This is a genomic window from Streptomyces atratus, from assembly GCF_014648655.1.
Classification (GTDB): domain Bacteria; phylum Actinomycetota; class Actinomycetes; order Streptomycetales; family Streptomycetaceae; genus Streptomyces; species Streptomyces atratus.
Map to the genome: position 1 here is coordinate 56,998 of NZ_BMRN01000016.1, position 56,405 is coordinate 113,402.

Sequence of the window (56,405 nt, forward strand, 5' to 3'; positions counted from 1 at the left end):
ATGTACGGGAAGGTGACCCGGCCGACGGCAGTGGCCTCGGCGACCACGTCGAGCGTCGCCTCGTCGAGGACGACCGCTGCCGCCACGACGACATCGCGCTCGTCGTCATAGGCGACGTCGACCCCCGTGACCCGGCCGGTGCCGGGCGGCGGCCCGGGTTCGTCGAGCACCACCCGGGGGCGCAGGGCGTCCTGAAGGGCTCGGGCTTCGGCCTCGTCGGCGGGCATCGGGAGCGTTGTCATAGTGCTGTCAAGTTTAGGCAACGGCCGCGGTGGGCGGCCCGGCAGCGGGCCGGGCGGGACTTCGCGGACACGGCCCGGGGCCGACGCGCCCCCGCCCCGTAGCCTGGAGATCATGTTCGTACTCGAGTTGACCTACACCGCGCCCGTCGAGCGTGTCGACGCGCTGCTGCAGGACCATGTCGCCTGGCTGGCCACGCAGTACGCGGCCGGGGTGTTCGTCGCGTCGGGCCGCAAGAACCCGCGCGACGGCGGGGTGATCCTGGCCGTCGGGGACGACCGCGCGCAGATCGAGAAGATCGCGGCGGGGGATCCGTTCACGGCACAGGGCGTGTGCACGTACCGGATCACGGAGTTCATCGCGACGAAGACCTCGGACGAACTCGCTCCGTACCGGCAGCAGTTGCCCGGGTAGCGGATATACGCCACCCGGTTACCCGGGCACCACTCCTCGATCGCCGGACGGGCCGGAGCGGCGGCCCTCCCTTGCCCTGATCCGCCGGGCGCCCCCTAGCGTCCCGCGCGCGCCACCCGTCCGCTCTCGCCCGCGGCCCAGCAGCCGCCGTCCGGTGTGCAGTCGACCGTGTCGTACGACCCCGTGTCGACCGTGCGCCAGGTGCGGCCGCCGTCCGCGGTGAGGTCCGTGCCGGTCGGGCCGACCGCCAGCGCACCCGACCTGCTGTGCGGGAGCCAGGCGACGCCCGAGCGGTAGGCGGCCGGCGGGCCGGCGGACCGCTGCCAGCTGCGGCCGGCATTGCCCGTCACCGCCGCGGCGTTCGGCGACGGCAGGCCGGCCCGGTAGTCGCCGCCGACCGCGATGCCGTGGTGGCGGTCGCGGAAGGCCAGACCGAAGACGCCGCGTGCCGGTTCGCCGGCCGGGATCGTGGATTCGGCCGCGGTCCAGGTCAGCCCTCGGTCGGCGGAGTGCAGCACCCGTGCGGTGGCGGCGCCCCCGGTCGCCAGCCAGACGTCCTCGGGACCCGATGCGACCAGGCACTGACCGCTGGCGGCGAACCCCGCCTCACCGGCCAGGGCATCCGGCATGCCCGCACTGGGCAGCACCCGCCAGCTCCGGCCGCCGTCAGCGGTCGACAGGATGCGGTACTTCCCGTCGACGGGATCGCTCAGCGCAAGTCCGTGCCGGCTGTCGAAGAAGGTGAGGCAGTCGTAGAAGGCGCGGGCATCGGTGTTACGGAACGACTCCGTCCAGGTCGCTCCCCCGTCATCCGTACGGAACACCCTGGAGGCCTCGCCCTCCCCGATGGCCAGTGCCACCGCGCGCCGGGCGTCGAATGCCTCGATGTCACGGAACTCCAGCGCCTCCTGAGCCGCACCGGGCGGTGACACATCGCGCCAGTGACGGCCGCCGTCCGAGGTGTGCAGCACCGTGCCCTTCGAACCCGCGACCCAGGCGGTGCGACGGCTGACGGCGGCGAGGCCGCGGAAGCGGGCGTCGGTCCCTGTCCCGGTGAGCGTCCAGGCCGGCCGTTCGCCGGGCCGGTGCCGCTCCCCCGGTGCAGCCGCGGCTGCCGGTGTGGCCAGTGTTGCGGTCAGCGCCGCCGCACAGAGCCCCCATGACATCAGTCGTCTCGTCTTCCCCTTGGCCCTCATGGCGCTGGAAGCTAGCCCACGAGCTGCGCTCCGTCCAGGGTGCACCGGCGGTAAGTGAGCACTCGATCGGTGCGGCGGCGGGCGGTGATACAGCTCACGCCACCTTCCGATGCACGGTTGAGGGAGTTCCGTCGTCTACATCAGTGCCGGGAACCGTTCATCTGGCCGAGAAAGGGAGCAGGTCTTGTCCACCGTTATCGAGCAGTCCGTGCAGGCCCGCATGGTCGCATCCGCACCGCGGATGGAGACCCTTCCCGCCACCCTGCAGTACGACCGGAGGGATCCGTTCGCCGTACGCATGGCGTTCCCCGCGACGGCGACCCTGGAGGGCACCGATGTCTCCTGGGAGTTCTCCCGCGAGTTGCTCGCGGCGGGGGTGGACTCGGCCGCCGGTGTCGGGGACGTGCGCATCAGGCCGTTCGGATATGACCGCACGGTCCTGGAGTTCCATGCCACCGAGGGAATCGCGATGGTGCACGTCCGCACTGCGGACCTGCGCCGTTTTCTCGAGCGGGCGCAGGAACTGGTACCGGCCGGCGACGAGCACCGGTTCCTGGATCTCGACCGGAGCCTGACCGATCTGCTCGGCGGGGCCTGCTGAGCCCGCGTCGGGCGGGAGGCGAGTTCGTACGCCGCAGGTGGTGCTGTGGCCCGGCAGGAGTCGAGTGACATCACGGCCGAGGAGAAACGCGCGGGAGTGCGATCGGTGGGGGACGAGGTCGGTGCGCTCGCACTGCCGGTCGAGGAATCGCGCGACTTCACAGCAAGGGCGCCAACTGCTTCCGATTCGGACTCGATGACCAGGGCAAGGCGTACGGCGGCTCCACCACGGACACCGCCGCCTACGTCAGCGACTCCATCGAGGCGCTGCGGGCGCTGATCTCCGCGGTGAAGTCCGGCGCGGCGGACCATCTGCTCCGAGCGCCCCGGCCCGACCGTGCGCCGCGCCCCCGTACGCGCCCGCTCCGAGTACGCCGACAGCTCTGAGCGCTCCGCCGACGGGGGCCGGCCCGACCCGCATAAGATCCCGATCGCCCGCAGAATCCAGACAGAAGCTGTCCGGTATCGCGGTTAGCTTCGGCGGCATGGATAGGAACACGGACCGGAGCATCGTCATCACCGGGGCACGCGCGAACAATCTGCGCGATGTCTCGCTCACCGTCCCCAAGGGGCGGATCACCGTCTTCACCGGAGTCTCCGGGTCGGGCAAGTCGTCGATCGTCTTCGACACCATCGCCGTGGAATCGCAGCGCCAGCTGAATGAGACCTTCACCTGGTTCATCCGGAACAGGCTGCCGAAGTACGAACGGCCCCATGCCGACGTCATCGACGACCTTTCCGTGGCGATCGTCGTCGACCAGAAGCCGCTGGGCGGCAATGCCCGCTCCACCGTCGGCACGATGACCGACATCTGGTCCGTGATCCGGGTGTTGTTCTCGCGCTGCGGGACGCCGAGTGCGGGACCGGCGACCTCCTACTCCTTCAACGACCCCAGCGGGATGTGCCCGGAGTGCGACGGTGTGGGGCGCACGGTCCGCCTCGACATCGACCGGGCGATCGACGTCACGAAGTCGCTCAACGAGGGTGCCCTGCTGCTGCCGGGGCTCTCGGTGGGCAGCTGGGAGTGGCAGCTGTATGCCGGTTCGGGACGCTTCGACAACGACAAGCCGCTCGCGGAGTTCACCGAGGAAGAACTTCAACTCCTCCTGTACGGAAGTGGGTTCACCGTCCGGCTGGAGCTGAAGTCGGCTTCCGCGGACATGCGGTTCGAGGGGATCGCCGATCGGTTCACCCGGCTCTTCCTGAAGCGGGACACCGAGTCGCTCTCCGAGCGGCGGCGCGAGGCCGCCCGGCGTTTCACAACCGAAGCGGTGTGCGCGTCCTGCGGCGGCGCCCGGCTGAACGCGGCCGCGCTGGCCACCCGTATCGACGGGCTCTCCGTCGCCGACTACGGGCGGATGGAGGTGGCCGATCTGGTGGGCGTCCTGGCCGGCATCGACGATCCGGTGGCCGGTCCGATCGCCTCGGCCGCCCGCGAACGGCTGGAGCGCCTGGTGGGCATCGGGCTCGGCTATCTCAGCCTGGACCGGGAGACCACCACGCTGTCGGGCGGCGAGGGGCAGCGACTCAAGATGGTCCGGCATCTGGGCAGTTCACTGACCGGGCTGACGTTCATCTTCGACGAGCCGAGCGTGGGCCTGCATCCGCGTGATGTCAGCAGGCTGAACGATCTCCTGGTAAGGCTGCGCGACCGGGGCAACACCGTCATCGTCGTCGAGCACGACCCGGATGTGATGGCCGTCGCGGACCACATCGTCGACATGGGCCCGAGAGCGGGCACCGACGGCGGACATGTCGTGTTCGAAGGCCCGGTGGACCGGTTGCGCGAGGCGAACACCCTCACCGGCCGGTGCCTGCGCCACCGGACTGCGCTCAAGGAGACCTTCCGCTCTCCCACCGGATGGCTGCCGGTGACGGGCGCCGCGCTACACAACCTCAAGGGCGTGGACGTGACGTTCCCCGAAGGTGTGCTGACGGTCGTGACCGGAGTGGCCGGATCCGGCAAGTCGACGCTGGTCTCCCGGGTGTTCACGGCGGCGTACCCGGACGCGGTGGTCATCGATCAGGGGGCGATCACCGCGTCGTCCCGCTCCACGCCGGCCTCGTACCTCGGAGCACTGGACTCCATCCGCAAGGTCTTCGCCAGGGAGAACGGAGTCGATCCCGGCCTGTTCAGTTTCAACTCCTCCGGGGCGTGCGGGCATTGCTCGGGCCGCGGCATCATTTTCACCGATCTCGCATTCATGGACCCGGTGACCACCACCTGCCAGGTCTGCGAGGGGCGGCGCTTCCACGACGATGTGCTGAAGCACCGGGTGGGCGGCGCGTCGATCGTCGACGTACTGGAGATGACGGCCGCCCGGGCGGCCGAGCTCTTCGACGACCGGGCACTGCTGCGTAAGCTGCGCACGCTCGACGACGTCGGCCTGACCTATCTGACACTGGGGCAACCGCTCAGCACGCTCTCCGGTGGTGAGCGTCAGCGCATCAAGCTCGCCACCCGGCTGCACCGGACAGGCAGCGTGTACGTTCTGGACGAGCCGACCACCGGACTGCACATGGCGGACACCGGCACGCTCGTCGATCTGCTGGACCGGCTGGTCGACGCGGGCAACAGTGTGATCTGCGTGGAGCACAACCTCGAGGTGCTCAAGCGCGCGGACTGGGTGGTCGACCTCGGCCCCGAGGGTGGCAGAAACGGTGGCGAGCTGGTCTTCGAGGGGACCCCGGCGGCGCTGCTCGATCATCGCACATCGTTCACGGCCGAGTATCTGCGCCGGGATCTGGGGCTGGAGCGTCCAGGCGCCGGGACCTGAGCACTTTTCCGAGCCCACAGAGCCCGACACGTCCCCCCATTGATGGATATGAGGGAGTTCGGTGCGCCCGACAGTCGAGCGCACTGTCAGGCACCACACCCCTCGCGACCTGCGCACATAACGTTACGTAATCGGGCATCGCGGGGGCCGGCTTGGCGATGGCCTTACTGCCGCTTTAACCTACGGTCTCGTAACCTACGTATCCGTAGGTAATTCTCCCGTCCCCAGGAGTCCCCGTGACGATCACCGCTCCCCACCTCGGCAGCCCGAAGGCGTGGACCGACGCCCAACTGCTGTACGCCCTGGAAGAGGTGGTGGAGAAGGAGCTCAACCGCCATCTCAAGGTCGCCAAGGACTGGATGCCCCACGAGTACGTGCCGTTCTCCGACGGGCGGAACTTCCCCGGCGTCTTCGAGGACGGTGAGGCCTGGCAGGCCGATCAGTCCAAGGTCACCGACATCGGCAAGGTCGCGCTGGTCGTGAATCTCCTGACCGAGGACAACCTCCCCAGCTACCACCACGAGATCGCATCCCTCTTCGGCCGCGACGGCGCGTGGGGCACCTGGGTGCACCGCTGGACCGCGGAGGAGGGGCGGCACGGCATCGTGATGCGCGACTATCTGCTCACCTCGCGCGCCGTCGACCCGGACAAGCTGGAGCAGTTCCGGATGGCGCACATGGCGGAGGGCTTCGAGTCCGACAACCGTCACTCGATGCTGCACTCCGTGGCGTACGTCGCCTTCCAGGAGCTGGCCACCCGTGTCTCGCACCGCAACACCGGCCACCAGTCGGGCGACCCCGTCTGCGACCGCATGCTGGCGCGGATCGCGACCGACGAGAACCTGCACATGGTCTTCTACCGCAACCTCCTCGGTGCGGCCTTCGAGCTCGCTCCGGACCTGACGATGCAGGCCGTGCGCGATGTCGTCGTCAACTTCCGGATGCCCGGTCACGGCATGCCGGGCTTCGAGCGGGCCGCCGCGCAGATGGCGATCGGTGAGATCTACAACATGCGCATCCACCACGACGACGTGATCCAGCCGGTGCTGCGCTACCTGAAGGTCCTCGACATCGACGGCCTGGGTCCCGACGGCCTGAAGGCGCAGGAGGAGCTGGGCCTGTACATGGGCGGTCTGGACAGCGAGGCGGCCAAGTTCGACGAGAAGCTGGCGGCCCGCAAGGCGCGGCTGGCAGCGCGCGCCCTGGCCTGACGGCCCGCACGGCTGTCATCGGCCGCCGGCCGGGCCACTGCTCCGCAGTCCTGTCCGGCGGCCGAGGGCCTGTCCGACCCTGAATCCACCGACGGGCCGGGGCACAGCGCCCCACGCCGGGCTCACATCGTTTCGTGCAGGTCCTGGGCGTAGTGCTCGATCGCCCGCCGGTACTGCCGCACATGCGGGTCCTCGCTGGTGGCGGCGAGCAGTCTCAGCAGCAGCTGCACGGATTCATGGTGCTCGCCGGTGTTGAAGAGCGCCATGGCGAGAAACGTCCGCAGTGCCCCGTCGTCGGGGAACCGCTCGACACCGCTGCGCAGGACCTCGACGGCTCTCTCGTACTGTCCGAGCACCCGATGGGTGCTTCCGAGGCCGAGCAGCGCACCCCGGCGGTCCTCCTCCGACAGCCCCGTCCCGTCCAGGCAGCGTTCGTAGAACGGCACGGCCTCGGCTTCCAGACCGAGCACATCGTGGACCCAGGCGGTCTGGTAGGCCACTTCGGGATCGGCGGGGAAGGCGGCGGAGAGGGACAGCAGTTGCTGTCTCGCTTCCTCGGGCCGTCCGTCGGTGCGCAGCCGCACCGCCGCTGCGAGCAGAGCGTCCCTGTCGTGATCATTCATGCGGACATCGTCCCAGGCGTCCGGCAGTGCCCGTCCGGCCGGGGGAGCTCCGGCCTGGAGGTGCGGATGCGGCCGGTGCCCCGGGCGGGCCGGATCGCCCTGCGGGCAGGGTCGGTTCAGGCCCGTTCGCGACCGGTTCTGCGCAACCGGTCCCGCTCCTTCTCGGAGAGGCCGCCCCAGACGCCGAAGCGCTCATCGTTGGCGAGGGCGTACTCCAGGCAGGCCTCACGCCCTTCGCAGGCGTTGCAGAGCTGCTTGGCCTCACGGGTGGAGCTGCCGGGAGCAGGAAAGAAGAACTCGGGCCCCGCCTGCGCGCACAGCGCTGTCTCCTGCCAGGCGAGCGCGGGGTCGACCGCGGTGTTGATCAGCATGGAAGTCACAGTGCCCGGTCGCGATAAACGACTGATCAACGCCTCATCAATACGGCGCGCCGAAAACTTCCGGTCAGCCTTCCGGCGTCTGCGCGCTCTTGATCAGAGCGAATTCCGCCCCGTCCGGATCGGCGACGTCGGCGAACTTGCCCACGCCTTCCATCTCCATCGGTTCCAGCGTCAGTTTGCCGCCCAGCCGCTCCACCTCCGCGACGGCGGCGTCGCAGTCGTCGACCTCGAAGTAGGGCAGCCAGTGCGGCCCGGCGACCGCTTGTGCGGCAACGGCGTTGAGCGGCACCAGACCGCCGAAGCCCGCGTCCTCGCCGCCGCCCTTGGTCCGGATCACGGTATAGGACCCACCGCCTCCCGGGAACGGCGTCTGCACGGTCTCCCAACCGAATACGGAGTCGTAGAACGCGGCGGCCGCCGGGACGTCCGGGGTGTACAGCTCGGCCCAGCACAGGGAGCCCGGTACCCCCACCACGCCGAGGCCCGGATTCTCCTTCGGCTCCCAGATGCCGAAGAACGCCCCCGCCCGGTCCTTGAATCCGGCCATCCTGCCGAAGTCCAGGACATCCATCGGGGCGAACGGCACACTGCCGCCGGCCTGCTCGACCGCCTTCGCCGTGGCATCGGCGTCCGGCGACTGGAAGTACACGGACCAGGACGGCTTCGCCTGCTCCTCGGTGACCGTCATCGCGCCCCCGGCCGTCTTCCCGTCCAGCGTGAACATGCCGTAGCCGCCGGCCTCCGGGCTTCCGGCCAGATACTCCCAGCCGAAGAGACCGGTGTAGAACGCGACGGCCCCGTCGAGGTCGGGCGTGCCCAGATCGATCCAGTTGGGCGCTCCGGTGACAAAACGGGTGGTGAGCATGGTGAGCTCCTTCGATGAGCCCCGTTCTTGCGGTGGCAGGGATCCTTCCTGACGTTCCGAGTCTTGCACCGGGCACTGACGACCGCAGCCCGCGGCCCTCGGGCGGGCCGCGCTGCCGTACGCCGTACGCCGCACAAGGACGGCACGCGGATGGCCAATATCCGCCGCCGCATTGCGTACGAGCACCGGCCCCATGGATGATCTCCGTCATGACCACCAGAAAGGCTCATGCCGCGTAGGCGCCCCTTCCTCCGGCCCTCGGCCAACGCGCCGCCGGTCCCTGCGGATGTCCGCAGCCGACCGTTCACGCAATCTGCCGAGGAGCACCATGGAGCCCGTCCGTCTGACCGAGTACGCCCGCATGCCGCGCGCATACAGGCGACTGCACCTGTTCAACAGCACCGTCGATGCCCACGGCCGCACACACTGGCTGCTCAGCGAGCGCGCGCCCGGGCCGGGGCCGGTCGATCCGTACGACGCCGTGGTCGTCACCGCGGACGACGGCCATGTGTACGAGACCCACCTCGGTGCGGTCCAGCTGTACCGGCCCGAACTGGACGCCCTGCCCGACGGCGGTTTCGTGCTCGCGGATGCCCGCAGCAAGGCCGACGAGCAGCATGTGCAGGTCTTCGACGCGCTCGGACGGCCGTCGTGGACGTTCCGGATGGGCGACGGTATCGAGCATCTGCTGGCCGACGCATCGGGTGATCTGTGGGTGGGCTACTTCGACGAGGGGGTGTACGGGGACGATCCGCTCAGCCACCCCGGTCTGCGGCGCTGGAGCAGCACGGGCGAACCGCTCTGGTCGTTCAGCCCCGGGCCCGGTCTGATCGACATGTCCGACTGCGGTGCGCTCAATGTGGACGGCACGACGGCTTGGGCCTGCCCGTACATGCACTACCCACTGATCGAGGTCCGCCCCGACGGCACCGTGAGGGTCCGTACGACGCGGATGAGCGGCGTGCGCGGCATCGCGCTCGATGACGAGCGCGTGGCGTTCCTGCACGGGGTGAGCACGCTGACGTACGGCTGGATCACTGAGGCGACCGTCGAGCCGGAGCAGGGGTCCGCACAGCTGGTCCGGCCCGACGGCAGCGCGTTGGCGAACAATGGCACGGTGTGTCGCGGCACGCGTATCCACGTCCGGGAGCGGAAGGGGACGGACTGGTGGGTGCTCGACATCGCCAGGAGCTGACGAAACCGGGCCGGTACCGTACGGCGGCCCCCGGCCACCGTACGGAACGTCGGCCGCCGCGCGTCAGCCCTTCACCCCCAGCGCCGGATGCACCGTCTCCGCCACCCGGTATGCCTCCTCCAGCAGCGGGTTGCCGGAGAGGATGAAGGTGTCGACGCCCAGGTCCTCGAACTCCTCGATGCGTTCGATCACCTGGGCCGTCGAGCCGACGACCGCGGTACCGGGGCCGGGGCGGAAGAGACTCATGCCCGGCCACATGTTGGGGTGCACCTCCAGCTCCCGTGCGTGCGCGGGACCTTGCCGCCGTGCTGGTGGAACTGGCGCTGCCAGCCCACACCGTCCTCTCCCGCGCGCTCACCGAGCCGACGGGCGTACGTCGCGTCGCTGGTGACGTCCAGGAGCCGGTCCGCTGCCGCCCAGGCCTCGTCCTCCGTGTCGCGGACGATGAGGTGGAGGCGCAGTCCGATCCTGAGGGTGCGCCCGTACGCGGCGGCGCGCGACCTGACATTCTCCAGCTTCTCCTTGAGCAGCTGTGGAGGTTCGCCCCAGGTCAGGAAGGTGTCGACGTGCTGGGCCGCCATCTCGATACCGGGGTCGGAGGAGCCGCCGAACCAGAGGACTTCGGTCGCCATGTCGTCACGCCGCCTGATCCGCGGCGGCACCGGCCCGGGCACGGGCGACGGTGACCGGCTGGGCCGGCTCTCGTACCACCAGCGCGGTCTGCATCCGGCCGCACCGGAGCTGACCGATCTCGCCGAGCGCACCGGCGCCACCGCCGACCTGGCACTGCGCAGCGGCCCCCACGCCGTGATCGTCGCCGGTGGCTCGGTCACTCCGAAGACGGGGCTGCGCAGGCCGCTGCACTCCACCGCGCTCGGCAAGGTGCTCCGGGCCTGGGCCCGGCCGGGCGAGGGCGGGCCCTCCTCGCACCCTCCGCTCCCCGCGTTCACCGACGCACGATCATCGAACCGGCCGCGCTGGAGACCGAGTTGGCAAAGGTACGGACCGACGCCTATGCGCTCAACGACGGCGAGTCGGCGTACGGGGTACGGACCCTGGCGGTCCCGGTGCTGGACGGCGCCGGGCATGCACGCTTCGCTCTCGCGGTCCGGGCCACGCCGTCGGTGATCACAAAAGCGCGCACCGAGTGGTTCCTGTCGCAGGCCCGCTCCTGTGCCCGGGCCCTGGAGGTCCTGCTGCTGTCCCCGGCGGAACGCCGACCGCCCACGCCCTGAACCGAAGGCACTGTCGGCGCCGCGTGGCACGATATGAATCGCCCGGGGCAGGTGCCGGGCAGGACGGCAGCCAGGCTGCGCGGACAGAGGAACGTACATGACAGAGGCCGGACCGACGGAGGCCGGGGCGCCCACGGGAAGGGACGCCCGGGAACTGCTGGCGCAGGCCGAGCGGCTGCTGGACACGGCGCGCGCGGTGCTGGCCGATCATGCCCGCACCGTCGATGCGGTGCACACGGCGCTGACTCCGCTGCTCGACTCGCTCATCCGTCGCGAACTGTCGGCCATCCCGGTATCCAGACTCAAGGACGTCACCGAGGGCAGACTGCGGCTCGGCGCGGTCGAGCAGGCCGGCTTCACGACCGTCGGCCAGGTCCACGAGGCAAACCGTTATGAGCTCCGCCAGATCCCCGGGGTCGGCTCTCAGACCGCCGACCAGGCGCTGGCCGCGGCCGGGCAAATCGCCCACGCGGTACGGGACACCGTCGCGGTCCGGATAGACGTGGACACCCCGGACGAATCCACGACCGCACTGGTCACCGCACTGCACCGGCTGGTCGAGGCCGGTCCGGACGTCCGCCGGGCCGTCGATGCGGCAGGCCGGCTCATCGGACGTCTTGAGCCCTTGCTCACCGCGGCTGGGCCTGCGCGGGGGCGGCTGCGCATGCTGTTCACCCGGCGCCACGCCCGCGCCCAGGCGCTGGAGGCCGTCGCCTCGGTACGGGCTGCCGTCGCCGAAGCGGCTGCGCGCGGGCTTCCCCTGCTGTTCGGGCAGGTGTCGGTCGATCTGCTGCGGGAGGCGAATTCGGACGTCGCGGCGTGGGTCGACTTCGAGCTGCGGTCCGCCGAGTACTACAGCCTGCTGGCAGAGATGTCGGGCACCAACCCCGACCGGGACGCGGCCGAGGGGTTCCTCCCGTCCGGGATCGCGCACCGGGTGCGCGGTCTGCGGCTGGACGACGCCCATCTGCGCGTCTCCCTGCGCGGCTATCAGTCGTTCGGCGCCCGGTTCGCGCTCGCACAGAAGCGGGTGATCCTCGGCGACGAGATGGGGCTCGGCAAGACCGTCCAGGCCATTGCCGCGCTCGCGCACCTCTCCGCGCGGGGCGAGACACACTTCCTGGTGGTCTGCCCGGCGAGCGTGCTCATCAACTGGGCGCGCGAGGTCCGTTCCCGCTCCACCCTGCGCGCGCTGCCGGTGCACGGCCCCGAGCGGCACGGCGCCTTCGCCGAGTGGCGCGAGACCGGCGGAGTCGCCCTCACCACGTTCGACGCCCTGCACACCCTGCCGGCCCCCCGGGACTGCGGCATGAGGCCCGGCATGCTGGTGGTCGACGAGGCGCACTACGTCAAGAACCCCGAGACCCGCCGCTCCCGGGCGGTGTCCGGCTGGACGCAACGCACCGAACGGGTGCTGTTCCTGACCGGTACGCCGATGGAGAACCGGGTCGAGGAGTTCCGCAGCCTCGTCCGCCATCTTCAGCCCGAACTGGCGCCCTCGATCCACACCACCCATGGGGCCGCCGGTTCGCACGCGTTCCGCAGGGCCGTCGCCCCGGCCTATCTGCGGCGCAATCAGGAGGATGTGCTGACCGAACTCCCGGCGCTGGTGCAGGTCGACGAGTGGGAGGAGTTCAGCGAGGAAGATCTCGATGCCTACCGCGAGGCGGTGGGCGCCGGGCAGTTCATGCGCATGCGCCGGGCCGCGTACGCCCGGCCCGCCACGTCCGCGAAACTGAACCGGCTGCGCGAGCTGGTCGCAGAGGCCGCGGACAATGGCCTCAAGGTCGTCGTGTTCTCGTACTTCCGAGAAGTGCTGCTCACGGTCCAACAGGCCCTGGGGACGGGGGTGTTCGGGCCGCTCTCGGGGAGTCTCCCGGCTGCCCGGCGCCAGGAGGTGATCGACCGGTTCGGTGCCGTCGAGGGCCATGCCGTCCTGCTGAGCCAGATCCAGGCGGGCGGTGTCGGACTGAACATGCAGGCCGCCTCCGTCGTCATCATCTGCGAACCGCAGATCAAGCCGACGATGGAGCACCAGGCGGTGGCCCGCGCCCATCGGATGGGCCAGATACGGACCGTCCAGGTGCACCGGCTCCTCGCGGCCGACACTGTCGACGAGCGGATGCTGAACATCCTGGCCCGCAAGGAGCGGCTGTTCGACCTGTACGCACGGCGCAGCGACGTCGCCGAGACGACGCCGGACGCCGTGGATGTGTCGGACGGGGCTCTGGCCCGACGCATCGTCGAGGAGGAACAGCTGCGCCTCGCCACTGGCACGGCCGAAGCAGCCGGAGCGGTGTCGGAGAACTGACTGCGTCAGGACCCGTGCGCCGCCGTGTCGTGGGCGGCCGACTCCTTCGCCGTCTTGCCCGGCACGGTGTCACCCGAAGCGGTCTTGTCCGGCGCGGGCTTGTCCTGCGCGGGCTTGTCCTGCGCGGGCTTGTCGTGGGTCGTCATGTCGTGCGGGTCGTACCCCGGCACGGTGCCGTCCGCCTTGGCGACCAACAGCAGTCCGGCCATGCCCGTGTCGGAGTGGCTCTGCACATGGCAGTGGTACATCCAGGCACCGGCGCCGACGTGTTCGCCCGCGATGACCTGGAAGCCGAAGGAGTCCGCCGGGCCGACGATCTTTGTGTCGATCACGCGGCTCGGGTCGTCGGGGCCGGTGAGCAGACCGGTCCGGTTGTCCGCCCAGCGATGACCGTGGATGTGGAACGTGTGGTAAAAGTCGCCGTGCGTGATCATGACCACTTCGAGCCGGTCCCCCACGGTGGCCTCGAAGTCGGGTGCCTCGTGGGCCGCCTTGTTGTTGATCGTCATGTCGTTGAAGACGATCGTGATCGTCTTGTCCGGCAGGATGTCACCCTTGCGCCGGACGATCACCGGACCGTACAGGCCCTTCCGGATGCCGCCGGTGCCGTGATCCGTACCGACGACGTGGTCGTGGTAGTGCCAGTAGCCCGCACTGCCCGGCTGCCAGGTGCCGTCCTTGCGCCGGCCCGGCACATGGGTGCGCCAGGTGTATGTGCGGGTGCCGCCCGGTTCGACGATGCTCTTGTTCAGCCGGGTGCCGTCGCTCGCGATGTCGTAGTCGACGCCGTGCACATGAAGGCTGGCCGGCACATCCATGGTGTTCTCGAACTCGATGTGCAGGGTGTCGCCCTCGTTGATCTCGATGAGCGGTCCCGGGATCGACGCCTTGCCCTTCTCCAGGCCATATCCCATCCGACCGTCCGTCAGCTTCTCCGCGTACAGCTTGAGATGGCGGACGACACCTCCGGCCGGGGCGGTCTTGGGCGGGGGTTCCGCCGAGCTGGCCTCGATCGTACCGAGCGACAACGATGTCACTCCGGTGGCTGCCGCCACTCCACCGCCGACCAGAATCCGCCGGTTGAAGCTCCTTCTGTCCATGTCGAACTCCCCACTGCACTAAGGAATTTACGGAGTTTTTGCGAACTTGCCCAGAACGCGGAGACTGCGTAGACCGCGGAGGTTACGGAGGTTACGGGGATTGCGGCGGCTTCAGAGGTAGCAGAGGTTGGCAGGGCACACGTGCCGCCCGGACGGCCCACACCGTAGCCGGGGGATCTTTGTTTATCCACACCCAGGACAAAGTTCGTGCCATTGCTGCCATAGCTATTGGCGAGCCGCGAAAAGAGGTCTAGCTTCATCCGCTGTTGCAGTGACCAAAGAGGGGTGGGTGACCACATGCAGCGCACACCACATCACAGGTCCAGATCGCGACGCGGACTTGCGGTGGCCCTGGTGGCCGGCGCACTGACCGCTTCCCTGCTCGGCGGCAACGCCGCCAGCGCCAGACCCTATCCGGAACCGCCGCGAAGCCTTGCGACAACGTTGTCCCTGCCGTCGCCGCCGGGCGGCGCCAACGTCAAGGTGCTGGTGTTCCATGCCTCCGCCACCGCGGAGTCCCCGACCGTCGACGCCGGGATCGCGGCGATCGAGAAGATCGGGCTCACCGGGCCGGAGGCCGGTCGGTTCCGGACCGTCGCCACCGACGACCCGGCCGTCTTCACCAACGGCAAGCAGCTCGGCAAGTACAACGCCGTCGTCTTCCTGACCGGTGGCGGCGATGTGCTCGACCCGGAGCAGGAGGCCGGTCTCGAGGCGTACATGGAGGCGGGCGGCGGATTCCTCGGCATCCACGACGCGGCGCGCACCGAGCCTTACTCGGACTGGTTCACCGGCCTGATCGGAGCCCGTCCGGCAGCCGGCAGCCCAACCACCGTGCAGCGTGCGACGGTTGAGATCGGAGACCGGCAACATCCGGCGACCAAGAATCTTCCGCTGGAGTGGAAGCGCCCGGACAAGTGGCTTAACTGGACGAAGAACCCGTCCGGCGATGTGCACACCGTGGCGCGCGTCCGGGAGATCACGTACAAGCCGGGCGCGAGCGCCAACGGCTGGGACCACCCGGTCTCCTGGTGCCGGGACTACGACGGCGGCAGGTCCTTCTACACGGCGATGGGCGGTACGGCCGACAGCTTCGCGGAGACCGACTTCCGCGACCATCTGCGGGGTGCGCTCGACTGGACGACGCGGATCTCGCAGGCCGACTGCAAGGCGACGATCACCTCCAACTACAAGGCGGAGCGCGTCACCCAGCCCAATCAGCCGGGCCACAACGACCAGATCGGCGAGCCGCACGGCCTGGTTGCCGCCCCGGACGGGCGGGTGCTGTACATCGGGCGCGGTGGCGCCGACAGCAGCAAGCCGGTCGTCATCGACTGGAACAACCCGGACATCGGCAAGGGTCTGGGACAGATCCATGTCTACGACCCGAAGACCAAGAAGGTCACCCTCGCCGGTGAGCTGACGATCTTCGGCAACAAGGGTGGCGGCGACGAACTGGTCAAGGTCGAGGAGGGGCTGCTCGGGATCGAGCTGGACCCGGACTTCGAGAAGAACGGCTGGGTGTATCTGCACTACACACCCCACTCGAAGATCGACCGCGACAAGCAGATGGCGGTACGTCAGGTCTCCCGCTTCACCCTCGATCCGGCCACCAACAAGCTCGATCTGTCCTCCGAGAAGGTGCTGTTGCACTGGCCCGTCCAGATCCACAGCTGCTGCCACGCGGGCGGCGGGATGGCCTGGGACTCCAAGGGCAACCTTTACATCGCGACCGGTGACAACAACTCCTCCGGATTCAGCGACGGTTACTCCGGAAACAACCCGCAGCCGAACTACAAGGGCGTCTCCTTCGCCGATGCCCGGCGCACCGCGGGCAACACGAACAACCTCAACGGGAAGATCCTGCGGATCCACCCCGAGGACGACGGCACGTACACACTGCCCGAGGGCAACCTCTTCACCGGCAAGGAGCCCGATGAAGGCGGCGGCAAGACCCGCGGCGAGATCTATGTGATGGGGGTGCGCAACCCCGCCCGGATCTCCGTCGACAAGACCACCGACACGCTGTACGCGGGCTGGGTCGGCCCCGACGCGGGTTCGCCGAGCACCACCTGGGGTCCGGCCAAGTACGACACGTTCGCCGCGATCACCAAGGCGGGCAACCACGGCTGGCCGTACTGCATGGGCAACAAGCAGCCCTACCGGGACCGCAATCTGCCCGACCCGAGCACGCCGCTCGGCTGGTACGACTGCGACCACCCCAAGAACGAGTCTCCGAACAACGACGGCCTGGTGAACCTGCCGCCCATCACGTCCAACACCATCTGGTACTCGCCGCAGGGCGGTGGCGTGGACTATCCGCGCGACGCGAACGGCATCCCGAGCTACAAGGTGGAGGAGCAGAAGCAGCTGCTCCCGTGGCTCAAGGGCGGCGGTCAGGCCACGATGAACGGCCCGGTCTACCGGTACGACGCGGCGAGCACCAGCGCCGACAAATGGCCCTCCTACTGGGACGGCAAGTGGTTCGTCGGTGACTTCTACGACGGCACCCAGCCGCGGCACGCCGTGCTCACCGACCCGAAGACGGTCGGCAAGGGCGGTCTGCCCACGCACGCCGAGTCCCTGAAGAAGATCATCCCGGTCGGCGCGGACGGCATCCGCAACCTGATGGACTGGAAGTTCGCCCTGGACGGTTCGCTGTACGTCCTCGACTACGGGCGCGGCTTCTTCACCTCCGACTCCAAGTCCGCGCTGTGGCGTGTGACGTACAAGGGCGGCGGTCCGACCCCGGCTGCCGAGGATCTGGCCAGGAAGGCGGCAGTGCAGTGAGACACCGTTCGGTCTTCTCGCGACAGCGGTACCGGCCCAAGCAGTTGTGGCTCGCCCTGCTGGGTTCGTTCCTGATGGTGCTGGGGCTGACCTCGACGGCGGCCTACGGCCGTACGGCGGCTCCCGCCGCTGCGGCGGCCGACCAGGTCCTCACCTGGACGGCGGGCGACCCCATCGACCATTATCTGTCCGCTCCGAAGACCGCGGTGGCCGGCAAGGCGACCATCGTCTTCGAGAACAGCGCGGCGACCGGCAACACCACGGGGATGCCGCACACCCTCACGTTCATCGTCTCGGACCCGGAGTTCAACAACGACGTCACGCTGAACATCCTGGCCAACCCGGCCGACGACCAGGGCGGCAGGCACACCGCCGAGGTCACGCTCTCCCCCGGCCGGTACTTCTACCGCTGCACCATGCCGGGGCACGAGGCGATGCAGGGCATTCTCACCGTGACGGACGGCGGCGGTACGGACACCACCGCGCCCGAGACCTCTGCGAAGGTCGACGGCGACAAGAACGCCGACGGCGCGTACATCGGTCAGGCGACGGTCGCTCTCTCGGCGACCGACGACAGCTCCGGTGTCGACACCGTCGAGTACGCGGTCGGGGCGGACGGCGCCTGGCAGCCGTACACCGCACCGATCGTGGTGAACGAGGTCGGGACGCACACGATCCGGTACCGCGCCACCGACAAGGCGGGCAACACGGCAGCGGAGAAGTCGGTCGGCTTCGCGGTCGCCGCGCCGCCGACGGACGACAGGACGCCACCGGAGACCTCGGCGACCGTGTCCGGTGAGAAGGACGACCAGGGGCGGTACCTGGGGATGGCGACGGTCACCGTGACCGCCTCCGACACCGGGTCCGGCGTCAACACCATCGAGTACGCGACCGGGGCGGACGGCGCCTGGCAGCCGTACACCGCGCCCGTGATGGTGCACGAGACCGGCACGCACCAGGTCCGCTACCGGGCCACCGACAAGGCCGGCAACGCGGCGGCCGAGAAGTCGGTCGACTTCACGGTCGTCGCACCGCCGACGCAGGACAAGACGCCGCCGGAGACCTCGGCCGAGGTCAAGGGCGACAAGAACTCCGACAACGCGTACATCACCAGCGCCAAGGTGACGGTCACCGCGACCGACGCCGAGTCGGGCGTGGACAAGGTCGAGTACTCGCTCGACGGCGGCCCGTACCTCGCGTACACCACCACCGTCATCGTCGACCGCGTCGGCTATCACACCGTCGCCCACCGGGCGACGGACAAGGCCGGCAACACCTCCGTGGCCAAGCAGGTGTCGTTCACCGTCGCGGAGAGCGGGGGCGTACCGGCGCCGAACTGCCCGGAGTTCGACGAGCGGCTCACCGTCATCGTCGGCACGGTCGACACCGGGGTCCCCAACCGCATCACCGGCAACCGCTGCACCATCAATGAGCTGATCGAGGACGAGAAGGACTGGTCGTCGCACGCGCTGTTCCTCAAGCACGTCGACAGCGTCCTCGACAAGCTGCTCGCCGCCGGTGTGATCGACGCCCGTGAGCACAAGAAGATCTACCGGGCGGCCAAGCAGTCGGGGATCGGCATGCCGGGCCAGGACGAGGGCTACAAGAAGCTCTTCGACGGCACGGCGGAGTCCTTCGCCAAGTGGCAGCAGGTCGGCGGCGGGAAGTTCGGGCTGAACCCGGACGGCACGATCACCAGCTCCACCGCTGTCGACGGCATGGGCATGCTCTGGTTCCCGGGCCGGCAGTACGGCGACTTCTCGCTCAAGCTCCAGTGGCGGGACGACGCCCCCGGCACGGGCAACGCCAACAGTGGTGTGTTCGTCCGCTTCCCTGACGTCCACGACAACCCGGAGGAGTCGCGTCCGGAGTGGGTCGCCATCAAGTACGGCCATGAGGTGCAGATCCTCGACCGTCCGGACGGCGACATGTACAAGACCGGCTCGGTCTACGGCTTCGACCGGATCGGTCTGGCCGGCGCCGGAGTCACGCCCAAGGGCACCTGGAACGACTACGAGATCCGGGTGGTGGACCAGCACTACTCGGTCTACCGCAACGGTGTCCTGCTGAACGAGTTCGACAACAACGGCGGCCAGGTCTTCGAGCCGCCGCGGGGCGACGACCCGGGCACCGACGGCCGGCGGTACGCCTCCGGTTACATCGGACTCCAGGTCCACAGCACCACGGACGTGGTCTCGTACCGCGACATCCGGATCAAGGAACTGTAGCCCGGACCGGCATCAGGTGGCCGTGGCCGCATGCTGAGGCATGTGGTCACGGCCTCCCGGGTGCCGGTGGCGCCATACCCAGAACACCGTGCAGGAGACCAGCGCCCATCCGGTGAGCACCAGGTACGGGAAGACCCGCTGGTGCCCCTGGTAGTAGACGGCGGCGTGCTGGGCGTTGACCGAGGCGCCCGGGGGAAGCCAGCGGCCGATGAAGCCGAGCACCGACGGCAGCAGCGGCCAGGACACCGCACCACCGGAGGACGGGTTTCCGAGCATCACCATCAGTCCCCAGGTGGGGATCATCGCCCAGCGCCCGATCAGGGTGTTGAACATCGTGAAGACCATGCCCGTGGTGAACATGGTGAAGGCGAGGATGAACCACGACTGGACGAACGGCAGGTCGACGGAGCCGAGCAGCCAGTCCACCACGGCGGCGATGGAGAACCCGCCGAGCAGGGCGTAGGCGACGGTGAACGCGACCCGCTCCAGTGGCTCCAACGCCTTGGCGTGCACACTCAGCTGGATCGCGCCGACGAACCCGACGATCACCGCGGCGAGCGAGATGTAGAAGAGAGCGAGGCCGCGCGGATCGCCCCGCTGCAAGGGCTTCACGTCCGTGACCTTCACCGGCACATGGGCCGCTTGCCCCACCTTCAGCGTGGACTCGGCGAGCAGCTGGGCGACCGACGCTCCGGACGCGCTCGCGACGTCCAGGCCGACCCCGCCGTTCTCGGACCGCAGGACGGCGAAGATCTTCTGCTCCTCCAGGGCGATGCGGGCCCGGGCCCCGGTGGCGTACTCGTGCAGCACCAGCGAGGTGTCGAGCGCGCCCTCCAGCCGGTCGAGGAAGACCTTGTCGCGCGGGGTGTCGAGGTGGCCGACCACGGCGGCCGGGATGTTGCGCGGGGTCGGGTTGGCCATCGCGTACGTGTAGGAGCCCGCGAAGAGACCGGCTGCGGCCGCGATGATGAACAGGAGCACGAGGGCGGGCAGATACGGGGACGCCTTGAACGCCGCCCAACGGTCACCGCGAGCCGGGGGCCGGGCATGTTCCCCTCGCGGGGTGACGGGCTCCAGGTCGGGTGCGCTCATGCATCGCCGTCCTCGTCGTGCCGGGCCCTGCTCGGCTGGACCCGTTTCGGTTCGCCCGGCATCTTCGGGTATTCCGGCGGGTACGGCAGGTCGCCGAGGCCGCGCTCCCGCTCGTCCCGGTCCGCCAGCTCCAGCAGCCTGTCGAGCCGGAAGGCGTGTTCGTCCATGTCCGCGTGCGCGTCGCCCACCTCGGCGTAGCGCTTCGGCATGGTCCTGATGTCGAAGTCGCCCGGTTCGGCGTCGTCGATCTCCTCCCAGCGCAGCGGGGCGGAGACCGGGGCGTGCGGAAAGGGGCGTACGGAGTAGGCGGAGGCGATCGTGCGGTCGCGGGCGGTCTGGTTGTAGTCGACGAAGATCCGCTCGCCGCGCTCCTCCTTCCACCAGGCGGTGGTCACCCGGTCCGGCATCCTGCGTTCCAGTTCGCGCCCGGCGGCGATGGCGGCGCGCCGGACCTCGGTGAAGGTCCACTGCGGCTCGATGGGCACGAAGACATGGATGCCGCGGCCGCCGGAGGTCTTGGGCCAGCCGCGCAGAGCGTGGTCGTCGAGCACGGACCGCAGCTCATGGACGGCCCTCACCGCGTCGGCGTAGTCCGTACCGGGCTGCGGGTCGAGGTCGATGCGCAGCTCGTCCGGATGGTCGGTGTCGGCGCTCCGGACCGGCCAGGGGTGGAAGGTGAGCGTGCCGAGGTTGGCGGCCCAGATGACGGCGGCGAGCTCGGTGGGGCAGATCTCGTCGGCCGGACGGCCGCTGGGGAACGCGATCCTGGCGGTGGGGATCCAGTCGGGGAGGTTCTTCGGGGCCCGCTTCTGGTAGAAGAACTCGCCTGCGACACCGTCCACGAAGCGCTGGAGGGTGGTCGGCCGATTGCGCAGGGCGCGCGTGATGCCGGGGCCCACGGCCAGGAAGTACTCGGCCACGTCCCTCTTCGTGTAGCCCTTTTCCGGGAAGTAGACCTTGTCCGGACTGGACAGCCGTACGGCCCGTCCGTCGGCTTCCAGCTCCACCGCTTTCCCCGCTGCACCCATGACGGTCACGGTAGGCCTGGCTCGCATATGCCGCATATCGGGAGACGTGTGTCCACCCTTGGGCAAGAATCGGGGCCATGGATCTGCCGGTGATGCCGCCTGTGAAACCGATGCTCGCCAAATCCGTCTCGAAGATCCCGCCCGGTATGCAGTACGAGGCCAAGTGGGACGGCTTCCGTGCGATCGTGCACCGCGACGGCGACGAGGTGGTGATCGGCAGCCGCACCGGGAAGCCGCTCACCCGCTACTTCCCCGAGCTGGTCACCGCCGTCCGGGACAATCTGCCGCCGCGCTGTGTGATCGACGGCGAGATCGTGATCGCGTACGACGGCCGGCTGGATTTCGACCGGCTCAGCGAGCGCATCCACCCCGCCGATTCCCGGGTGCGGCTGCTCTCCGAGCAGACCCCGGCCTGTCTCATCGCCTTCGACATCCTGGCAGTGGGCGACGATTCGCTGCTCTCCATCAGGCAGTCCGACCGGCGCGCCGTTCTGGAGGCGGCCCTGTCCGGTGCGTCGGCCCCCGTACATCTCGCACCGGCGACCACGGACCCGGCGGTCGCCCAGGAGTGGTTCGAACGGTACGAGGGCGCGGGGCTCGACGGTGTGGTCGCCAAACCGCTCGATCTGCCGTATCGCCCCGACACCAGGGTGATGTACAAGATCAAGCACGAGCGGACCGCCGACTGTGTGGTGGCGGGGTACCGCTTCCACAAGAGCGGCCCGGTCGTCGGCTCGCTGTTGCTGGGCCTGTACGACTTTGATGGCGCACTGCAGCACGTCGGAGTCTGTGCGGCCTTCTCGATGAAGCGGCGCGAGGAGCTGGCCGCTGAGCTGGAGCCGCTGCGTATCGAATTCGCCGGCCATCCGTGGGCGGCCTGGGCGGACGCAGAGGCGCACGAACGCGCCCGGCTGCCCGGGACGCCGAGCCGCTGGTCCGGTAAGAAGGACCGGTCGTGGGTGGCGCTGCGTCCGGAGCGGGTCTGTGAGGTGGCGTACGACCACATGGAGGGCGACCGTTTCCGGCACACCGCCCAGTTCCGCCGGTGGCGGCCGGACCGCACCCCGGACAGCTGCACCTACGCGCAGCTGGAAGAGGTGGTGCGGTACGACCTGGCCGAGGTGCTGTCAGCCGGCGGCCGCTGAGCCCGACGGCGTGGCACACGGGTCCTCGCTCGTTCCCGGGTCGGGCGACGGGGACTCGGTGGCTCCGGCCGAGTCGGTCGGATCGGGGGATGCGGAGTCCGTCGGACAGCCCGGGCCGGGTGGCGAGGTACTGGGGTCGGGGCTTGACGTACCGGGGTCCGGGGAGGCCGGTCCACTGTCGGTCGGATCGGGGGAGCCGCCCGGATCGGTGGGGTCCGGGGAACCGCTCGGGTCCGGGGAACCGGTCGGTGATCCGGTGGGCTTCGGGGACGCCGATGACGAGGGGCCGGGCGAACCGCCGGGCTGCGGGCCCACGATGATGCCGCCGCCGGGGGCACCGGGGCCGCCCACCGGGTGCGTCGGCCTGTTCGGCCCGCCCGCGCCGGGGCTCTTCGGTACGGGGCCCTTGCCGTCGGCCACCGGGTGGATGCCCTTGCGGTAGAACTCCAGCCAGGAAAGCACGATGCGCAGATAGGTGTCCGAGTGGTTGTAGCTGAGGATCGCCCGGTCCAGATCGGCCTTCACCGACAGATTGCGCGGTCCGGCACAGAGGTAGTACCCGGCGGCCAGGGCGGCGTCGTAGACGTTGCTCGGATCGCGGCGGCCGTCGCCGTTTCCGTCCTTGCCCCAATGGGCCCAGGTGGAGGGGATGAACTGCATCGGGCCGACCGCCCGGTCGTACGTCCTGTCACCGTCGTACGCGCCGCCGTCGGTGTCCGGGATGTTGGCGAAGCCCGAGCCGTTGAGCACCGGCCCGAGGATCGGGCTCAGCGTCGTACCGTGCGCGTCGACCCGGCCCCCGCCGGCCTGGCCGGACTCGACCTTGCCGATCGCCGCGAGTAACTGCCACGGCAAGCGGCATCCGGGGTCGGTGCGGCCGAGCGCACTCTCCGCCTTGCGGTAGGCGGCGAGCACCGTGGCCGGTATGCCCGCCTCGGCCCAGGACCGGGCGACGGCCGGGCTCTGCCTCAGACCTGCCTTCGGCGGCTTCGGCGACTGCATCGGCGGCAGTTCGGTGTGGTAGGAGTCGTCGTTGGGGACGTGCGACCACTTGATCTCGTCGGCCTCCTGGCGCTCCTTCGCGGTCTGTTCATGGCGGACAAGTCCCGGTGCCTGGGACGCGGTGAGCGCGGCCATCGCGGCGACCGCGGCTGCCGCGCCGCCGATTCCGCGGCGCATGGTGCCGTTGAACTTCATGCGTGCTCCCCTCTCCCCCGGGTCACTGGGTGAACGTATCGATGGCGGAGATCCGCCAGGTGCCGCCGCGGCGAACAGCGTCCACGGCGAACATGGCCGCCGCGTAGGTCGTCTCGTCCGACTTGCCGGTTCGGGTGTTGCTCTGGTCGGCGAAGATCAGCAGTCGGGCCCGGTCGCCGTCGAGGAGTTCCACACCGCTCTCGGTGACGGTCGTGGTGAGGACGAGTTTCTGCTTCGGCGCCTGCGCCCGTACCTCCGCGAGCATGTCCTTGTGCTGCTGAACGGCCTTGCCGACCAGGTAAGTCCTCGCCGCCTGCTCGGACTTGACGGTGGCGGCGTAGTTGTACGAGAAGACCGCACCGACCGCCTCGGAGATCTGTCCCTTCACCTCACTGGTACGGCCGATGTCGGTGAGTGCGGTGTTCCGGCGGCTCGCGTCGCCGCGCAGCCCGTCGGCCGCGGTGAACGACCAGGCGGCGAAGGCACCGAGGAGGACGGTGAGTGCGCAGAGCACGACAGGGAGCCGGATCCGCGGGCGGGGCATGGTGCGCGGCTGTTCACCCCGCGCCTCGCCTGCCTCCTCTTCCTCCGTCCGATCTGCGTCGCGGGGATCCGATGACTCCTCGAGGTCCGGCGTGACCACGGACTGCTGGTCGTCCTCGCCGGCCCGCCCTTTCCTTCGCGGTGGTGCTGTCGTGCGCTCCGCGGCGGCCACGGTCGCCAACCGGCGCTGACGGTTCACGAGGTGGCGGGTCGTCGACATGTCCGGAGTTCCTCTCGGTGATGGAATGGATCGGATGGGACCGGGTGGCTTCAGACCGACCGGCAAATGGGGGTGGGAGAAGGAGCGGGGCCGGGTGTGTGCAGCTGCAAGGCGGAGGAGGGAGGCAACGCGGAGGGGGTCCCCCCATGCCTTCAGGGCCATGGGGGAGTTGCCGACTGACGACAACGCCGGAGGGGGTCCCCCCTGGCCCTCAAGGCCTTGGGGGAGTGCGTGCCCGGTCCCGCGACGCCGCCCCCCATGTGCCGGTCGGTCTCAGCCGGCCGTGTTCCCGACCGGCGCCTGTCCGAGGGCACTGAGCTTCCACCCCTCGGACGTGCGGGTGAGCCGGCCGAGCATCCGGCTCTCCTTCACCGCGGGCTTTCCTCTCGGTGCCGTCACGGTGATCCGCAGGGCCACCATCACCGATGCCTTGCCGGTCCGGTCGTCGAGTTCGGTGACCGCACCGGACAGCACCTTGGCGGTGCTCACGGTCTTCGCCTCCTGGATCTGCTTCTCGAACCCGCTGCGTCCGTCCACGAGTTGCTGGTGCAGATCGCCGGTGGTGGAGTCCTCCCAGCTGTCCAGACCCTGGTCCAGCTTCTGATGGTCGAGCGTGTTCAGGTTCTGCACGGCCTGCTCGCCCGCCGCCAGGGCGTCGTCGCGGGTCTGCCCGTAGCCGGCCGAGTCGTCGTGCCCGGCCTCGTACCAGGACCAACCGCCCCGGGCCGCGCTGCCGGCCGCCAGGGCCGTCAGCACGATCGCCGCCACCACCAGCGGGTTCTTCGTCGTCCGTACCCGTGCCATTGCTGTCTCTCCCTTGCCGGCTGAGCCGAGCGGTGGATGTCCGATGGGCTGTGGCTGTGGCGGTGGCTGCCGCCTGGCTATCTGGAGGCGATGTCCACGATTCTCCAGTGCCCGTCCCGGAGTTCGGCGGTGACGGAGAGCTGGGCGGCCGCCGTGGTGGCGGGCTTGCCCCGGCGTTCGTAGACCTGGTCGAGGAAGACGAGAAGATGGGCGCCGGTGCCGGAGAGCCGGCTGACCCCGGCGTGTACGACATGCGTGGTGAGGGTCAGCTTCTGGTCCCTGGACTGCTTCTCGACCTGGCCGAACAGAGCCGCGTACTGCCGCAGCGCCTTTCCGCCGAGGAGCTGCTTCGCGGACTCCTTGGTGCCTGCGGTGTCCTGTGGACCGTACGAGAAGACCTTGCCCAGTGCGTTGCTCACATCGCCCACGACGCGGGTCGTCGCCTCGGTGTCGCTGAGCGCCAGATTGTCAGTGGCGGGAGTGTCCCTCACCTGCTGGGCGCGGACGAAGAATCCGGCTCCCGCCACGACCAGGGCGACGACCAGCAGCACGACCGCGGTACGCCGCAGTCGGCGGGTGGACCCGGACTCTCCGGCCTCGTCGGGCTCGTCCCCGGCGGTCTCCGGGCTCTTGGGCTCCTCCACCCCGGCTTCGGTCTTCTCCTCGGTGCTCACCATCGCCGTCCTCCCCCATGCCTCATGCGGCACCCACCGGAATCGCGGTGAGTGCTTTGACCTTCCAGCCGTCCGGAGTGCGGGCGAGCGTGGCCTCGAACCGTTTGCGCTCGGTGCCGGCCGCGCCGGTGCGCGATGTGACCCGGACGTCGACGGTCGCGATCAGCTCGGCCGTACCGGCGCGTTCGTCGAGCGCGGTGAGTGCCGCGTCGGTGACGGTGCCGCGGGCCGTGCTGCCGCTCTTCTTCAGGTCGTTCGCATCCTTGCTCCGGGTCCGCTTCAGCTGGTCGTGCAGTGGCCCGGTGGACACGTCGAGCCACTGCCGCAGCCCCGCGTCCACGCTCGTGGCGTCCTTGCCGTTCAGACTGTTCAGCCGGGCGAGATGGTGCTTGCCCGCCGCCAGGGCCGCGTCGCGGCTCTTCGCGTACGCGAGGGTGTCGTCGCCACGCGCCTGTGTGTACGACGAGACGCCGAAGGCGCAGATCAGCACGGCGGCGAGCATGACCGCCCAGCCCATGAGGACCCTGGTACGGAAGTTCACTCGCCGGCCTCCAATCCCAGCAGCCCGGCCATGCCGTTCGTGGCGGGTGACGTGTTCGCCGTGGCCCCGAGTGCGCCCGGGAGCGTGCCTCCCGCGTCGGCGCCCAGGAGCATCGAGCCCGGTTTGACGGGTTCCGGTACGGCCGGGCCCTTCGGCGCGTTGGCGCTGCCGCGTACGTTGATGCCGGTGCCGGGTGAGGAGGTGCAGCGCGCCTTGGTGTTGACCTCGGGGCCGGTTGTCGTGTCGAGACCGTTGCGATAGGTCGTGCCGCCGTAACCGGCGGTGCAGGGCAGTGGTTCGAAGAAGGTGACCGACATACCGAACCGGGCGCCGTCCTCGTCCACGGCGCTCGCTCCGGCCGCGGCGACCGCGGGCAGCTTCACGAGGAGTTCCTCGATGCCGCGCTGCCGGGTGACGGCAACCTCGGACGTGGTGAGGAGGTTCGCGACGACGATCCCGAAACCGGGGTCGAGATCGCGCAGCAGTCCGCTGATCTGCTCCGTCGCATCGGGCGCGGCGGCGATCAGCTTGCGGAGGTCCGTGTCGGAGCCCTTGAGCTGAGCTGCCAGCTCCTTGGCCCCGGTGGCGAATCCCTTGAGTGCTTCGCCCTGTTCGGCCTGGGTGCGCAGCACGATCTCGCCGTCGGCCATCAGCCTGGTGTTGGTGGGCAGTGCGTCGTCGGCCGCCTGCACGAATTCGCTGCCGGTGTCCAGGAGGACCTGGAGGTCGTCGCCGCGCCCGTCGAACGCGGTGCCGAACTCGTCGACCACGGTCCGCAGCGACTCCAGGTCGACGGAACCGGCGAGGTCGTTGACACTGGTGAGGACATTCGTCACCGGTGCCGGGACGGTGGTGTCGGCCTGGTCGATGACCGAGCCGTTCTCCAGGTAGGGCCCGTCGGTGCGGGTCGGCCGCAGGTCGACATACTGCTCGCCGACGGCGGAGAGGTTGGCGACGACGGCCTTGAGGTCATCGGGGATGGGGGGTGCGGACTTGTCGATGCGCAGCTCGGCCTCCACACCGTCGTCGGTGAGTTCGATCGGGCCGACGCGGCCCACGGAGACCCCCCGGTAGGTGACGTTTGAGTGGGTGAACAGTCCGCCGGTCCGGGTGAGTTGGACTTTGACGGTGTAGTAGTCACGCATGCCGACGTAGTGGCCGAGGTCGGCGTAACGGACACCCAGATAGCCGAGCACCAGCACTGCGATGATCAGGAACGAGATGTTCTTCAGCCGGATGGCGAGGGTGATCATCCGTTGCTCCCCTCCGAGGCCGAGGGCATGTCCGACGGTTTGTCCGAAGGCCTCTGGGACGGCTTGCGGGAAGGCGTTCCGGACGGCGTGGTCGTGGTTGTTCCCTCAGTGGTGATCGAGGGAAGCGGCAGTGGCAGTCCCGAGCCGGCCGACCTGGCCGTTGCCGGCGTTCCGGTCGCCGTGCCGGCGTCCGGGTCGTAGGGCGGGATGATCTGCGTGCCGGGGGCGGCCGTCATGTCCAGGTAGACGTTGAGGTAGTCGCCCTTGACACCGCGCAGCACCTCGTCCGTGAACGGGTAGGTGAGCAGCACCTGGAGGGAGTCCGGCAGGTCGTTGCCCGAGTCGGCGAGCGCCTTGAGGGTGGGGGCGATGGCCTTCAGGTCGGCGATCGTGTCCGCCTTGCTCTTGTCGACGGTGTCGACGGCGACGGCGGAGAGGGTGTCGAGTGCGCGCAGCATGGTGAGGAGCGAGCCGCGCTGTTTCTCCAGGACCTTCATCCCGGGGCTGAGCCCGGTGAGGACCTTGCCCACGTCCTGTTTGCGGGTGGCGAGGGTGGTGGAGAGCCGGTTGACACCGTCGAGTGCCTCGGTGATGTCCTTCTTATGGTCGTCAAGGTTGGTGACGATGGTGTCGACGCGGCTGAGCATGGACCGGATCTGCGGTTCCTGCCCGGCCAACGCCTTGTTGAGTTCGGTCGTGATGGTCTTGAGCTGGTTGATGCCGCCGCCGTTGAGGAGCATCGACAGGGCGCCGAGGACCTCTTCGACCTCTGGGTTCCGGTTGGTGCGGGTGAGCGGGATCTTCGCACCGTCGGTGAGTGCGCCCCGGGCGGTGCCGGTCGCGGGTGGTGAGAGCTGGATGTACTTCTCACCGAGAAGGCTGGACTGTTCCAGGCGGGCGTACGCGTTGGCGGGCAGTCCGACCTTCCCGTTGACGCGCATGGTGACCCTGGCCTGCCAGCTGTCCGGGGCGAGGGAGATCTCGGTGACGCGACCGACGGAGACGTCGTTGACCTTCACCGAGGACTGCGGGGCGAGGCTGAGTACGTCCGCGAAGTCGGCGGTGATCTCGTACGGATGGTCTCCGAGGTCCGCGCCACCGGGCAGCGGCAGCTGTTCGATGCCGCTGAACCGCGGGGGCTCGCAGCCCCTGACGACGAGGACGCAGCAGAGGCCGAAGACGATCAGGATGCCGGCACCGGTGGTCGCGAGGGCTCCGGGTCTGCGGAGGGTACGGCTCATCGGTTCGCCCCCTTGTTCTCGTTGTTCTTCGTTGTCCGGGTGTCCTCCGGCGTGCCGTAGACGGTGCCCACGGCCGGGAGCGGCAGCGAGGGCAGGGTCTTCTGCCGTTCGGCGGTCACCGGGGAGAGTCCGTCGAGGCTCACGGTGGATTCGGTGAGCGGCCCGCCCATGCTGAGCTCGTTGAGGTCGGTCCGGCCGTTGAGGGTCCGGTTCGTCGGGTCGTACGCGTTGATGACGTTGCCCGCGGAGAGCGGCAGTGTGTCGAGGGACTCGGCGAGCGAGGCCCGCTGGTCGACGAGGGTCTGGGTGAGCGGTACCAGGGCGTCCACGTTCTTCTTGAGTGCCCCGCGGTTGTCCTGGATGAAGGTCTTGACCTGGGCGAGTGCGGTGCCCAGCTCCTTGAGCGCGGCACCGAGGTTCTTCTTGTCGTCGGCCAGGAAGCCGGTCACCGAGTTCAGCTGCTGCTCGGCGGCGCGCACATTGCCGTCGTTCTCCTTCAGCATCGTGGTGAAGGTCTGCAGGTAGGACAGCGTGTCGAAGAGGTCCCCGCTGCTCTTGTCGAGGGTCTTCGTGGCCTTGCCGAACTGTTCGATGGAGTCCCCGATGTCCTTGCCATTGCCCTTGAGGTTCTTCGCCCCGGTGTCGAGGAGCCCGGCGAACGCTCCCTGTGCGTTCGCCCCATCCGGTCCGAGCGCGCCGGCGAGTTCGGTGATGGACTCGTACAACTGGTCCACCTCCACCGGCGTCGCGTTGTTCGCGGCGGGCAGTTCGGCACCGTCTGCCAGGACCGCTCCCCCGTCGTAGGCGGGTGCGAGCTGGATGTACCGGTCGGCGACGAGGCTGGGTGCGACGACGACGGCGTGCGCCTCCTTGGGGACCTTGATGCCCTTGTCGACGCGCAGGACGACCTTGACCTCCTTGCCGCGCGGTTTCACCGATTCGACGGTGCCGACCTTGACACCGAGGATCCGGAGGTCCGATCCGGCGTAGACACCGGTGGCCTGGTCGAAGTACGCCGTGACGGTCGTCGTTCCTTCTTCGTCCAGGGCCATGACCCCGGCGGCGGCCGCGACGGCGAGTCCGGCACCGATGCCGACGATGCGCGTGAGTCTCATGTCAGCTGCCGCCTTCCTGCTTGGGAGGCATACACCCGGTCGCCGGTGGTGTGTCGGCGGGCAGGTAGTTTTTCGGGACGACACCGCAGACGTAGTTGTCGAACCAGCGGCCGTTGCCGAGGGTGTTGCCGACGAGCCTGTTGTACGACCCGGCGAGCGACAGCACCTTGTCCAGGCTCTTGCGGTTCTTCTGCAGGACCGCGGTGACCCGGCTGAGCGCGTTGAGCGTGGGCTTCAGCTGCTTGTTGTTGTCGGCGACGAGCCCGGTGAGCTGGGTGCCCAGATCGCGGGTGCCGGTCAGCAGCAGATGGATGGAGTCGCGGCGCGCCTGAATCTCGCCGAGGAGCAGATTGCCGTCCTCCAGGAGGGTTTCGAAGCTGCTCTTCTTGTTGGCGAGGGTCTTGGTGAGCTGTTTGCTGCCCTTGAGGAGGGTGGCGAGCTGGGCGTCGCGCTCGGAGACGGTCCTGGAGAGTGCGGAGAGCCCGTTCGCGGCGCTCTTCACGTCCGGCGGGGAGTCCTTGAACGTGGCGGAGATCGTTTCGAAACTCTTGGCGAGCTGTGCGGTGTCGATCTCCCCGATGGTCTCACCGAGGCCGTTGAACGCCTGGGTGACGTCGTACGGGGATGTGGTACGGCTCGCCGTGATGCGCTCGTGCGGGTCCTGCGGGGCGTTGCCGAGCGGGTCGACGGCGAGGTACTTCTCCCCGAGCAGTGTCTTGATGGCGATGCCGACGGTGCTGGAGTTGCCGATCCAGGCGTCCTTGACCCGGAAGGTGACCTTCACCTTGGCGCCGTCGAGGGAGATCCCGGTGACCTCACCGACCTTCACTCCGGCAATCCGTACTTCGTCGCCGTCGGCGAGCCCGGCCGATTCGGTGAAGTCGGCGCTGTATGTCTTGCCGCCGCCGATGAAGGGCAGCGAGTCGGCGCGGTAGGCGGCGAGTCCGACGAAGGCCAGGACAAGCAGGCCGACGATGCTGACGGCGACGGGGTTGCGTTCCCGTACGGGCTTGATTCTCATGACAGGCACCTCGGCTGGGTGATCTCGATGCCGGTGGGCGGTGTGCTGCCGTCGCTGGTCGTCACACCGCTGATCCTGGCCTCGCAGAGGTAGAGGTTGAGCCATGAGCCGTACGAGGCGAGGCGGCTGATCGCCGCCATCTTGGCCGGGGTCTTCTCCAGGAAGTTCTCGATCTTCGGCGAGTTGTCCGCCAACCGGTCGGAGAGGCGCCCGAGTTGCTTGATGTCGTCCTTGAGCGGCCCCCGGCCGTCGTTGAGCAGGTCCGCGGTGACGGTGGTGAGCGCGCCCATAGCGGTGACCGCCCGGCCGAGCGGTTTGCGGTCCCCGGAGAAGCCGGTGACGAGCTTCTGCAGGGTGACGACGAGGTCGTTGAAGCCGGCCTCGCGGTCATTGACGGTCTTCAGGACCGTGTTGAGGTTCTTGATCACCTCGCCGATCACCTTGTCCTTGGCGGCGACGGTGCCGGTCAGCGAGCCGACGTGCTGCAGGATGCTGTCGACGGTGCCGCCCTCGCCCTGGAGCACCTGGACGATGGAGCCTGCGAGCTCGTTGACGTCCGGCGGGGAGAGCCCTTCGAAGAGCGGCTGGAAACCGTTGAAGAGCTGGGTGAGGTCGAGTGCCGGGGTGGTGCGGGCGAGCGGAATGGTCGAGCCGGCGGTGAAGCTCTCGCCGACCGGGCCCGCCCCCTGGTCGAGGTCGATGTACCGCTGGCCGACCATGTTGAGGTACTTGATGGACGCGGTAACCGACGCCGGGAGCTTCCGGCCCTTCTGGACGCTGAAACGGACCTCGGCGAGCCGCCTGTCGGCGACCTCGATGGATTCGACCTGCCCGACCTTGACCCCGGCGATCCGGACGCTGTCGCCGACGATCAGTCCGGTCGCGTCGGTGAACCGGGCTTTGTACGCAGCGGTGCTGCCGACGCCCGTGTTGGCGATGGACAGGGCCAGGACGGTGGTGGCCAGGACCGTGACCAGGATGAAGACGATCGATTTCGCGAGTGGCCCGGCGAGGGAGCGGCGCTTCACTTGAGCTTCACCTCCGCACCGCGGAAGGCCGGACCGATGAGCACGCTGCTCCACTCGGGCAGGGCCTGCGGCCGGGCTTTCAGTGAGGGAGCGACCAGTTCGTTGACGAGCCGGCTCTCCTGCGGGGAGTTGGGCATACCGAGGGACGCGTCCGCTGCCGCCACTTCTTCGGGGGCGCCGGGCGTGGAATCCGCCCGGGTTTCCTGGCCGGCCGCCGTGCGGGCGTCCGCGGTCGGCACGGTGTTGCCGACGTAGGGCAGGGAGTAGCAGTGCGGTCCGCCGGTCGCGTCGTAGACCGGGGTGTCCTTACCGGCCACGTACTTCCCCTTGGAGGGCACGGTCTTCAGCGTGACGTGCAGACCGGGTTCATCGGTGCCCTTGCCGAGTGCCTTGTCCATGGCCGGGACGAACCCGGCCATGGTGCGCAGGGTGCAGGGGAACTCCGACGAGTACTTCGCGAGGGTCTCCAGCGTCGGTCTGCCTGTTGCGGAGAGCCGGATGAGGTTGTCCTTGTTCTTTCGCAGGAAGGTGGTGGCGTCCTGGGCGGAGGCGGTCGTGGACCCGTACAGGTCGGCGAGCCCGGCCTGCTGTTCGGCGAGGGTGCCGCTGGTGGTGGTGAAGTCGGTGAGCGCGTCGAGGACATCCGGTGCCGCATCCGCGTACACGGTGCTCACCTTGACGAGTTCCTTGATGTCGGCGTTGAGCTTGGGCAGTTGGGGGTTGAGCTTCTTCAGGTGCGCGTCGAGCGTGACGAGGGTCTCGCCGAGCTTGTCGCCCCGCCCTTCGAGTGCCTGGGAGACAGCGGTGAGCGTGGCGGAGAGCTTCTGTGGCTGTACGGCGGTGAGCAGCGGCAGGACGTTGTCGAGGACCTGTTCCAGCTCGATGGCGTTGCTGGAGCGGTCCTGAGGGATGACGGCCCCCGCCTTCAGCGACTGCGCGGAGGGAATCTCCGGCGGTACGAGTGCCACGAACCGTTCCCCGAAGAGGGTGGTGGGCAGCATCTGGGCGGTGACGTCGGCCGGGATCCGGTCGAGTTTTCCGGGTTGGATGGCGAGGGTGAGCCGGGCTCCGTCCCCGTCGGCCGCGATGTTGCGGACCTGGCCGACGACGACGCCGCGCAGTTTCACATCGGCGTTGTCGTGCATCTCGTTGCCGACGGTCCCGGTCCGTACGGTCACGGTGGCGTCGTGGGTGAAGTCCTTGTTGTACACCGCGACCGACACCCACACGAGTACGGCGGGGACGAGCAGAAAGCTGACTCCGGCGAGTCGGCGGCGTACCGTCTGCGTGTTCATCATCCGGCCACCTTCACGGTCGTCGTGGCGCCCCAGATGGCGAGCGAGAGGAAGAAGTCGGTGACGCTGATCAGCACGATCGCGTTGCGCACCGACCGCCCGACGGCGATACCGACCCCGGCGGGCCCGCCCTCGGCACGGAATCCGTAGTAGCAGTGGGCGAGGATCACCATCACGCTGAAGATCAGCACCTTGAGTACCGACAGCAGTACGTCGTCCGGGGAGAGGAAGAGGTTGAAGTAGTGGTCGTACGTGCCCTCCGACTGCCCGTTGAACAGGACGGTGACGTAACGGGACGCGACGTACGACGAGAGCAGCCCGATCGCGTACAGCGGGATGATCGCGACGACTCCCGCGATGACCCGGGTGGTGACGAGGTAGGGCATGGATCGCACGCCCATCGCTTCGAGTGCGTCCACCTCTTCGTTGATCCGCATCGCTCCGAGCTGGGCGGTGAAGCCGGCGCCGACAGTGGCGGAGAGAGCGAGTCCGGCGACGAGCGGGGCGATCTCACGGGTGTTGAAGTAGGCGGAGATGAAGCCGGTGAAGGCGGAGGTGCCGATCTGGTTGAGAGCGGCGTATCCCTGGAGACCGACGACCGTCCCCGTGAAGAGCGTCATCGCGATCATCACGCCGATGGTTCCGCCGATGACACCGAGGCCGCCGCTGCCGAACGCGACTTCGGCGAGGAGGCGCTGCACCTCTTTGAGGTAGCGGCGCAGGGTCCGGGGGATCCAGATCAACGCGCGCAGATAGAAGGTGAGTTGATCGCCTGAGCGATCCAGCCAGCCGAGCATGGACATCTTCTCTCAGCTCCCCTTCGCGGGGACGATCTGGAGATAGATCGCCGTGAGGACCATGTTCACGAAGAACAGCAGCATGAAGGTGATGACGACGGACTGGTTGACCGCGTCGCCGACGCCCTTGGGACCGCCGCGCGGGTTCAGCCCGCGGTAGGCGGCGACGATGCCCGCGATGAACCCGAAGATCAGCGCCTTGAACTCGCTGATGTAGAGGTCGGGCAGCTGGGCGAGGGCGGAGAAGCTGGCCAGGTACGCGCCGGGGGTCCCGTGCTGCATGATCACGTTGAAGAAGTAGCCGCCCAGGGTGCCGACGACGGAGACCAGGCCGTTGAGCAGGACGGCCACGAACATCGTGGCCAGGACGCGCGGGACGACGAGGCGCTGGATGGGTGAGACACCCATGACCTCCATCGCGTCGAGCTCCTCGCGGATCTTCCGGGACCCGAGGTCGGCGCAGATCGCCGATCCGCCCGCTCCCGAGATGAGCAGCGCCACGATGAGTGGGCTGGCCTGCTGGATGACGGCGAGGACACTGGCGCCACCGGTGAAGGACTGGGCGCCGAGCTGCTCGGTGAGCGAGCCGACCTGGAGGGCGATGACCGCGCCGAACGGGATGGAGACGAGGGCCGCGGGCAGGATGGTGACGCTGGCGATGAACCAGAACTGCTCGATGAACTCCCTTACCTGGAAAGGCCTTCGGAAGACCGCTCGGGTCACGGACAGGGCGAGCGCGAACAGCTTCCCCGTCTCGCGCAGCGGTGCGAGCAGCCTCGTCGGCTGTTTCTGCACCGGGGTCTGCCGCGGGGGCGTCGCATCGGTGGCGGGCGGCTCGGGGGGCCGCACCGGAATCTCGGCCGTCACGGGCGTGCACCGCCGGCGGCCGGGGTGTAGCTGTTCATGATGGCCGTACGGGCGGCCTCCGGGAGCCGGCCCATCATGCCGAGGACCCGCTCCCGGCGGCGCAGGGCGGCTTGGCGGACCGGCATCCCGGGCGAGGGTTCCAGCTGCGGTACGACGGTCCGCGGGGCGGAGCCGTAACCGTTGCCGTTGCCGTTGCCGTTGAGCTGCTCGGCAGCGAGGGTGGCGGCGTCCTTCTCCTCGGACATGCCGATGGGGCCTTCGCGGCGTCCGGAGAGGAACTGGGAAACGACCGGCACATCGCTGGTGAGCAGTACCTCACGCGGCCCGAAGGTGACGAGGTTGCGGCAGAACAGCATCCCCATGTTGTCGGGGACGGTCGCCGCGATGTCGAGGTTGTGGGTGACGATCAGCATCGTGGCGTCGATCTGCGCGTTCAGATCGATCAGGAGCTGCGAGAGGTAGGCGGTGCGGACAGGGTCGAGTCCGGAGTCCGGCTCGTCGCAGAGAATGATCTGCGGGTCCAGGACGAGCGCACGGGCGAGACCGGCCCGTTTGCGCATGCCGCCCGAGATCTCGCCGGGCAGCTTCCCCTCGGCACCGAGAAGCCCGACGATGTCGATCCGCTCCATGACGATGCGGCGAATCTCGGATTCCTTCTTCCGGGTGTGCTCGCGCAGGGGGAAGGCAATGTTGTCGAACAGCGACATCGATCCGAAAAGGGCACCGTCCTGGAACATGAGCCCGAAGAGCTTACGGGTCTCCATGATGTCTCGTTCGGGACTGTTCACCATGTCGACGCCGTTGATGAGGACGCGACCGTGTTCGGGCTTCAGCAGGCCGATGATGGATTTGAGGAAGACGGTCTTTCCCGTACCCGACGGGCCGAGCATGACGCTGACCTCGCCGGCGGGGAGCGTGAGCGACACATCCTGCCAGATGTTCTGCTTGCCGAAAGACTTGGTAAGGCCTTCGACAACTACTTCGATTCCCATCCCACCTCCTGCATGCGCTCACGAAGTGACAGAAGTGCGCCGAGGGGCGCACGTTAAGTTCACCGACACCGCCAGGACAAGCCCTTGAACAGCCAATTCGTGAACGACCGGCCCACTTGTCATCCAGTGACAAAATTTCACTCAAACCTTGTAAAGAACTGCGCACCCACCGCAGTCGGTGCAGGCCGGAGCCCCAGGAGGCCGGAGCCGGGTCCCCGGAATGAGAGCTCCGCCCGCGTGGAGAATCGGGTCCGGGGGCTCCCGGTCAGGGAATCCCGGCACGGGGGGCCACGACGGGTCCCTTTCCTGACGGGTGAACAATCTCCGGATGCGCCGGACGAGTTGCTGACGAGGGCGACGTTACGGCCGGGTAACCTGGCCCGCAATACCAGTTCTCCAAGTTTTCGCGAGCCCGCGTCGAGCCGTCGGGTTCTTTGCATTTTCTGAGCAGGAGCTCTGGAGAATTTATCGGCAAATGACAAGTCCCGCAGCCCCCGCGGCGAGGCCTCACCGATCACGGCCGGCCGCCCGGCGACCGTCCGGACCGGCGCGAACACACAAGTGGGAGCATGAATTCCGCATAGGGTGCGGGTCTTGACGGCATCGGGTTCCACCCCGGGCAATACGCACCGATTGACAAGGCGGCGCCGTGTCGTACTCATCCGAGGACGAGAAGCCGCATTCGGGGGCAGATTCTCAAACGGCGGGATTGTGCGCCAGTGTTTCTCGCCAGTAACCTCACGGCTCGGTGATTGGGGAGTCCGAACCGGCATTGCTCGCAGCTGACCCCGACACCCGCATTCCGCACACCTACGGTCTGCGCACCCCTCAGGCCATGACCGAACCACGCCGCCTTCGGGGCGCCGCAGGCAGACCGAGCAATTCCGGACCCACCAGGCCGCCTCTGTGACGGCTGCCTCAAAAGATGGGGAAGACATGAGATCTGGTTCGAACCGGGCGCGCGTGGGGCTGCTGGCCTCCTTCACCGCACTGGCCGCCTTCGCGTCCATGGGGTCGGCCACCGCTGCCGCGACCCTGAACGGCAACTGGGCGCCCTTCACCCGTTGTCCGGTGGACGCTCCCGCCATGCTGGCAGCGGACGGCGCGACGGACACCGCCACCTGCGTCTCCTCGCACTCGGCGAGCGGCTCCATCAAGCTCGGCAACACCGTGGTCCCGGTGGGCGCCAGCGACCTGCAGATCGGGGTGGTCACACATCCGGGCGGCGGGGCGACCGTGGTCTCGCCTCCGGGCGGCGCACTGGTCGCGGACTCCGCTCAGATCCCCGGCGGACTGCTCGGCCTGATGTGCCCCAGCGACATTCCCGTGATCACCGGCATCTGCAACCAGCTGACCGACAACACCCTGAACCGGGTGACCGCCACCATCGAGTCGGTCAACAGCCCCCGCGATTTCCAGCTCCTCGCGGGAACCACCACCGGAAAACCGATCATCACGCTGCCGGTACGGATCCATCTGGAGAACCCGTTCCTCGGTAACTCGTGCTACATCGGATCCGCTTCCGACCCGATCCTGCTCCGCCCGCAGAACCTGACACGCCCGGCCGTCAGCACCCAGAGGTTCGCCGGCGACGGCACCACCGAAGCGACCGGCCCCATGGGCCGGATCAGCCTTGTGGGTGCCAACCAGACCGACACGACGTACGCGGTCCCCGGGGCCAGTGGCTGTGGGCTGGGCCTGCTCAACTGGGCGGTGAACCTGAAGACCGGGCTGCCCTCGGCCTCGGGCAACAACAACGTGGTCCTCAACAACGCCCAGACGTATGTCGCGACGATCAACAACCCCGGCAGCGTCGCCCCCGACGCGGGCAAGCTGCTGTCGCAGTACTGGCACTCGGCGGCCCAGTAGCCACTGCCGTGCCCTGCCCGACGCCCCGGCGGGGCCACGCTCCTGTCTGGAGGTGGCCCCACCGGGGCGTGGAGACGTGTCGTCGGACGGAGAAGGCTCTGCCGACGGCTCACACCCCTGCGGCCTCGCCGCCGCTCTCCGCTCCTGGAAGCGACTGGTCCGCCTCACCGCACAGGACATGGTCCCGGACCATCCGACCGGGTCGGCAGCCCCCGGCCCAACCAGGATCGACGGACGAACCGCCCCTCAAGGGCGCAGGAGGACCTTGACGGAGCCGAGCCGGCGAACGCGCGGGCCGGCTGAGCCAGTGTGCTGCTCGGCAGAAGCACCCCCTGGCAGAAACCGGCACATTGGGCTCCGGGCCGCGGCTGGGGCGCAGCAGCCGACGACCGGGCGGGCCGTTCACGTCGGACAGGACACGCCTCCCGGGACCCGACGTGCCCCGGTCCGCGGGAGACGAACAGGGGAGGCGGTCACGAGTCCGTGCCGGGCATCTTCGGCATGGTCGGCGGGCAGAGGTTATTGGGCGAACTCGGAATACACGTCGTCCCCTGGTTCATGCTGATCAGGTTCCCGGGGCCCGAGATGGATGCCGTGAACAAGGCATCGAGGTCTTCGCCCCCCGTTCCGCAGCCGGCAAACGGCGGGATATCGACCTCCCCTTCCAGCAGGCCTCCGGAGTAGACATTGACATACTTCGCCCCACCATTGAGAACTACCTTGTACGGCGCGACGGTCCTGCAGTTGCCGCCCACGTCCAAGGGGGTTCCATTGACCTTCACGTCGTAGAGGCGCAGGGACTGCTTGAAATAGGCCGTGGAGAAGGCAATTCGCTGGGCGCCGGAACCAATATTTCCGGTGGAGATGGTCATCGGACCGTTCTCGAATGCCACCTTCGCGCTCACCGGCTGGAATCCGAACGTCAAAAAGGTCGATTCGGCATCCGGAAGCTTCAGATTTCCGAGCGAGTCGAGACGGGTGTAGGCACCGCCCTTGGCGCTGGCAGCACGATTCGACGTGTGTTTGATCGCCATGACGCTGATCAATGCCGGGGGGCGGGCGGGGTCGTTGATGATCATGGCCCCGTTCAGCTTGCGCACATTGGCGATCCCGACCGCATAGGCGCAACCGAAGGTTCCGCCCGTGGGCACGTCGGTCTCCCTGGTGGGATCGCCCGGAGGTGCCTGCGGCGCCTCGCTCCAGTCCATCTCCCCCGTAGCAGGCCCCACCGGGCACGGATCGGCGCCTTCGGCCGGAGTGTCCTCCTGCTCGACCACGATGCCTTCACCGGATTTCTCGCCCGAGCCGCCGTGCTCCGCCGTGCCGGGTGTCCCGGACGGTTCGGCATCCGGGCCGCCCGGCACCAGAACGGTCGCAAGGCGTCCGTCCTGCCCCTCCTCCGGCTCACACGTCAGTGTTGCCGAAGCCGCATCGCTCTCCTGGCCCGGTGCCGCCGCGGAGCGCAGTCCGACCGTCAACTCCCCTGCGGTGAACCGAACGTCACCCGGGGTACCCACCGTCACCGACGGGACTTCGCCCGAGTGGAGCAGCCTCACCGCACCGTCGGCCGGAAGCGGGGTGCCCGGAGCGCCGAGATCCGCCCACTGCGCCTGGACCGACTGATCGTTCTGCGCCACCTCCACCGTGAGCGTCGCCGTGCTGACCACCGCATCGGCACCGGTCGGGAGCAGCCCGTCGAGATCGGTCCGCGACAGCACCACGGCGACCGTCGCGGGCCCCGGCTGCACGGGCCGGCCGACCTCGCCCGTGGCCGGCACTTCCACCGAGACCTCGACCGTGGCCGCCACGTCCCTGCCCTTCGGTCCGCAGTCGTACGCGAGGGTGACCGGCTTCGTGCCTTCGTCCGCGGCGGATCCGGGTCCGGACAGCAGCCCGGCAAGGAGCGTGACGCTCCCGATCGAGGCAAGCCGCACCGACCGCCTGCCGCCCCTCACGGGTGACTTCATGTTCATGTCGGCCCTGTCCTCCACCTCGTGCGTACTGCGACTGATCTGCTGCGGCACCGATCCCGACGGCGCCGGGAACGAGAAGGCCGGGCCGACGGCGGCAGCATCTGCTCGCGTCGGCCCGTACCCGTGCGCTGTCCGGTACTACGGGGTGGTGATCACCGGCGCCGTGCCTGTCGATGTCACGGCCACGTGATACGAGGCGTTGAAGCTGGCCACATCACCGTTGTTGATGAGACCGAGGCAGCTGGCGTTGGACGCGACCAGATCGGCGCCCGAGCCGTCGATGACGAGGTCACCGGTGTTGTTCTGGTAGTGCCCATAGACCTTGCCCGTGAAGTCGGCGCTGCAGCCGATTCCGGAGATGTGGGCCGAGATGGAACTCACGGTGCCGTCAACCCAGTTCGAGTTGGACGCGTTCGGCTGAACGACGTTGATCAGCCATGGCTTCGTCTTCATCGTGACATCGAAGGGGATTCCACCGACTGTGCAGTTGGTGAAGATGATGTCGTTGATGCTGCCGATGCTGTTGCCGGTGGAGCTCGACGCCTGGAGGACTCCGGCCGTCACATCGGAGGACTCACACTCCAATGACGCAAGCGGCACTTCCAGCGTCGGGAAGTCTGCGTGCGCGGTGTAGGCCCCCGACGGCGTGACCGTCCACGTCGTCGCGGTACCGGCCGAGGCCGTCGACACCGTCATTCCGATGGCCGCACCGAGGGCGGCGGTTACAACTGCGGCTCTGCGTGCAAGGGTGTTCACGGATCCGTATCCCTTCAGGATGTGCGACCCGGCACCGGAGCTCGCCTCCGGCCGGATTCGGCGGAGCTCCCAGGGCGGAGTCACAGGACAGAGAGTGGCAGTCCGACCCGACCGACTGCGCGACCACTTGCGTTCGGCGAAGACGCTACGGGCGAGTAATGTTGCTCCGCAACACTCGGGACGAAGAATCTCCGAAAGCGCACTCGCCGGGCAATAACTTGTTCCGGGGCGAGTACGGGCTCATGGATTCTTATCCAGAAGTGAGTGGTTCCGGCCCCGCGGTGGCGCGGCTCGCGTCGGCCGCATCGACCGGTCGAGGACCGATCGTCCCAGCAACTCCCCACGTCACAACCCCCGCTGCAAGACGGCGCCAGTCCCGACCGGCACGCTGTGCGGCCACCGGGCGGTGGCCCTTGACTTCGCCGAACCTGCGCAGTCGAATTACCACCGGAATACCGATCGCGACTTGCTTCCTATTACAGGTGACGACCGTACAAGGATTCCCCGGCGCTCCGGGAATTTTCTGTCACCTTGCGCCGAACCTGATTGCGGACCCGCTCCGGCCGCCGGAACTCCGGCCGTCCCGTGGCACGTGCGGCCCGGACCCGGCACGGTAATACGTGCCCCTTGCATCTCGTGCTGTCACGACTGTGTCCACGCGCCCCTGCTTGGACTATCTTCAGCAGCCCACGTTGGTACGCACCTGACGGCTTGGGAGCGCTCCTCCCACTACCCACCCCCCATCGGGCGCCGGAGAGCAAGGGATGCAGGCATGCCGGGAGTTGTACAGCCCTCGGACCTCGGAGAACCACTGGGACCGCTGCCGCAGGAGTTCGCCGCGATCGTGCGGCCCGAACTCCCCAGCCTGATCAAGGAGATCGGGCTGGAGGTGACGCGCGCCTACCCCGAGTATGCGCGACTGCTCGACGGTCCCTACGGCCAGGGCATCCGGGTCGGCGTGGAGCAGAGCATCTCCGTCTTCGTGGACCAGGTAGCCGAGCCGGCCGCTCCCTCCCCCCTGCGCGACGAGATGTGCCGCAGGTTCGGCAGGTTCGAGGCGTACGAGGGGCGCAGCCTGGACCAGTTGCAGGGCGCGTACCGACTGGGCGCCCGAATCGCGCTGCGCCGGGCCAAGAAGGTGGGGCGGCGCTACAACCTCTCCCCCACGATGATGCTCACCTTCGCCGACGCCCTCTTCTCGTACGTCGATGAGCTCGAAGCACTGTCCCGCGAGGGCTACTTGGAGGTCCGCGCGGCCTCCGGCGACCACACGGACACCCTTCGGCGGCGTCTGTTGCATCTGGTACTCGCGGGCCGGCCCGTGCCCCGTACCGCCATCGCCGAACTCTGTGAGCAGACCGGCTGGGTACTGCCCGAGGAGGTGACTCTCGTTGCGGTGCGCCACTCGGCGGACCTCGGGCGGCTCGGCGCCGACCGCGACGTCCTCGTCGACTTCACCGACCCACAGCCTCACTTACTGATCCCGGGACCGTTCGACGAGATGCGAAGACGCATGCTCGATCACGCGCTCCCGGGTGCCCGCGCCGCAATCGGCCTGACCGTTCCCACCGCCCTCGCCCCGGACTCGATCCGCTGGGCCCGTCGTGTGCTCGAACTCGTCGACGCAGGCGTCATCGACGACGCACCCGTCATCCTCTGCGAGGACCACCTCATCACCCTGTGGCTCCTCTCCGACCCGGTCCTGCTGGACCAGCTCGCACGGCGTGAACTCGCCCCGATGGCCGGCATCAGCGCCAATCGGCGCGAGCGGCTGACCGAGACATTGCGGATCTGGCTCGACACCCGTGGCACCGCCGCCCAGATGGGCGAGCTGCTCGACGTTCACCCGCAGACCGTCCGCTACCGGATGCGCAATCTGGAGTCCATCTTCGGCGAGCAACTCGTCGACCCCGAGTCCCGGTTCTCGACCGAGGCCGTGCTCCGCGCAATGCGGCTGCGTACCCGCAACGACGACACACCACTCTGACCGGCGCAGCGCGGATCCCGACCCGAGCACGTTCCTCACGCGGAGTCAACTTACTGACGCGTAAGGGGAAATAGCCGGTCACTCCCAAACGGTTGCCACACGGAGACGTTCTCAACGAGAAACCCGGAAGTGCGTCCCGTACATATGGAGAAGTCGGCCGCCCACCCGACGGCCTCACCGAGAACCGCCTCCTGGCCAACCATCCGAGAGGGACCCCCCATGACCGCCTCGCACCTCCTCGTCCCCGTGCCGATCCCGGACCGGGTCGCCGCGCTGATCGGGTCCTGCATCCCGCCGCACATCGTGGAGGCGGAGTTCGATGCCGAATGCGCAGCGCGCGAGGTGCGCAGGTTCCGCGGCCCACGGCTCTGCGCCGAGGACCAGGCCGACCGCGAGCAGGCACTCGCCGAGCTGGCCCGCGCCAACAAGATCCTCGCCGCCCACCACCCCCGGCTGCCGGTGCGCCCCGGCAGCTCCTGGTGAGCCGCCCGCACCTCCCCCACTCCGCGCCGAGATCCGCACCGAGATCGAGGCCGTACGGCTGCTGATCCGGCAGGCCGCGTGGATGGCCCGCAACGACCGGACCTTCGACGCGGGCCAGGGCTCCATGCCCAAGCTGTGCGCGGGCGAACTCTCCGTGTCCGCAACCGAGAAGGCCATCCAGATCCTGGGCGGCGCCGGGTACAGCAGGGAGCACCCCCTCGAGCGGATGTACCGCGACGCCGAGATCTGCACGATCTTCGAGGGGACGAGCGAGATCCAGCGGCTGGTGATCGCGCGGGCGATCTCCGGGCGCCACATCCGCCGATCACTCCTGCGCGGATGCAGGGCGCGCCCCGGCATCTCCGGCCGCTCGCGCCCCTTGTTGCCGCATCCGGGTCACCGCCCGGATTGGGATCGCCAGCGGCCGGCGTGAGAATGTCGGGCGGTGGCGGCGATTGCGATGCGGTCGACTCGTCCGGGGCGGACCTCAGCACCTCCGGGTCCGTGCCGGGCAAGGCCGCCGACGTCATTGATCCACCGTCCGCCGACACACCTCATGGGGGAACGCCATGCCCGCCGACCCGCGCCCGTCCGTCCTCTTCGTCACCGACCTCGCCTACGAGGCCCGCGGTCGCCGCTACTGCGACGAGGACATCTTTCTGACGTCGCGGCTGCGCGAGGAATTCGATGTCGCGCTCTGCCACCCCCGGGACGCCGCCGCGCTGCTCGACGGTTTCGACGCGGCCGTCGTACGCAACAGCGGTCCGGTGCTGCACTACCAGGAGGCGTACGAAGCGTTCCGCGCGCGGGCGCGGGAGCTGGGCGTACACGTCTACAACCCGCTGCACGGCCGCGGGGACATGGCGGGCAAGCAGTATCTGGTCGATCTGAGCCGGGCCGGATATCCGGTGATCCCCACGGTGGGCCGGGCGGCGGATCTGGGGCTGCTGCCCGCGGCCGCGGAGTATGTGGTCAAGCCGAAGCTGGGGGCGGACTCCGTCGGGCTGCGGTTCATACGGGAGGCCGCTCTGCCGGAGAGCGCGGACGGCACGCTGCTCGTCCAGCCGCGGATCGACTTCCGTTACGAGGTGTCGTTCTACTTCATCGACCGCGACTTCCAGTACGCGCTGTACGCACCGCATCCGGAGCAGCGGTGGGTACTGGAGCCGTACGAGCCGAGCGCGGCGGATCTGGAGTTCGCCCGGAGTTTCGTGGAGTGGAACAGTCTCGACCATGGCATCCAGCGGGTCGACGCCTGCCGGACCGCGGCGGGCGAGCTGCTGCTCGTCGAGCTGGAGGACCTCAATCCGTATCTCTCGCTGGACCGGGTGGCGGAGCCGGTGCGGGAGGCGTTCGTGACCCGTATGAAGGCTTCCGTGCGGGATCTGCTGACCTGACACCACGTCCGGCCGTCCCCCACATGCGGGGGACGGGGGCCGGTGTGAGGGTGCAAGCGTGACCACTGCCAGCGAGACCGCCCCCGCCGCGCAGAGTGCCGCCGCGCCACCCGTACTCGATCCGCGCCGCAGGAACATCGTCTTCGTAACGATCGTGCTGGGGCTCCTGCTGGCCGCCCTGGACCAGACGATCGTCGGCACCGCACTGCCGACGATCGTCTCGGATCTCGGCGGCGCCGCGCACATGTCCTGGGTGGTCACCGCGTATCTGCTCGCCGAGACGGTGGCGACGGTCCTGGTCGGCAAGTTCGGCGACCTGTTCGGCCGGAAGATCATCTTCCAGCTGTCGGCGATCATCTTCATCACCGGTTCGTTCCTGTGCGGCCTCGCGACCGACATGACGCTGCTGATCATCTGGCGCGGCCTGCAGGGCATCGGCGCGGGCGGGCTGATGGTCACCTCGATGGCGCTGATCGCCGATGTGATCCCCTTGCGCGAGCGCGGCAAGTACCAGGGTGCGCTGGGGGCGGTCTTCGGAGTGTCGACGGTGATCGGGCCGCTGCTGGGCGGGCTCTTCACCGACCATCTGAGCTGGCGCTGGGCGTTCTACGTCAATGTGCCGATCGCGATCGTGGTGGTCATCGCCGCCGCCCGGACGATCCCGTCGGTGAAGGCCGCCGGGCGGCCCGTGATCGACTATTCGGGCATCGCGATGGTCACGGTCGGCGCGAGCGCACTGATCCTGGCGACCAGCTGGGGCGGCAATGAGTACGCATGGGGATCGCCCGTCGTCATCGGTCTCTTCGCGGGCGGCGCCGTGGCACTGGCGCTCTTCTGCCTCGTGGAATTCCGGGCCCGGGAACCCATGCTGCCGATGCGGCTGTTCCAAAATCCGGTGTTCACCGTCTGCTCGATCCTGAGCTTCATCGTGGGCTTCGCGATGCTCGGCGCAATGATCTTCCTGCCGACGTATCTGCAGTACGTCGACGGCGATTCGGCGACCCTGTCGGGTGTGCGGACACTGCCCATGGTCATCGGGCTGCTCGTCGCCTCGATCTTCAGCGGCAATGTGGTCTCCAGGACGGGCCAGTACCGGATCTTCCCCATCGTGGGCTCGCTGATCATGACGGTCGGGCTGTTTCTGCTCTCCCGGATGGGCCCGGACAGCGGAGTGTGGCTGGAATCGCTCTACATGCTGGTGCTCGGGGTCGGCATCGGCCTGTGCATGCAGGTGCTCACGATCGCGGTGCAGAACACGGTCGACTACCCGGACCTGGGTACGGCGACATCGGGCGTGACGTTCTTCCGTACGCTCGGCAGCTCCTTCGGTACGGCGGTCTTCGGCACGATCTACGCCAATGCGCTGAAGCCGAATCTGACCGACGGCATCGCGGCGGCGGCCCGGGCGGGCGGCGACCCCGCGGTGCTGGCGAAGGCCGCGCAGAGCCCGCAGGGGCTGCACGGTCTGCCCGCCGCACAGTCCGCACCACTGGCCCAGGCATACGCCGACACACTGCACACCGTGTTCCTGTGGACGGTGCCGGTCGCGGTCCTGGGGTTCGTCGTGGCGCTCTTCCTGAAGCAGGTGAAGCTGCGCGACACGGCGCGGGTCGGCTCGACGGACATGGGCGAGGGGTTCGCCCAGCCCGGCGCCGGCGACTCGGCCAAGCTCCTGGAATTCTCCGTGGCCAAGATCCTGCACGGAGCGGGTGGGGACACCGCACGGCGGATCGTCGCGGAGTCGGACACCCGGCTGGACATGGCAGGGGCCTGGGCGGTGATGCAGGTCGAGCTGTTCACCCGGATGGTCGGCCATGCGGGCCTGAACCTGATCGCGGCCCGGCACCGGGTTCCGCCGGAGGTGCTGGTGCCGGTCTTCGACCGGATGATCGAGGAGGGCTTTCTCACCGGCGACGGTCATCTGTTCATGCATACGGCCGCCGGGAGCCGGGAGGCCGCGGCGATCAACGACGCGTGGGCGCGGTGGCTCAATGAGCGCCTGGACGAGAGCGGGGCACGCCCGGACGACCGGCAACTGCGGGCGGCGGTGGATGTGATCGCCAAGCGGTTGCTGGCGGAGGACCTGACGCAGGAGCTCTCGCCGAAGAAGCCACGGGTGACGGCCGCCATCTGAACCGGCGCGGTCGCCGCTCGGCCGGGTCAGTCGACGAAGACCGCCGTCGAGTACACCCAGGCGCCCTCGGACCGGACGAAGCGGCTCTTCTCGTGGAGCGAGTCCGGCCGCCCGTTGTCGGTGTAGTGCGCGCGGAAGGTGACCGTTCCTGTGCTGTGGAACGCGCTGCCGTCCGTCGTCTCCAGGATCTCCAGGCGCACCCAGCGCATCCCGGGATCGAAGTCGACGGCGGGCGGCCGGGTGTCGGGGTGCCATGTGCGGAGCAGATACGCCTCGTCCCGGACGACGAATGCGGCGTACCGGGAGCGCATCAGCGCCTCGCAGGTCGGCGCTGCGACGGTCCCGGCGTGCAGGCGTCCGCAGCAGTCCGCGTAGGTGGCGGGCAGGCCGCACGGGCACGGCGACTGTGCGGTGATCGCGGGCGTCCGCGCTCCGGCGGTGGCGGACCGCTTCGGTCGTGTGGTGCGTCGTGACATGCGTCCATTGTCACCTGCGGGCCGGCCGGTTCAGCCGGCCGGGGTGAAGCGGCGACGGTACTCGCTGGGGGACAGCCCGGTGCGGCGGCGGAGCTGGGTCCGCAGATTCGTCGCCGTACCGAGTCCGCTGGTGCGGGCGACCACGTCGAGGCGTTCCTCGCCGCGCTCCATCAGCCGGCAGGCGAGGGTGATCCGGCGTTCGGTCAGCCAGCCGAGCGGGGTCGTGCCGAGCTGGGCGCGGAAGCGGCGGTGCAGGGTGGCCGGGCTGACGGCGGCACGGGCGGCGAGGCCGGTCACGGTGAGGTCCGTGCCGAGGTGTTCCTCGGCCCAGTCGAGGAGCGGGCCGAGCGAGGTGTCGGGGACGTCGGGCAGGGGGTGCTCGACGAACTGGCGCTGGCCGCCGTCGCGGTGGACCGCGAAGACCAGACGGCGGCTCACAGCGGCCGCGATCTCCGCGCCGTGGTCGGTGCGGATGATGTGAAGACCGGTGTCCAGGGCGGCGGCGCTGCCGGCTGCGGTGATCACCCGGCCCTCGTCGACGAACAGCACATCTGGGTCGAGGTGGACCTGCGGGTGGCGGGCGGTGAAGGCGTCGGCCCAGCGCCAGTGGGTGGTCGCCCGTCGACCGTCCAGCACTCCGGCGGCGGCCAGCGTGAACGTACCCGTACAGAAGCTGACCAGCCTGGCCCCCCGGGCGTCCGCGCGTCTGATCGCGTCGAGGACGGCCGGATCGGGTTCGGTCTCCGGGTCGGGGCGGTTCGGCACGATGACGGTGCCGGCGCGGTCCACGGCATCGAGCCCGGCGATGCCGGAGAGCTGGAAGAGACCCTGGTGCATGCGCACGGTCGGGGTCTCGGCGCACAGCTCGAATTCGTACCAGGGCACGGGCAGCTCGGGACGGCGCAGCCCGAAGAGTTCGGTGGCCACACCCATCTCGAAGGGGTTGGAGCCGGCCGAGACGATCACTGCGACCCGGTGCGAGGATTCTTGCGCCATATGCGATTCCTAGCACTCACGGGTGCCCCGGCCAAGGCCGAGGATGGGGATCATGAGCAATGACACGACGAAGACCGCGCCCGGCCCCATCCTGCTGAGCGATGCACTGAAGACGTTCGAGGCCCTGTGGAGCCCGCGGATCGTGACCCGGGTCAACGACTACGACGTGCGGATCTCCAAGGTCCGTGGTGAGCATGTGTGGCACGTCCATGAGGACACCGACGAGTTCTTTCTCGTGCTCGACGGCACCCTGGACATCCAGCTGCGCGAGATGAACGGGGAGAGGACCGTCACTCTCGCCCGTGGCGCGGTGTTCGTCGTTCCGCGCGGGACCTGGCACAAGCCGTCCGCCGCCGACGGGGCCTCGGTCCTGTTCTTCGAGCCGTCCGGTACCCCGTCGGTGGGCGACCGGCACGACGAGGTCCCCGGGCATGTGGATGTGACGATCGGCCATGCCCTGGGGAGCTGAACGCGGCAAAGACCCAGCGGGGTTGACACTGTGACGGACCTCGGGTCAGAGTCCCGCCGATGGAGATCACCGAGCTGACCCCCGCCGAACGCCGCGTATGGGATGCCTTCCCGCTCGGCGCTCCCGTCGACTTCCGTACATGCGTGGAGGCCGAGGACGACCCGGAGACCGGGGCCGGCTGGGGGCCGGAGCGCACGGTACGCGGCGAGGTGCTGCGGGCCCTGCTGATCAGCGGCCGGCAGGAGGACGGCGAGGCGGCCGCGCTGCGTGTGATGGGCGCACGCATCTCGGGCTCCCTGAACCTGCGGTACGCGACGGCCGAGTACGCGGTGCTGCTGGCCGGCTGTCACTTCGAACAGGCGCCGAATCTGTACGGGGCGCAGCTGCGCCAGCTCAACCTCAGCAATTCGGTGCTCCCGGGCCTGGCCGCCGCCACCGTCCGGATCGACGGCGTACTGAGGCTCACGGACTGCCGGATCTCCGGCCCGGTCCGGCTCGGCGGTTCGAGGATCACCCAGGCGCTGTTCTTCGACCACACCCGGATCGGGGTGAACGCCGACGGATCGACGGCGCCCAACGACGAAGTGGTCCTCCAGCTCAATCATGTGATCGCCGGGGACGACATGTGGCTGCCTGCACTCGTCGTGCACGGTGAGTTCCGGCTCGACGGTGCCGCCGTCACCGGGCAGGTCCTGCTGAACGACGCCGAGTTGCTGAATCCGGGGGCGACCGCCCTCCAGGCGGAGACGCTCACGGTCGGCACCGATGTCCACGCGATGCGGATCCGGGTCGAGGGGCGGACCAATGTACGCGGCAGCCGGATACCGGGGCAGCTCAACTTCGCGTACGCGCGGCTTTCGAACCCCGGCGGTGTCGCCGTGCGTGCCGGCAGTTGCACGGTCGGCGAGCTGTGGCTCCGGGAGGCCGCCCCGATCCGGGGAAGGGTGAATCTGCGCCGCGCGCAGATCGATCTCATCCACGCCGACCCGGCGGTCTGGCCGCGCGATGTCCGCCTCGACGGGCTGACGTACACCACTCTGCTCCCCCATATGCCCGCCGAGCAGCGGCTGCCGCTGCTCGGACGCGAGGAGGAGGGATACGTTCCGTACGCGTACGAGCAGTTGACGGCGGCGTACCGGCGGATCGGTGACGACGACGCGGCACGCACCGTGCAGCTCGCCAAACAGCGCACCCACCGCACCACCCTGCCGGGATACGCGAGGGTGTGGGGGCATCTGCAGGACGTCACCGTGGGGTACGGCTTCCGGCCGGTCCGCGCGGCAACCTGGCTCTTCTCGCTGCTGCTCATCGGGGCGCTGGCTTACGGACTGCACCGCCCCCCGCCGCTGAAGGCCGGTGAGGCCCCGCCGTTCAGTGCGTTCTTCTACACCCTGGATCTGCTGCTGCCGATCATCGACTTCGGGCAGGAGAAGGCGTTCAACCCGCAGGGCTGGTACCAGTACCTGTCATATCTGCTGATCGCGGCCGGGTGGCTGCTCGCGACGACGATCGCCGCGGGCATCACCCGGTCGGTCAGCCGTCAGTGACGGCGCGGCGGGCCGGCGGTCAGGCCTTGCGGGCCACGCCGGCGTAGCCCGGGATCGGCTCGTCGCCGCGGACGTCAATGGCCTCGCCGAGCTCCGGATGCCAGTCCGCGGAGAGCGTGACACCCGGCTCGACGAGTTCGAGTCCGTCGAAGAACGTGGTGAATTCGGCGTGGGTACGCAGGCGCAGCGTCATCCCACGGGCCTTGTACAGGGCGGACGCCTGTGCCGCACCCTCGGGGTCGAAGTCCCCGGTGGTGTGCGAGAGCACCAGGTAGCTGCCGGAGGGGAGCCGCTCCACCAGGCGGTCGACGAGTTCGGCCGCGCCGTCCTCGTCGTCCAGAAAGTGCAGCAGGGCCAGCAGCGACAGCGCGATCGGCTTGTCGAAGTCGAGGACCTTGCCGGCCTGCTCCAGGATGACTTCCGGCTTGCGGGCGTCGGCCTGGATGTACTCGGTGGCGCCCTGTGGGGTGGAACGCAGCAGGGCCGCCGCGTGCGCGAGGACGATCGGATCGTTGTCGCAGTAGACGATGCGCGCGTCCGGGGCGGTCCGCTGGGCGATCTGGTGGAGGTTCGGCTCGGTGGGGATGCCGGTGCCGATGTCGAGGAACTGGCGGATGCCGTTCTCGGCCAGCCACCGGGTGGCCCGGTGCATGAAGGCCCGGTTGACCCGGGCCATGTCGCGCCCTCTGGCGTCAACGGCCAGCAGCTGCTGGGCCATCTGTTCGTCGACCGGGTAGTTGTCCTTGCCGCCGAGGAACCAGTCGTACATCCGGGCGGGATGCGGCTTGCTGGTGTCGATCTCGATGGCTTGGGGCTCGTGCCCGGTCATAGCGCGCTCCATGGGTCCAGAGGTCGGCGAACAGCAAGAGTGTGGGGCGGTGAGGGACTTCGGCGCTGCGGATTCAGGTGAGAAGGAAGTCCGCCTGGCCGGACTTGGCCCCCTGGATGAAGGCGGCGATCTCACGGTGGGAGTAGATCAGGGCGGGGCCGTCGGGATCGGCGGACTGGCGCACGGCGACTCTGCCGTCCGACAGCTTCATGGCTTCGACGCAATTGCCTCCGTTCCCACCGCTCCACGGCTTGTACCAGCCCTCGGAGCCGAGTTCGGCGGCCGGCATGCCGTTGTATATGGGTTCCATCACAGCTCCTTGCGGAAGTCCCGGAGGATTTCCTTCGTGCGTTGTGCAGTTGCGGCCTGAGCCGCCATGCGGTCCATGACTTCGAGGTAGGAGGCCACCTCGGGGCGCGCGTCGAAGTAGACGGCTCCGGTCAGGTACTCGCTGTAAACCATGTCGGGGAGTTCAGGGACGCCGAAGCGGAAGAGGACGAAGGGGCCGTAGGTGCCCGGATGGTGGCCGGTCGAGAATTCTGCGATCTGCAGCGTCACATGCGGCATCTCGGTCGCTTCGAGCAGCCGGTCGATCTGTCCGCGCATGGCGTCGGCGCTGCCGACAGGACGGCGCAGCACCGTCTCGTCCATCACCACCCACAGCTTCGGGGAGTCCGGCCTGGTCAGCAGGGACTGACGCTCCATCCGCAGCGCCACATGGCGCTCGATGTCCTCGGGCCTGGTCTGGCCGACGGCTCCGGTGCGCATCACCGAGCGCGCATAGTCCTCGGTCTGCAGCAGTCCGGGGACGAAGTGCGGCTCGTACATGCGCAGGAGGCTCGCGGCGCCCTCCAGGCTGACGTACATGCTGAACCAGTCGGGCAGCACATCGTGGAAGCGCTGCCACCAGCCGGGTTTATTGGCCTCCTCGGCGAGCTCCACGAAGGCCTCGGCCTCGTCGTCGGCGATCCCGTACGCCTTCAGCAGCAGTTGGACATAGGGGATCTTGAGAGCGACCTCGGCGGTCTCCATCCTGCGTATCGTCGCAGGTGCGACCCGCAGCACCTTGGCAGCCTGGTCACGGCTCAGGCCGACACGCTCCCGCAGATCCTGCAGGCGCTTGCCGAGAACGACCTGACCCACGGTCGGGGCGGACCGCGGTTCGCTCACTTCAGACCTCCCGATGCGCTGTTTGCCAGCAGTGTGCCATGCGCAGGCCGCCCAAGACACAGGCACTCTGAAATTTTCAGAGTGCCCCTTGCCAAGTGTTCTCGACAGGGGGAGAGTTGGTGAGTGAACCAGTTCACGTAGTCACGGCCGCCCTCATTCACGTGGGACCGCGGGGTGTGACGCAGCCCCCACTGTGAGGAATCGGTTGTGGCACCTGGCAGTGCGCTTATCCCCCGGCTCATGGACCTCAGCCCCGGGACGGAAGCGCTCCGATACTGCTTCGCGCTGCCTGCGCACCCCGAGTCGGTTGCCGGTGCACGGCGGCTGACGAGGGCTCGGCTCGACGAGTGGCGGCTGGACGAGGACGCTCAAGAGGCGGCGATCCTGATCGTCTCGGAACTGGTCACCAACGCGGTGGTGCACACCGAGAGCGCTCGTGTCGTGTGCGAGCTGCACTGCCTCGACGGACGGCTTCGCATAGCCGTACAGGACCAAGGACACCAGCCCGGCGGGCCGCAGCTGTGCCGCACCGCCGATGACGAGCACGGACGCGGCTTGCTGCTCGTCGACGCGATGAGCAGCTCCTGGGGTTCTCGCGACGCGGGCTACGGCTCGGGCCGCATCGTCTGGGCAGAACTGCCGCACGGCTCGGAGCGGTCATGCTGAAGAACGCAATGTCCCATCTGCTCGCAGCGCGCCGCTCCCGTGAGCCCCAGCGCGCCGTCGCCACGGGCACAGTGCAGTTGCCGCTGCCGCCCGCACTGTCGGCGAGCCTGGGCTGCGACGCGGTGGGGGTGCCGTCCCGGTACGGCTTCCGGCTCATGTCTCATCTGCCACGCACCGGTTGCGTCTTCGCGGATGCGGACCGCTGGTGGTGGATCGTGCCTGCGGGCTCCGACCTCGATCTGGACTGGCCCGTGCAGGCCGCCTATGCGAAAGGGGCCTGCGTTCCGGCGGTACGGCCCCGGCTGATCCACCAGCCCGACAACCGCACGCCGTACACCCCGCCCATCCCGCTCTTCCTGATGGTGTGCCAGGTCACCGGTGTGACGCCGTCGTGGGCACCGTCCGGCGGTGCACGGGCCGTCTCCGCTCCCTGACGCAGCCCTGAGAGGGGGCGAGGTTCCCTCAGGAATCCCGCCCCTTGACAAGTGGCGTGGGGCTCGCCGCAGTTCAGGCCCTTGCTCGCTCTGGGAGGACCGCTCGCTGGACCGCCTGGTGTCAACGGGCAGCAACGGCCAGGCTGACTACGTAGCGCTCCTCGACCGTGCCGTTCGGGAAGACTTCGGTCAGGAGATCGCGCTCCGCAGACAGGAATGTCCTGGTGGCGTTCTTGCCGAGAACAAGGAAGTCGGAGTAGCTGGCCAGGTTCGCGAGATGGGTATCGAGCGGGACGCTCCTGGTCCACACCATCTGCCGGGTGACGAAACCGAGTTGAGGCGACAGGCCGCGGAATCGGGCCATCGGGTCGGGCTCGTCGTCTTCGGCGCTGAAGAGGCGGCGCAGGCGGGAGTCCTGGTCGGCTATCCAGGGGACAGTGCTGTCCGAGTCGTTCCACCAGAGGGCGAGTGCACCGCCGGGGCTCAGTACTCGGAGGGCCTCCGGGACGGATTTACGCTGGTCGGTCCAGTGCCAGGCTTGGGCATAGGTAAGGATGTCGATGGACTCGGAGGCAAGCGGCAGGTTGTTGCCGTCACCGAGTACGAGGGGGACATGGGGCAGTCCGAGGCGGAACTGGGAGGCCATTCCAAGGCCGGGTTCCACCGCGATGACACGCGCACCCCGGGCATGGAGGAGGGCGGTCGCCAGTCCGGTGCCGGCACCGACGTCCGCGACGAGGGCGCCTTTCAAGGGGCGGTCGGCGAGTTCCTCAACCGCATCGAGCAGGGCGGTCGGATACGAAGGACGGTTTGTGGCATAGCCGGCGGCGGCCTTGTCGAAGGAACAAGCCTGGGAAGTGATCGTCATGCGACCATCCTCGGCGGTTCGAAGGCGCCTGGCACAGCACTTTGAAGCCGTTTCCCCCAACTTCGCCACCGCACTCATGAAACAGATCACCACCTTCCAGGGCACCCCCGACGACGTCTCCGAAGCGGTCGCCGCCCGGATCGCCCGCTGCCGGTTCCTCTGCGAGGGCGACCACCGCTATGTCGTCCTCATGGAGGAATCCGTCCTGCGCTACCGCACCGCCGACCCCGACGCCATGAAGGGCCGGCTGTGCCACCTCCTGGCCGTGATGCCCCTGGCGTCCGTCTCCCTCGGGATTACCCCGTTCACCGCGCAGCGCACCGTGTGGCCGCTGGAGGCGTTCTACCTCCACGACGACGTCCAGGCCGTGGTGGAGACGCTGACGGCGCAGATCAAGGTGACGCAGCCGCGCGAACCGGCTGACTGCGCGAAGGTGTTCGCCGGCCTCGCGGAGATGGCCGTGTACGGGGATACGGCCCGCGCGCTCGTCCGGGTCGCGATCGACGCCCTGGAGTGAACCTCCGCAATTCTCCGCAACTTCGTTGATGGCAGGGCCAGCAGCTGCGTAGCGTCGAAGGCACCGACGGACCACCGGCCGGAGAGGCGGGGCCGTATGCGCGCACGTACGAACACCACCGCCGAAGCCGAGCCGCAGTACGGCACTCCCTCCCCGGCCCTGCTGGCCCGCGCGGACCGGCGGTTGCGCGTGACCGCAAGGCCGACCAGCACCAGCTCGACGACGAATTCCAGCGCTGGTGTAACGGGGAACTCCAGACAGCTGGTGTGCCGACGAGAACGCTTCCATCGGCACACCACCAAGCGGGTTGGTCAGGGCCTGTCCGGCGGACCGTGTCGGACAGGCCCCTGGTCCCGAGGAGGACTCAGCACTTGAGCGCGAAGGTGAAGTCGCCGGAGAGCTTGCCGCTCAGCCGGACTGTCAACACGAGGTTCCCCTCGGCGAGCAGTCTCTCGACCTCGGCCCGCGAAAAGCCGAAACCTTCGGCGATCAGTCGCACCGGCCGCACAGGTATCCGCGCCGCAAAGCGGACCGAGACCTGGCCAACACCGGCGCAGGCGCCCACCGGCCGCGGTGCGCCCGGTGCGGCGGCGGACCGTACGGTGACTGCCAGGCCGGCCGCGCGGTTCGACCCGAGCCGCCCACGTCGCGGCGCCTTACGACCGGATCCCGGAGCAGCTCGGTTGTCAGGCCAGGGTCGTTGTCATGCAGCCGGTCCAGCAGCTCAGGTCGTACGGAGCGCACATTCATCCGCTCCAGGACCGTGAGCTCTGCCGTTTCCCCGCAAGCGGTGCAGAGCGCGAGGAGCCAGGCGTCGATGAGCTTGTGGTTCGCGTTGACGCGGAATTTACCGCTTGCCCGGAAGCGCTCGGACGCGCACACGTGGCAACGGCGGAGAACGAGCGGCAGGCAGGTGGGCAAAACTATCCAGGTTTTGAGCACAGAAATACACCGGTTTCAGTGAGAAGTCCGCAGCAAAAGGCAGCGCGGCGCACATGTGCGACGCGCGACGAATCAGCGCTCGGGAGGTCTCACAGGGTGTACAACGGCGTGTCCTTGACTAGACGACTTGGCTCGGCAGCACGGTAATGGCGCACAGCGACGCTGCTCCACTGGTTTTCGAGCGCGCGTCCTGCTTCACCGGGCGCCGTTCTGCGGCTTGGGGAGGACGGCCGACCGGCATGCGAGCCGGTCGGCCTTTCCTCAAGACCACACCGCTCAAGTTCGTGTCCGCGGAGAGCTGCGCGGGCTATGTGGGCCGGTTCGGTGGAAGGGAAGGTTGCGGAGTTCCTCGATCTCCGCGCGCGGTTCGGTGTGCCGGACCTCGCTGTGCTGACGGCCGGCAGGCGGCAAGTTGTGGAATGAAGGCCAGGGCTGCCGGCGTACCCACGCCGCGTACAGCTGAACGTGGATGCCGGCTCTATCGGCGGGTGCGGGTCAGCCACTGGGTGTACCAGTCCCGGAAGTCTGGTCCCGGGCTCAGGGCGTGGCCGCATCCGAGGTCGTCTGTCCAGACCTGTCCGCGGCCAGGGCCGGTGACCGAGGCCCAGCGCTGTACTCGACGTCACCGATCCAAAACCCCTGCGGCCGGACGGCCGGCTTCTTGACCTGCCGGGCGCCTTCCTGACGCCGCATCCGGCGGGCTCGCCCGGCAATGAGCTGGAACGGCTCGGGAGTGCGGCGGTCGACGAGGTGGAGCGGCTGGTCTCGGGACTGTCATTCGCTCGCTCCGTGCACAGGGAAGAGCTTTCACACAGCGGTTGACCTGCCGCTTCACTCGTCCGACACCCCGGTCACGCTGCGTTGTCAGTGGTGC

At 68.7% G+C, this 56,405-nt stretch carries 49 protein-coding genes and 5 pseudogenes (1 of these 54 running past the window's edge); 22 read left to right on the top strand and 32 right to left on the bottom strand.

All coding sequences use genetic code 11. From position 1 onward, the window contains the following. Nucleotides 1–242 carry the 5' portion of an endonuclease V gene (locus IEZ15_RS24515; protein ID WP_229846090.1) on the bottom strand. It extends 436 nt beyond the left edge of the window, so 242 of the gene's 678 nt are visible here — the first part of the coding sequence; its start codon is at nucleotides 240–242; the stop codon falls past the left edge of the window. A gap of 112 nt (nucleotides 243–354) precedes the next feature. On the opposite strand from IEZ15_RS24515, the gene IEZ15_RS24520 reads away from it, so the two are divergent. Further along, nucleotides 355–654 (top strand): YciI family protein, encoded by a 300-nt coding sequence (locus IEZ15_RS24520; protein WP_189279382.1) that lies wholly within the window; start codon nucleotides 355–357, stop codon nucleotides 652–654. 95 nt (nucleotides 655–749) lie between these two features. On the opposite strand, the gene IEZ15_RS24525 is transcribed toward IEZ15_RS24520, so the two are convergent. Next, entirely contained in the window at nucleotides 750–1,850 is a 1,101-nt protein-coding gene (locus IEZ15_RS24525; protein ID WP_229846091.1) for a WD40/YVTN/BNR-like repeat-containing protein, read from the bottom strand. Nucleotides 1,851–2,034: 184 nt separating this feature from the next. On the opposite strand from IEZ15_RS24525, the gene ssgD reads away from it, so the two are divergent. The 3 genes from ssgD (at nucleotide 2,035) to IEZ15_RS24540 (ending at nucleotide 6,438) form a co-directional block, all read left to right on the top strand. After that, entirely contained in the window at nucleotides 2,035–2,451 is a 417-nt protein-coding gene (gene ssgD, locus IEZ15_RS24530; protein ID WP_189279383.1) for a spore wall synthesis regulator SsgD, read from the top strand. A 484-nt stretch (nucleotides 2,452–2,935) separates the two neighbouring features. Continuing rightward, entirely contained in the window at nucleotides 2,936–5,227 is a 2,292-nt protein-coding gene (locus IEZ15_RS24535) for an ATP-binding cassette domain-containing protein (RefSeq protein ID WP_189279384.1), read from the top strand. 236 nt (nucleotides 5,228–5,463) lie between these two features. Then, nucleotides 5,464–6,438 (top strand): acyl-ACP desaturase, encoded by a 975-nt coding sequence (locus IEZ15_RS24540; RefSeq protein WP_093896254.1) that lies wholly within the window; start codon nucleotides 5,464–5,466, stop codon nucleotides 6,436–6,438. Nucleotides 6,439–6,560: 122 nt separating this feature from the next. Here IEZ15_RS24540 and IEZ15_RS24545 read toward each other — a convergent pair whose 3' ends face one another. From IEZ15_RS24545 to IEZ15_RS24555, 3 genes are all read right to left on the bottom strand, one after another. Next, nucleotides 6,561–7,061, bottom strand: coding sequence for a tetratricopeptide repeat protein (locus IEZ15_RS24545; protein WP_189279385.1), 501 nt, complete (start codon nucleotides 7,059–7,061; stop codon nucleotides 6,561–6,563). A gap of 116 nt (nucleotides 7,062–7,177) precedes the next feature. Next, on the bottom strand, nucleotides 7,178–7,432 hold the full coding sequence (locus IEZ15_RS24550) for a WhiB family transcriptional regulator (RefSeq protein WP_093896307.1): 255 nt from the start codon (nucleotides 7,430–7,432) through the stop codon (nucleotides 7,178–7,180). Between the two features lie 73 nt (nucleotides 7,433–7,505). Then, nucleotides 7,506–8,306 carry a VOC family protein gene (locus tag IEZ15_RS24555; protein WP_114247799.1) on the bottom strand — a complete coding sequence of 267 codons (801 nt, stop codon included), beginning with the start codon at nucleotides 8,304–8,306 and terminating at the stop codon, nucleotides 7,506–7,508. A gap of 328 nt (nucleotides 8,307–8,634) precedes the next feature. Between IEZ15_RS24555 and IEZ15_RS24560 the strand changes: the two genes are divergently transcribed. Then, a complete protein-coding gene (locus IEZ15_RS24560) occupies nucleotides 8,635–9,501 on the top strand; it encodes a hypothetical protein (RefSeq protein WP_189279386.1) in 867 nt (288 codons plus the stop codon). A 63-nt stretch (nucleotides 9,502–9,564) separates the two neighbouring features. Here IEZ15_RS24560 and IEZ15_RS44980 read toward each other — a convergent pair. Next, a pseudogene (locus IEZ15_RS44980) lies at nucleotides 9,565–10,274 on the bottom strand (LLM class flavin-dependent oxidoreductase). Between IEZ15_RS44980 and IEZ15_RS24570 the strand changes: the two are divergent. Next, nucleotides 10,192–10,736: pseudogene (locus IEZ15_RS24570) on the top strand (IclR family transcriptional regulator); the annotation flags it as partial. The pseudogenes IEZ15_RS44980 and IEZ15_RS24570 overlap by 83 nt on opposite strands. Before the next feature lie 97 nt (nucleotides 10,737–10,833). Continuing rightward, nucleotides 10,834–13,047, top strand: coding sequence for a DEAD/DEAH box helicase (locus IEZ15_RS24575; protein ID WP_189279388.1), 2,214 nt, complete (start codon nucleotides 10,834–10,836; stop codon nucleotides 13,045–13,047). Nucleotides 13,048–13,052: 5 nt separating this feature from the next. Here the strand turns inward: IEZ15_RS24575 and IEZ15_RS24580 are convergent, their stop codons facing one another. Continuing rightward, nucleotides 13,053–14,147, bottom strand: coding sequence for a multicopper oxidase domain-containing protein (locus tag IEZ15_RS24580; protein ID WP_189279389.1), 1,095 nt, complete (start codon nucleotides 14,145–14,147; stop codon nucleotides 13,053–13,055). A 351-nt stretch (nucleotides 14,148–14,498) separates the two neighbouring features. Here IEZ15_RS24580 and IEZ15_RS24585 point away from each other — a divergent pair, with 351 nt between their 5' ends. Both IEZ15_RS24585 and IEZ15_RS24590 read left to right on the top strand, forming a co-directional pair. Continuing rightward, entirely contained in the window at nucleotides 14,499–16,937 is a 2,439-nt protein-coding gene (locus IEZ15_RS24585; RefSeq protein WP_189279442.1) for a ThuA domain-containing protein, read from the top strand. 74 nt (nucleotides 16,938–17,011) lie between these two features. Continuing rightward, the gene (locus tag IEZ15_RS24590) at nucleotides 17,012–19,165 is read left to right on the top strand and encodes an OmpL47-type beta-barrel domain-containing protein (protein WP_373302614.1); all 2,154 of its coding nucleotides are present in this window, start codon (nucleotides 17,012–17,014) and stop codon (nucleotides 19,163–19,165) included. A 12-nt stretch (nucleotides 19,166–19,177) separates the two neighbouring features. Here IEZ15_RS24590 and IEZ15_RS24595 read toward each other — a convergent pair whose 3' ends face one another. Together IEZ15_RS24595 and ligD are read right to left on the bottom strand one after the other, a co-directional pair. Next, nucleotides 19,178–20,257: an ABC transporter permease gene (locus IEZ15_RS24595; protein WP_189279391.1), complete on the bottom strand. Its 1,080-nt coding sequence runs from the start codon at nucleotides 20,255–20,257 to the stop codon at nucleotides 19,178–19,180. Beyond that, nucleotides 20,254–21,264 (bottom strand): non-homologous end-joining DNA ligase, encoded by a 1,011-nt coding sequence (gene ligD / locus IEZ15_RS24600; RefSeq protein WP_189279443.1) that lies wholly within the window; start codon nucleotides 21,262–21,264, stop codon nucleotides 20,254–20,256. The genes IEZ15_RS24595 and ligD overlap by 4 nt, the downstream gene beginning before the upstream one ends. 98 nt (nucleotides 21,265–21,362) lie before the next feature. Between ligD and IEZ15_RS24605 the strand changes: the two genes are divergently transcribed. Further along, on the top strand, nucleotides 21,363–22,430 hold the full coding sequence (locus IEZ15_RS24605) for an ATP-dependent DNA ligase (protein WP_189279392.1): 1,068 nt from the start codon (nucleotides 21,363–21,365) through the stop codon (nucleotides 22,428–22,430). Here the strand turns inward: IEZ15_RS24605 and IEZ15_RS24610 are convergent. The 14 genes from IEZ15_RS24610 to IEZ15_RS24675 all read right to left on the bottom strand — a co-directional run bounded on the left by IEZ15_RS24610 (nucleotide 22,413) and on the right by IEZ15_RS24675 (nucleotide 36,018). After that, on the bottom strand, nucleotides 22,413–23,627 hold the full coding sequence (locus IEZ15_RS24610; protein ID WP_189279393.1) for a lytic transglycosylase domain-containing protein: 1,215 nt from the start codon (nucleotides 23,625–23,627) through the stop codon (nucleotides 22,413–22,415). The two genes, IEZ15_RS24605 and IEZ15_RS24610, sit on opposite strands and share 18 nt — an antisense overlap. Nucleotides 23,628–23,649: 22 nt before the next feature. Further along, nucleotides 23,650–24,390 (bottom strand): hypothetical protein, encoded by a 741-nt coding sequence (locus tag IEZ15_RS24615; protein ID WP_189279394.1) that lies wholly within the window; start codon nucleotides 24,388–24,390, stop codon nucleotides 23,650–23,652. 273 nt (nucleotides 24,391–24,663) lie between these two features. Next, the gene (locus IEZ15_RS24620; RefSeq protein ID WP_229846092.1) at nucleotides 24,664–25,194 is read right to left on the bottom strand and encodes an Rv1363c family protein; all 531 of its coding nucleotides are present in this window, start codon (nucleotides 25,192–25,194) and stop codon (nucleotides 24,664–24,666) included. Nucleotides 25,195–25,271: 77 nt separating this feature from the next. After that, nucleotides 25,272–25,871, bottom strand: coding sequence for a hypothetical protein (locus tag IEZ15_RS24625; protein WP_229846093.1), 600 nt, complete (start codon nucleotides 25,869–25,871; stop codon nucleotides 25,272–25,274). Between the two features lie 19 nt (nucleotides 25,872–25,890). Beyond that, nucleotides 25,891–26,409: an Rv1363c family protein gene (locus tag IEZ15_RS24630; protein ID WP_189279395.1), complete on the bottom strand. Its 519-nt coding sequence runs from the start codon at nucleotides 26,407–26,409 to the stop codon at nucleotides 25,891–25,893. Next, entirely contained in the window at nucleotides 26,406–27,662 is a 1,257-nt protein-coding gene (locus tag IEZ15_RS24635) for an MCE family protein (RefSeq protein WP_189279396.1), read from the bottom strand. Before IEZ15_RS24635 ends, IEZ15_RS24630 begins: the two co-directional genes overlap by 4 nt. Then, nucleotides 27,659–28,903: an MCE family protein gene (locus IEZ15_RS24640; RefSeq protein ID WP_189279397.1), complete on the bottom strand. Its 1,245-nt coding sequence runs from the start codon at nucleotides 28,901–28,903 to the stop codon at nucleotides 27,659–27,661. The genes IEZ15_RS24635 and IEZ15_RS24640 overlap by 4 nt, the downstream gene beginning before the upstream one ends. Further along, on the bottom strand, nucleotides 28,900–30,018 hold the full coding sequence (locus IEZ15_RS24645; protein ID WP_189279398.1) for an MCE family protein: 1,119 nt from the start codon (nucleotides 30,016–30,018) through the stop codon (nucleotides 28,900–28,902). Before IEZ15_RS24645 ends, IEZ15_RS24640 begins: the two co-directional genes overlap by 4 nt. Nucleotide 30,019: 1 nt before the next feature. Next, a complete protein-coding gene (locus IEZ15_RS24650; protein WP_189279399.1) occupies nucleotides 30,020–31,039 on the bottom strand; it encodes an MCE family protein in 1,020 nt (339 codons plus the stop codon). After that, complete coding sequence (locus tag IEZ15_RS24655) at nucleotides 31,036–32,067, bottom strand: MCE family protein (protein ID WP_189279400.1); 1,032 nt, start codon at nucleotides 32,065–32,067, stop codon at nucleotides 31,036–31,038. Before IEZ15_RS24655 ends, IEZ15_RS24650 begins: the two co-directional genes overlap by 4 nt. Further along, nucleotides 32,064–33,362, bottom strand: coding sequence for an MCE family protein (locus IEZ15_RS24660; protein WP_189279401.1), 1,299 nt, complete (start codon nucleotides 33,360–33,362; stop codon nucleotides 32,064–32,066). Before IEZ15_RS24660 ends, IEZ15_RS24655 begins: the two co-directional genes overlap by 4 nt. Then, nucleotides 33,362–34,165: an MlaE family ABC transporter permease gene (locus IEZ15_RS24665; RefSeq protein WP_114247782.1), complete on the bottom strand. Its 804-nt coding sequence runs from the start codon at nucleotides 34,163–34,165 to the stop codon at nucleotides 33,362–33,364. Before IEZ15_RS24665 ends, IEZ15_RS24660 begins: the two co-directional genes overlap by 1 nt. 6 nt (nucleotides 34,166–34,171) lie before the next feature. Beyond that, nucleotides 34,172–35,026, bottom strand: a complete 855-nt coding sequence (locus tag IEZ15_RS24670; protein ID WP_189279402.1) for an MlaE family ABC transporter permease — start codon at nucleotides 35,024–35,026, stop codon at nucleotides 34,172–34,174. Further along, the gene (locus IEZ15_RS24675; RefSeq protein ID WP_189279403.1) at nucleotides 35,023–36,018 is read right to left on the bottom strand and encodes an ABC transporter ATP-binding protein; all 996 of its coding nucleotides are present in this window, start codon (nucleotides 36,016–36,018) and stop codon (nucleotides 35,023–35,025) included. The genes IEZ15_RS24670 and IEZ15_RS24675 overlap by 4 nt, the downstream gene beginning before the upstream one ends. Nucleotides 36,019–36,954: 936 nt before the next feature. Here IEZ15_RS24675 and IEZ15_RS24680 point away from each other — a divergent pair. Then, nucleotides 36,955–37,887 (top strand): hypothetical protein, encoded by a 933-nt coding sequence (locus IEZ15_RS24680; protein WP_189279404.1) that lies wholly within the window; start codon nucleotides 36,955–36,957, stop codon nucleotides 37,885–37,887. Nucleotides 37,888–38,360: 473 nt separating this feature from the next. Here the strand turns inward: IEZ15_RS24680 and IEZ15_RS24685 are convergent, their stop codons facing one another. Continuing rightward, the gene (locus tag IEZ15_RS24685) at nucleotides 38,361–39,695 is read right to left on the bottom strand and encodes a DUF6801 domain-containing protein (RefSeq protein WP_229846094.1); all 1,335 of its coding nucleotides are present in this window, start codon (nucleotides 39,693–39,695) and stop codon (nucleotides 38,361–38,363) included. Between the two features lie 97 nt (nucleotides 39,696–39,792). Between IEZ15_RS24685 and IEZ15_RS24690 the strand changes: the two genes are divergently transcribed. After that, the gene (locus IEZ15_RS24690; protein WP_189279449.1) at nucleotides 39,793–40,050 is read left to right on the top strand and encodes a hypothetical protein; all 258 of its coding nucleotides are present in this window, start codon (nucleotides 39,793–39,795) and stop codon (nucleotides 40,048–40,050) included. Here the strand turns inward: IEZ15_RS24690 and IEZ15_RS44985 are convergent. After that, nucleotides 39,999–40,616, bottom strand: coding sequence for a hypothetical protein (locus IEZ15_RS44985; protein ID WP_229846095.1), 618 nt, complete (start codon nucleotides 40,614–40,616; stop codon nucleotides 39,999–40,001). The genes IEZ15_RS24690 and IEZ15_RS44985 overlap by 52 nt on opposite strands. A gap of 772 nt (nucleotides 40,617–41,388) precedes the next feature. Here IEZ15_RS44985 and IEZ15_RS24700 point away from each other — a divergent pair. The 5 genes and pseudogenes from IEZ15_RS24700 (at nucleotide 41,389) to IEZ15_RS24720 (ending at nucleotide 46,617) form a co-directional block, all read left to right on the top strand. Beyond that, nucleotides 41,389–42,603 (top strand): PucR family transcriptional regulator, encoded by a 1,215-nt coding sequence (locus tag IEZ15_RS24700; protein ID WP_114247777.1) that lies wholly within the window; start codon nucleotides 41,389–41,391, stop codon nucleotides 42,601–42,603. Between the two features lie 219 nt (nucleotides 42,604–42,822). Beyond that, entirely contained in the window at nucleotides 42,823–43,086 is a 264-nt protein-coding gene (locus IEZ15_RS24705) for a hypothetical protein (RefSeq protein WP_114249422.1), read from the top strand. 25 nt (nucleotides 43,087–43,111) lie between these two features. Then, a pseudogene (locus IEZ15_RS24710) lies at nucleotides 43,112–43,408 on the top strand (acyl-CoA dehydrogenase family protein); the annotation flags it as partial. A gap of 247 nt (nucleotides 43,409–43,655) precedes the next feature. Then, entirely contained in the window at nucleotides 43,656–44,483 is an 828-nt protein-coding gene (locus IEZ15_RS24715; protein ID WP_189279406.1) for an ATP-grasp domain-containing protein, read from the top strand. A 58-nt stretch (nucleotides 44,484–44,541) separates the two neighbouring features. Further along, nucleotides 44,542–46,617, top strand: a complete 2,076-nt coding sequence (locus IEZ15_RS24720; RefSeq protein WP_189279407.1) for an MDR family MFS transporter — start codon at nucleotides 44,542–44,544, stop codon at nucleotides 46,615–46,617. 26 nt (nucleotides 46,618–46,643) lie between these two features. Here IEZ15_RS24720 and IEZ15_RS24725 read toward each other — a convergent pair whose 3' ends face one another. Both IEZ15_RS24725 and IEZ15_RS24730 read right to left on the bottom strand, forming a co-directional pair. Then, complete coding sequence (locus tag IEZ15_RS24725; RefSeq protein WP_189279408.1) at nucleotides 46,644–47,093, bottom strand: YchJ family protein; 450 nt, start codon at nucleotides 47,091–47,093, stop codon at nucleotides 46,644–46,646. Between the two features lie 30 nt (nucleotides 47,094–47,123). Next, entirely contained in the window at nucleotides 47,124–48,089 is a 966-nt protein-coding gene (locus IEZ15_RS24730; RefSeq protein WP_189279409.1) for a helix-turn-helix domain-containing protein, read from the bottom strand. Nucleotides 48,090–48,141: 52 nt separating this feature from the next. Between IEZ15_RS24730 and IEZ15_RS24735 the strand changes: the two genes are divergently transcribed. Continuing rightward, nucleotides 48,142–48,558, top strand: a complete 417-nt coding sequence (locus tag IEZ15_RS24735; RefSeq protein ID WP_114247772.1) for a cupin domain-containing protein — start codon at nucleotides 48,142–48,144, stop codon at nucleotides 48,556–48,558. Between the two features lie 59 nt (nucleotides 48,559–48,617). Then, a complete protein-coding gene (locus IEZ15_RS24740; RefSeq protein ID WP_189279410.1) occupies nucleotides 48,618–50,105 on the top strand; it encodes a pentapeptide repeat-containing protein in 1,488 nt (495 codons plus the stop codon). A 19-nt stretch (nucleotides 50,106–50,124) separates the two neighbouring features. Here IEZ15_RS24740 and IEZ15_RS24745 read toward each other — a convergent pair whose 3' ends face one another. The 3 genes from IEZ15_RS24745 to IEZ15_RS24755 all read right to left on the bottom strand — a co-directional run bounded on the left by IEZ15_RS24745 (nucleotide 50,125) and on the right by IEZ15_RS24755 (nucleotide 52,104). Beyond that, nucleotides 50,125–50,934, bottom strand: coding sequence for an SAM-dependent methyltransferase (locus tag IEZ15_RS24745; RefSeq protein ID WP_189279411.1), 810 nt, complete (start codon nucleotides 50,932–50,934; stop codon nucleotides 50,125–50,127). A 73-nt stretch (nucleotides 50,935–51,007) separates the two neighbouring features. Next, a complete protein-coding gene (locus tag IEZ15_RS24750) occupies nucleotides 51,008–51,244 on the bottom strand; it encodes a DUF397 domain-containing protein (protein ID WP_093896218.1) in 237 nt (78 codons plus the stop codon). Beyond that, nucleotides 51,244–52,104, bottom strand: coding sequence for a Sco1979 family transcriptional regulator (locus IEZ15_RS24755; RefSeq protein ID WP_114247768.1), 861 nt, complete (start codon nucleotides 52,102–52,104; stop codon nucleotides 51,244–51,246). The genes IEZ15_RS24750 and IEZ15_RS24755 overlap by 1 nt, the downstream gene beginning before the upstream one ends. Before the next feature lie 207 nt (nucleotides 52,105–52,311). Here IEZ15_RS24755 and IEZ15_RS24760 point away from each other — a divergent pair, with 207 nt between their 5' ends. Continuing rightward, complete coding sequence (locus IEZ15_RS24760; protein ID WP_114247767.1) at nucleotides 52,312–52,770, top strand: ATP-binding protein; 459 nt, start codon at nucleotides 52,312–52,314, stop codon at nucleotides 52,768–52,770. Next, complete coding sequence (locus IEZ15_RS24765) at nucleotides 52,764–53,204, top strand: hypothetical protein (protein ID WP_189279412.1); 441 nt, start codon at nucleotides 52,764–52,766, stop codon at nucleotides 53,202–53,204. Before IEZ15_RS24760 ends, IEZ15_RS24765 begins: the two co-directional genes overlap by 7 nt. A 121-nt stretch (nucleotides 53,205–53,325) precedes the next feature. Here the strand turns inward: IEZ15_RS24765 and IEZ15_RS24770 are convergent, their stop codons facing one another. Next, entirely contained in the window at nucleotides 53,326–54,072 is a 747-nt protein-coding gene (locus tag IEZ15_RS24770; RefSeq protein ID WP_189279413.1) for a class I SAM-dependent methyltransferase, read from the bottom strand. 52 nt (nucleotides 54,073–54,124) lie between these two features. Between IEZ15_RS24770 and IEZ15_RS24775 the strand changes: the two are divergent. Next, nucleotides 54,125–54,589: pseudogene (locus IEZ15_RS24775) on the top strand (Scr1 family TA system antitoxin-like transcriptional regulator); the annotation flags it as partial. A gap of 364 nt (nucleotides 54,590–54,953) precedes the next feature. Here the strand turns inward: IEZ15_RS24775 and IEZ15_RS24780 are convergent. Next, nucleotides 54,954–55,531: pseudogene (locus tag IEZ15_RS24780) on the bottom strand (DUF1062 domain-containing protein). Between the last annotated feature and the right edge of the window lie 874 nt (nucleotides 55,532–56,405).

Bases quoted from the DNA above. Each gene is read 5' to 3' on its own strand.
- IEZ15_RS24745 (WP_189279411.1), bottom strand. From the start codon at position 50,934: ATGACCGGGCACGAGCCCCAAGCCATCGAGATCGACACCAGCAAGCCG.
- IEZ15_RS24750 (WP_093896218.1), bottom strand. From the start codon at position 51,244: ATGGAACCCATATACAACGGCATGCCGGCCGCCGAACTCGGCTCCGAG.
- IEZ15_RS24650 (WP_189279399.1), bottom strand. From the start codon at position 31,039: ATGAGAATCAAGCCCGTACGGGAACGCAACCCCGTCGCCGTCAGCATC.
- IEZ15_RS24595 (WP_189279391.1), bottom strand. From the start codon at position 20,257: ATGAGCGCACCCGACCTGGAGCCCGTCACCCCGCGAGGGGAACATGCC.
- IEZ15_RS24725 (WP_189279408.1), bottom strand. From the start codon at position 47,093: ATGTCACGACGCACCACACGACCGAAGCGGTCCGCCACCGCCGGAGCG.
- IEZ15_RS24545 (WP_189279385.1), bottom strand. From the start codon at position 7,061: ATGAATGATCACGACAGGGACGCTCTGCTCGCAGCGGCGGTGCGGCTG.
- IEZ15_RS24730 (WP_189279409.1), bottom strand. From the start codon at position 48,089: ATGGCGCAAGAATCCTCGCACCGGGTCGCAGTGATCGTCTCGGCCGGC.
- IEZ15_RS24680 (WP_189279404.1), top strand. From the start codon at position 36,955: ATGAGATCTGGTTCGAACCGGGCGCGCGTGGGGCTGCTGGCCTCCTTC.
- IEZ15_RS24520 (WP_189279382.1), top strand. From the start codon at position 355: ATGTTCGTACTCGAGTTGACCTACACCGCGCCCGTCGAGCGTGTCGAC.
- IEZ15_RS24560 (WP_189279386.1), top strand. From the start codon at position 8,635: ATGGAGCCCGTCCGTCTGACCGAGTACGCCCGCATGCCGCGCGCATAC.
- IEZ15_RS24620 (WP_229846092.1), bottom strand. From the start codon at position 25,194: ATGGCACGGGTACGGACGACGAAGAACCCGCTGGTGGTGGCGGCGATC.
- IEZ15_RS24705 (WP_114249422.1), top strand. From the start codon at position 42,823: ATGACCGCCTCGCACCTCCTCGTCCCCGTGCCGATCCCGGACCGGGTC.
- IEZ15_RS24615 (WP_189279394.1), bottom strand. From the start codon at position 24,390: ATGTCGACGACCCGCCACCTCGTGAACCGTCAGCGCCGGTTGGCGACC.
- IEZ15_RS24700 (WP_114247777.1), top strand. From the start codon at position 41,389: ATGCCGGGAGTTGTACAGCCCTCGGACCTCGGAGAACCACTGGGACCG.
- IEZ15_RS24765 (WP_189279412.1), top strand. From the start codon at position 52,764: ATGCTGAAGAACGCAATGTCCCATCTGCTCGCAGCGCGCCGCTCCCGT.
- IEZ15_RS24605 (WP_189279392.1), top strand. From the start codon at position 21,363: ATGGATCTGCCGGTGATGCCGCCTGTGAAACCGATGCTCGCCAAATCC.
- IEZ15_RS24665 (WP_114247782.1), bottom strand. From the start codon at position 34,165: ATGTCCATGCTCGGCTGGCTGGATCGCTCAGGCGATCAACTCACCTTC.
- IEZ15_RS24645 (WP_189279398.1), bottom strand. From the start codon at position 30,018: ATGAGACTCACGCGCATCGTCGGCATCGGTGCCGGACTCGCCGTCGCG.
- IEZ15_RS24675 (WP_189279403.1), bottom strand. From the start codon at position 36,018: ATGGGAATCGAAGTAGTTGTCGAAGGCCTTACCAAGTCTTTCGGCAAG.
- IEZ15_RS24580 (WP_189279389.1), bottom strand. From the start codon at position 14,147: ATGGACAGAAGGAGCTTCAACCGGCGGATTCTGGTCGGCGGTGGAGTG.
- IEZ15_RS24715 (WP_189279406.1), top strand. From the start codon at position 43,656: ATGCCCGCCGACCCGCGCCCGTCCGTCCTCTTCGTCACCGACCTCGCC.
- IEZ15_RS24535 (WP_189279384.1), top strand. From the start codon at position 2,936: ATGGATAGGAACACGGACCGGAGCATCGTCATCACCGGGGCACGCGCG.
- IEZ15_RS24625 (WP_229846093.1), bottom strand. From the start codon at position 25,871: ATGGTGAGCACCGAGGAGAAGACCGAAGCCGGGGTGGAGGAGCCCAAG.
- IEZ15_RS24660 (WP_189279401.1), bottom strand. From the start codon at position 33,362: ATGAACACGCAGACGGTACGCCGCCGACTCGCCGGAGTCAGCTTTCTG.
- IEZ15_RS24525 (WP_229846091.1), bottom strand. From the start codon at position 1,850: ATGAGGGCCAAGGGGAAGACGAGACGACTGATGTCATGGGGGCTCTGT.
- IEZ15_RS24550 (WP_093896307.1), bottom strand. From the start codon at position 7,432: ATGCTGATCAACACCGCGGTCGACCCCGCGCTCGCCTGGCAGGAGACA.
- IEZ15_RS24735 (WP_114247772.1), top strand. From the start codon at position 48,142: ATGAGCAATGACACGACGAAGACCGCGCCCGGCCCCATCCTGCTGAGC.
- IEZ15_RS24740 (WP_189279410.1), top strand. From the start codon at position 48,618: ATGGAGATCACCGAGCTGACCCCCGCCGAACGCCGCGTATGGGATGCC.
- IEZ15_RS24610 (WP_189279393.1), bottom strand. From the start codon at position 23,627: ATGAAGTTCAACGGCACCATGCGCCGCGGAATCGGCGGCGCGGCAGCC.
- IEZ15_RS24635 (WP_189279396.1), bottom strand. From the start codon at position 27,662: ATGATCACCCTCGCCATCCGGCTGAAGAACATCTCGTTCCTGATCATC.
- IEZ15_RS24555 (WP_114247799.1), bottom strand. From the start codon at position 8,306: ATGCTCACCACCCGTTTTGTCACCGGAGCGCCCAACTGGATCGATCTG.
- IEZ15_RS24770 (WP_189279413.1), bottom strand. From the start codon at position 54,072: ATGACGATCACTTCCCAGGCTTGTTCCTTCGACAAGGCCGCCGCCGGC.
- IEZ15_RS24575 (WP_189279388.1), top strand. From the start codon at position 10,834: ATGACAGAGGCCGGACCGACGGAGGCCGGGGCGCCCACGGGAAGGGAC.
- IEZ15_RS24640 (WP_189279397.1), bottom strand. From the start codon at position 28,903: ATGAGCCGTACCCTCCGCAGACCCGGAGCCCTCGCGACCACCGGTGCC.
- IEZ15_RS24590 (WP_373302614.1), top strand. From the start codon at position 17,012: ATGGTGCTGGGGCTGACCTCGACGGCGGCCTACGGCCGTACGGCGGCT.